Genomic DNA, 41,374 nt, shown 5'->3' on the forward strand with positions numbered 1-41,374 from the left:
TGGCACGCTGTTGAGTTCTCAAGGAACGGACACTTCCTTCGAGCCGCCTTCCAGCGGGCCCTCCGGGCGCTTCGTTCTTTCGTGTTTCCAGCTTACCAGATGTTTTCCGCTCCGTTTTCCGGAGTTTCATTCATCCGATTCCCGCTGGCGGGATTTCCTGCGAACTTCGTTCCGAAGCCTATCAAAGCTTTCGGAGTGTTCCGTCCGTGGGATTTGCTTCATCGGAGGATGCGCATTTCATGAAACACGCTCGCCTCGATTTCGGCGGTGTCGTAGACACTAACGCCTGGATCCGACCGTTGTCCAGTCAGTCCCAACCGTTGAAACCTACTAGCCCACCCTCACCACGTCAATGGTTTGGCCGGGATGCGAGAAGACTAGCAGGTCAACGGCCTGTTGATCACATCGACTCAGGCGGCGACGGGTTGGAGGTCCGCCCGGTCGGCCGCGTCCACATCGCCGAACTCTCCGCTCGCCGCGGCCTTCCGCCCCAGCACCAGTGCGTAGAGGAGGAAGGCCACCTCGGCCAGGACGCCGATGGAAATGCGCGCCCAGGTCGGCAGGCCGGACGGCGTCACGAAGGCTTCGAGCACGCCGGAGACCGCCAGGACCGTCGCCAGGCCGATCGCCATTCCGATGATCGAGCGGCCCTGCTCGGCCAGCGCCACCGCGCGGGTGCGCGGGCCGGGGTCGATGACGGTCCAGCCGAGGCGCAGGCCGAAGCCGCCGGCCACGAAGACCGCGGTCAGCTCCAGCAGGCCGTGCGGGATGAGCAGGCCGAGGAAGACGTCGAGCCGCCCGGCGGAGGCCATCAGCCCGATGCCGACCCCGAGGTTGACCACGTTGGTCCACATCACCAGGAGCACCGGAATGCCCAGGGCGATCCCGAAGAGCAGGCACTGCACGGCGACCCAGGCGTTGTTCGTCCAGACCTGGGCCGCGAAGGAGCTGGCCGGGCGGTCCGAGTAGTACGCCTCGTACTGTCCGCCGGGGCGGGTCATCTCCCGCAGGTCGTCCGGGGTGATGAGGCTGTTGCGGACCTCGGGGTGGGTGGCCATCCACCAGGCGAGCAGCACGGTGGCGACCATCGAGACGGCCGCGACCGGCACCCACCAGCGGCGGGCGCGGTAGAGCGCGGCCGGGAAGCTCACCGTGTAGTAGCGGGCGACGTCCTGCCAGCCGTTGGTGCGGGCGCCGGTCACCGCGCTGCGGGCCCGCGAGACCAGGCTGGTCAGCCGGCTGACCAGGGCGGGGTCCGGCGCGGCGGCCTGGACCTTGGCGAGGTGGCCGGTGACGCGCTGGTACAGCGTGACCAGCTCGTCGGCCTCCTCGCCGCTGAGGCGGCGCCTGCGGGCGAGGGCGTCCAGCCGGGCCCACTCCCCCTGGTGGGTTGCGACGAAGACGTCCAGGTCCATGCGGCGGCTCCATGGTCGGCGATGGCGCGAGGCGCGCGTGCGCGGTCGGGCAGGTACGTGCGGACACGTGCGGGCCCAGCATGCCAGGAGCCGCCGCCGCCCCGGCCGTCGGGATCTCACTTCCCGTGCGCCCACCGGGCGCCGTATGTTGGCGGCTGCGGATCAGACTGCGGAGAGCGGGCAGTGGGGGCCGGTCCAACCGCACTCCCACCTCCCGCATGAGCGTGAACGGACAGGTGTCTTGAGCGACCTGGTGACGGGTGAGGCGGTCGTCCTCGACCTGCAGACGGCAAAGCTTCCGAGCAGGGCGCTGGCCATCGTGCTCGACCTGCTCATCGAGTTCGCCGCTCTGTTCGTGTCCATGCTGGTGATGAGCGTGGCCCTGTCCGACCTCGACAGTGCGGCACTGGCGGCCACCATGCTCGGGATGACGGTGTTCTACCTGGTCGGCCTGCCGGTGATGATCGAGACCCTCAGCAACGGACGGTCGGCCGGCAAGGCCGCGCTCGGCCTGCGGGTGGTGCGCACCGACGGCGGACCGGTCCGGTTCCGGCACTCGCTGGTCCGCGGGCTGGTGGGCTTCTTCGAACTGATCGCGATCACCGGCGCCCCGGCCGTGATCACCTCCGCGCTGAACTCGGACGGCAAGCGGCTCGGCGACATCTTCGCGGGGACGGTGGTGATCCGCGAGCGCACCCCGGGCGGGGTCGGCACGGCCGGGCCGCTGCCGCCGGTCCACCCGCAGCTGCTGCACGACATGGGCCGCGAACTGGTCGCGATGGACCTGTCCGCGGTGCCCGAGGCGCTCTGGCTCGCGATCCGCCAACTGCTGAGCCGGATAGGCCAGTTGGAGCCGGGCGTGACGTTCCGGATGGCCACCGGGCTGGCCGACGACCTGTCCGCCCGGATCGGGAACCCGGTGCCGCCCGGACTGCACCCGGCCGCCTACCTGGGCGCGGTCCTCACCGAACGCCAGCGCCGGGAGTGGATGCGCGCCCAGCAGCGGTTCGCGGCCTCGGCCCCCGTCTGGACGCCCGCCCCACACCCGATGGCCGTACCGCACTCGATGCCCGCCCCGCACCCGATGCCCGCCCCGCACCCGATGGCGGCCCCCTCCGTCACCGCCGACGGCCGGCCCCACCGCATCCTCGGCGTACCCGCCGCTCCCGCGCCCGCAGCCGTCGCCCCCGTCGCACCGGCCCCGGCCGCTCCCGCCGCACCGTCCTTCGTCAAGCCCGCACAGCCCCCAGCACCGGCGCCCGCCCCCGCCCCCGCCCCCGCCCCCGACGCCGGCTTCGCCCCGCCCGCCTGAACCCCGCCCGCCTGAACCCCGCCCGCCTGGCCCCCCACCCGCCGAGGCCCGCCAATCTGAGCCCAACCCGGCGGAGCCCGAGCCACCGGAAGGGCCTGCCCCGCTACTCCTCCCCCACCGACCAGGCGTTCGGCGGCGACGCCAGTTCCTCCAGCTCGATCCCCCCCGCCGCCAGCACCACGTCCCCCGCCAGGTGCACGACCTGCTGCTCCCCCGTCTCCAGGTCCGCCACCTGGTACCGCTCGACCAGCAGCGGCCCCGAGTCCGTCTCATGGGTGTCCACACCCTCCAGCAGCCACCCCTGGTCGAAGGTGCGCGGCGCCAGCACCGGCTCGCTGAACGCCACCAGCCGCACCCGCGCGCTCGCGCCCTCCCGCAGCCGCAGCATCCGGGCGGTGGCGACCAGGAAGCCCGGCGAGCGCCCGGCGAAACCGTGCGCCCGGTCGTGGCCCTCCACCGTGTGCTCGCCACCCGGGTCGGCCGCGTCGGTGCGCACCCAGGCGACCCCGTCCACCGCGCCGCCGCGCACCTGCCAGCCCCCGGCCCGCAGCTCCATCCGCAGCGGCCGGGCCCGCGAGTCCAGCGTCAGGTCGACGCTGCCGAGCACCCGGCCGTCCGGCGCGTAGGTCTTGGAGACGTACCGCCACCCGGCCGCCCCGGGCGCGCAGCTGAAGCGCTCCTCGCCGAGCAGCAGGTGGTCGTGGGTGTCATGGAGCGAGTACCGGCCGTTGGGCATGCCCGAAGCCTACGCATCGTCGTCCCGTGCAACATTCGGGGCCGGTCCCCGCATTAGAGGGTGGGACGGCGCGGGAGAGACGCCGTCCGGACGACGAGAGGGGGTGCGGATGGCGAAGCAGACGCGCGACGCGGAGTTCACGGAGTACGTGACCTCCAGGGGCGGCTGGCTGCGCAAGGTCGCCTATCTGCTGTGCGGGGACTGGCACCGGGCCGACGACCTGGTGCAGGAGACCATCACCAAGCTGTATGTGCACTGGTCGAGGGCGAGCCGGACGGACAACATCGACGGCTACGCCCGCCGCACGCTGGTCAACACCTTCCTCGCCGAGCAGCGCACCTCCTGGTGGCGCCGGACGATCCGCACCGGCGTCCCACCGGAGACCGCGGCCGCGACCCTCGACCTGGACGTCTCGCTCGACCTGCGCAGAGCCCTGGCCGACCTGCCGCCCCGACAGCGGGCCACCGTCGTCCTGCGCTACTACTGCGACCTCTCGATCGACCAGGCCGCCGAGGCCCTGGGCTGTTCCTCCGGCAACGTGAAGAGCCAGAGCTCACGCGCCCTGGACGCCCTGCGCCGCAGTCTCGTTCCCGTTCCCGCGGTCGCGGAGAAGACCTCATGAACAACCTCGAAAACACAGAACTCATGTTCCAGCTCAGGGACTTGGCCGAAGAACCGGCCCCGCCGCCGGCCTTCGACGCCGCCACGTCCATCGCCCGGGGCCGCGCCCGACTGCGCGCCCGGCAGGGGGCCGCGATCGGCGCGGTGGCCGCCGCGACGGCGCTCACGGTCGGCTTCACGGCCCTGCTGCCCAGGGCCGGGAACGCGGTGCCCACCGTGCCGCCGGCCTCCGTCGCGGCCACCCCGGTCCCGTCCCCCACCGCGAACGCCATCGACGGCACCCCGCTGCTCACCGACGAGCTGAAGGTCGGCTGGCTGCCCGACTGGGTGGACCGCGAGCACGGTCTCAGCTTCAGCGCCGGCTCCTTCGGTTCCAACCTCGTTGCCGAGGAACCGAACCCGAACATGCGCCGCCTCCAGGTCACCCTGCGCGCCCCCGGCCCCGAGCCCGTCCTCGGAACCCACCCGGACGAGGCGAAGGTCCCGGCCGCCCCGATCAACGGGCAGACGGCGTACTGGGTCGAGCATCCGACGGATCCCCGCTACGACCGGAGCAGCCGGGTCCTCCGGTGGCAGACCGCCGACGGCCGGTGGGCGCAGATCAACACGACGCACGTCTCCTCGGCGGCCATCCCCGACGAGGACCTCATCAGGATCGCGGAGTCCGTCACGGGCGGAAGCCGGGACGTCCCGATGCCGCTCTGGCTGAGCGGGCTGCCGGCGGCTGTCCGGCCGGACTCGGCATCCGTGGTCCGCTCCACCGGCCCGGCGCCCTGGTCGGCGCAGATCGTCCTGGCGGTCGAGGGCGGGACGGTCACGGTCACGGCGTCCCCGGCGAGTGACCCGAGGGACTTTCCGCCCACCCAGCGGTGCCGGAGCGAGGCCGGCCTACAGGTCTGCGTGACCACGGCTCCCGCCGTCCTGCCCCGGCTCGACCGGTTCGGCGGCCTGCCGGGCCTGCTGGACCTGGTGCACGTCACGGGCGCTGACGAGAGCACCTGGACGACCAGCAACCTCCGCTGAGCCCGGACGCGCCGGTGGCCGGCACCCCGCCCAGGGGTGCCGGCCACCGGCGTCGGAGACATCACCGCATCAGTAGCGGTACTGCTCCGCCTTGTACGGGCCCTCGACCGGAACGCCGATGTAGTCGGCCTGCTCCTGGGTCAGGGTGGTGAGCTTCACGCCCAGCGCGTCCAGGTGCAGTCGGGCGACCTTCTCGTCCAGGTGCTTCGGCAGCACGTAGACGCCGATCGGGTACTCCTCGGTCTTCGTGAACAGCTCGATCTGGGCGATCGTCTGGTTCGCGAAGGAGTTGGACATCACGAAGGACGGGTGGCCGGTCGCGTTGCCCAGGTTCAGCAGGCGGCCCTCGGAGAGGACGATGATGGTGCGGCCGTCGGCCTTGCGCCACTCGTGGACCTGCGGCTTGACCTCGGTCTTCACGACGCCGTCGAGCTTGGCCAGGCCGGCCATGTCGATCTCGTTGTCGAAGTGGCCGATGTTGCCGACGATGGCCTGGTGCTTCATCCGGGCCATGTGGGAGGCCATGATGATGTCCTTGTTGCCCGTGGTCGTGATGAAGATGTCGGCGGTCTCGACCACGTCGTCCAGGGTGGCGACCTGGTAGCCGTCCATCGCGGCCTGGAGGGCGCAGATCGGGTCGATCTCGGTGACGATGACGCGGGCGCCCTGGCCGCGCAGCGACTCGGCGCAGCCCTTGCCGACGTCGCCGTAACCGCAGACGACGGCGACCTTGCCGCCGATCAGGACGTCGGTGGCGCGGTTGATGCCGTCGATGAGCGAGTGGCGGCAGCCGTACTTGTTGTCGAACTTCGACTTGGTGACCGAGTCGTTGACGTTGATCGCCGGGAACAGCAGCTGGCCGTCACGGTGCATCTCGTACAGGCGGTGGACACCGGTGGTGGTCTCCTCGGTCACACCCTTGATGGTGGCCGCGACCTCGGTCCACTTGTTCGGGGTGTCCTTGAGGGTGCGGTTGAGCAGCTCGAGGATGATCCGGAACTCGTCGTTGTCCGCGGTGGACGGGTCCGGAGCGGCACCGGCCTTCTCGAACTCGACGCCCTTGTGGATCAGCAGGGTGGCGTCGCCGCCGTCGTCCAGGATCATGTTCGGGGTCTTGCCGTCAGGCCAGGTCAGCGCCTGCTCGGTGCACCACCAGTACTCCTCCAGGGTCTCGCCCTTCCAGGCGAAGACCGGCACGCCCTGCGGGTTCTCCGGGGTGCCCTCCGGGCCGACGGCGATGGCCGCGGCGGCGTGGTCCTGGGTGGAGAAGATGTTGCAGGAGCACCAGCGGACCTCGGCACCGAGCGCCGTGAGGGTCTCGATCAGCACCGCGGTCTGGACGGTCATGTGCAGCGAGCCGGTGATCCGGGCGCCGGCCAGCGGCTGCGCCTCGGCGTACTCGGCGCGGATGGACATCAGGCCGGGCATCTCGTGCTCGGCCAGCTGGATCTCCTTGCGGCCGAACGGCGCCAGGGAAAGGTCGGCGACCTTGAAGTCACCGGTGATGTCGGTCGACATGCGTCTGCTCCTCGCTGATGGGGTGGGGCATGGCCAAGGTCCGGATGTGCGGTGCGCATGGCGGGCCGTACGGGTGCACGGCTACGCCGGGGCGACCTGGTCCGTGGTGACGGACCGGTTCCCCGCTGCGCAGCACAAACCGCCGGAGGACCTCTCTCCCTCGACCGGCGCACACCCTACGGGTGCGGGCCGCCGATCGACCGCCATCAGCAGCGACGTTCTGGCTCTGGTGACGAATCTACACCGGCCGCCCCACCGGCCGTCCGCGGATGACCGATTTCCAGCGCCGGATCCGACCGCCGCTCGACCGGGACCCACCCCCGGAAGCTCCGGGGAGGACGGCCCGTCAGTGCGCCGCGTCCGGGCCGGGCCCGCCCGGGGTGGCGGCCGGGTCCTCGCCTGCGGCGGCCTTCTCGGCGCTGTAGACGTCGGGCTCCAGGTAGATCGCCCGCGCGATCGGCACGGCGGCGCGCACCCGCTCCTCGGCGGCGTCGATGGCCCGCGCCACCCGCTCGGCGCTGTCCCGCGCGTTGACGGCGATCTTGGCGGCAACCAGCAGTTCCTCCGGGCCGAGGTGCAGGGTGCGCATGTGGATCACCCCGGTGACCGCCTCGCCGTCCACCAGCGCGGCGCGGATCCGCCGCACCGACTCCTTGTCGGCGGACTCCCCGAGCAGCAGCGACTTGGTCTCCAGCGCGAGCACCACCGCGATCACCACCAGCAGGACGCCGATGCACAGCGTGCCGACGCCGTCCCAGACGCCGTTGCCGGTGATCACGGTGAGCGAGACGCCGAACAGCGCGAACACCAGGCCGATCAGCGCGCCGGCGTCCTCCAACAGCACCACCGGCAGCTCCGGCGCCTTGGCGGTACGGATGTACTGCACCCAGCCCTGGGCGCCCTTGGCCCGGACGGACTCCCGCACCGCGGTGCGGAAGGACCAGCCCTCCATCGCGACGGCGAAGAACAGCACACCCACCGCCCAGCCCCAGGAGTCCAGCGCCTCGGGGTGGTTGACCTTGTGCCAGCCCTCGTAGACCGCGAACAGGCCACCGACGCTGAACAGCACGATCGCCACCAGGAAGCCGTAGATGTAGCGCTCGCGCCCGTACCCGAACGGGTGCTCCTCGTCCGCCGCCCGGCGCGCCCGCTTGCCGCCGATCAGCAGCAGCACCTGGTTGCCGGAGTCCGCCACCGAGTGCACGCCCTCGGCCAGCATCGAGGAGGAGCCGGTGAACCCGAAGGCCGTGAACTTGGCCGCCGCGATCGCCAGGTTCGCGGACAACGCCGCCACCAGTGCCTTCGTCCCGCCCTCTGCGCTCATGGGCTGAGACTAGGGCGGGTCCGACAATTCCCGCCAGGCGCGCGAAGTGTCGGACCGGCCCCAGCGGCCTCAGGACTGCGCCGCGGCGAGCCCCAGGTAGACGGCGGCGAAGTCGGTCAGCGCGATCAGGTCGGCCAGCGCGTGCAGCGGGTCCGGACGGGTGCTCGCGTACTCGGTCAGCCGTACGTCGTGGGCGGCGGCCAGCCGGTGCGCGCGGTTCGCGCCGAAGCTGCGCGGCCGCTCGTCGTCCTCGGTCACCTCGGCGGGGCCGTCCTGCTCCTCCGACGTGCCGGTGCCGGGGACGTGCCGCAGCAGCAGCACCTGGAGGTGCAGCGGGTCGGGCTCCTCGACCCGGTCGCGGAAAAAGTCGTCCGGGTCCGCGCCCGCGCCCAACTGGCCGGTGAACATGCCGCGGTGGGCGGTGAGCACCTGCGGCAGCGGGCCGGCCAGCGCCGGGCGGCCGGCCCGGTCGGCCAGCTGGGCGGCGAACCGGGAGACGGCGGCCCCGGCGACCGGGCCCTCGGCCCACAGCAGCGGGACGGTCCCGGCCAGCCGCGCGGCCAGCCCCTTGGCCGGGTTGGTGTACGCGGCGGCGTCCGGGCGGCAGCGCACGGCGGTGGCGTCCAGCAGGTCGGCGACGGCGGGCAGCGCGTCGTACGGCAGCTGGGTGAGGCCGAGCTTCTGGGCGAGCGCCAGCAGCGGGGTCAGGTGGGACCACAGCGCGGCGGGGTCCTCGGCCGGGAGGTCCGGCTCGGCGGCGGGCGCGGCGGACGGGCCCTCCTCGGGCAGCGCCGCGGTGACGTACGGCAGCGGCAGCGCGCGCACCTGCAGCGCGGCCTCGGCCAGCGGGCTGCCGGCCGGGGCGGTGACGACGACGGCGCAACCGCGCGCGTAGGCCTGCTCGGCGAGGCCGATCAGGCCCTGCTCGCCGCCGTCGGCGGAGCTGACCACCAGCAGGTCGAGCGGGCCGGCCCAGCCGGGCAGCTGCCAGCCGAGTCCGGCGGTGAGGACGGGCGGGGCGCCGGCCCGGTCGGCGCGCGGGGCGGCGGCCTCGGTCGGCGGCAGCGGGGCGACCAGGACGGCGGAGCCGGCCAGCGTGGCGAGGATCTCGGCGGCCGTCAGGGCGCTGCCGTGCCCGGCGACGAGCACGGCGCGCGGGCGGCCGTCCGGGCGCAGCCGGTCGAGGCCGGCCGTGTCGGCCTGCCGCAGCGCGGTGCGGACCCGGGCGCCGGCGCCGGCCAGGGCCAGCAGGGCGCGGTCGTGGTCGGCGCGCTGGAGGGCGGCCGGGTCGTCGAGCAGGGTGTCGTCGAGCATGCGGCGGGCCTCCGGCTGTCCTGTGGTCGGCGGGCGCGGGTGGGGCTGTCGGCCCCCAAGGATCAGGCCGGGCGGCGGGCCTCGTCCACCAGGAGAACCGGAATGCCCTCGCGGACCGGGTACGCGAGGCCGCAGTCCGCGCCGGCGCAGACCAGTTCGGGGTGCTCCTCGGTGCCGCCCTCGGTGAGCGCGGCCCGGCACTGCGGGCAGACCAGGATCTCCAGCAGGAAGGATTCGAGCTTCATGGGGGCTTCTCCAAGGTTCGGGGGTGGCACGGAGGTGCCCCGGCCGATAGGCAACCCTACCGGCCGGGGCACCGCGCGCTTCGGTCAGGCGCGGACGATCGCGAGCACGCCGTCGCGCAGCTCGGCCATCCTCGCCGGGTCCTTGGCCTCGACGTTGAGCCGCAGCAGCGGCTCGGTGTTGGAGGCGCGCAGGTTGAACCACCAGTCCGGGCCGGCCACGGTGAGGCCGTCCAGCTCGTCCACGGTGGTGCCCTCCAGGCCGGCGTAGGCGGCACGGACGGCGGCGGTGCTGGCGGCCTGGTCGGCGACGGTGCTGTTGATCTCGCCGGAGGCGGCGTAGCGGTCGTACTCGGCGGTCAGCTCGGACAGGGTGCGCTGCTGCCCGCCGAGCGCGGCCAGCACGTGCAGCGCGGCCAGCATGCCGGTGTCGGCGCGCCAGAAGTCGCGGAAGTAGTAGTGCGCGGAGTGCTCGCCGCCGAAGACGGCGTCGGTGACGGCCATCTCCTGCTTGATGAAGGAGTGGCCGACCCGGGTGCGCACCGGGGTGGCGCCGAGCTCGCGGACCACCTCGGGGACGGTCCAGGAGGTGATCAGGTTGTGGATGATCGTCGGCTCGGCCTCGCCGGCGGCCTGGGCGCGGGCGATCTCGCGGGCGGCGACCAGCGCGGTGATCGCGGACGGGGAGACCGGCTCGCCGCGCTCGTCGACGACGAAGCAGCGGTCGGCGTCGCCGTCGAAGGCCAGGCCGAGGTCGGCGCCGACCTCGCGGACCTTGGCCTGGAGGTCGACCAGGTTCTTCGGGTCGAGCGGGTTGGCCTCGTGGTTGGGGAAGGTGCCGTCCAGCTCGAAGTACATCGGGACGAGCTCGATCGGCAGGCCGTCGAAGACGGTCGGCACGGTGTGGCCGCCCATGCCGTTGCCGGCGTCCACGGCGACCTTCAGCGGGCGGATCGCGGTGAGGTCGACCAGGCCCAGCAGGTGGTCGGCGTAGCCGCGCAGGGTCTCCTGCGCGGAGAGCGCGCCGGGCTGCACGTCCTTGGCCGGGACGGTGACGGTGTCGTCCTCGGCGGTCCAGGACTCGACCAGCTCGCGGATCTCGGACAGGCCGGTGTCCTGGCCGACCGGGGCGGCGCCGGCCCGGCAGAGCTTGATGCCGTTGTACTGGGCCGGGTTGTGGCTGGCGGTGAACATCGCGCCGGGCAGGTCGAGCTTGCCGCTGGCGTAGTAGAGCTGGTCGGTCGAGCACAGGCCGATCTCGACCACGTCGGCGCCGTAGGCCGCCGCGCCCTCGGCGAAGGCCCGGCTCAGCGACGGGGAGGAGGGGCGCATGTCGTGCCCGACCACGATCGCGGACGCGCCGGTGACCTGCACGAACGCGGCGCCGAAGGCCCGGGACAGGCTCTCGTCCCACTGGTCCGGGACGACGCCTCGGACGTCGTACGCCTTCACGAGCTGCTTGAGGTCGCGCACTGCGGCTCCACCCTGGTTCTCTGCTGTCGATACGTCGGGCCACCCGCCCGCCCGGTCGACGGGTCACGGTGACGTCAGACGGGCAGCGTACCCGGGCCGGGCGAACGCACCGTACGGGGCGAGTCCTCAGTTGTCGGGCGAGCGCAGGACCCGCAGGTGGCCGCGGCGGCCGCCCTCGGTGGATTCGCCGTCAGGGCCGCGGCCCTGACGGGGGGTCTGCGGGCGGGCGGCCTCGCGGACGGCGTTGGCGAGGGCTTCCAGGTCGTCGCTGCTGCGGCGCAGCGGCCCGGCCTCGGCGGCGAGCCGGACGACCTCCCAGCCGCGCGGGGCGGTGAGCCGCTCGGCGTGCTCGGCGCACAGGTCGTAGCAGTGCGGCTCGGCGTAGGTGGCGAGCGGGCCCAGTACGGCGGTGGAATCCGCGTAGACGTACGTCAGCGTCGCGACGGCCGGTCGGCCGCACGCGGTCCGCGAACAACGACGTACAGAGCTCACGAGGGTGGACGGTACCGCACTCCCCGCCGGGGAGCGAAGACCGCCTGTCCGGCGGGGGGTGCCGTGTCGCGGCCGGCACCCCCGGGCCCGCCCCCCGGCGCACTGCCCGGCTCGCTCCGGCCGGCTCGCTCCGGCTGTCCGGGCACGCGCCGCCACCCCGGCGATTCCCCCGTCGGAGTGGTCCACTTCCGACCCGCCAAGGACTACTCTCGGCAGTGATATGGACAGCTCCGCACCGCAGTCATCGACAGGCCCCTCGCGCCGCCCCCGGCACCGCGACCGGCACGGCAGGGGGCTGCGCGGTCCGCTGGCGCCGCCCCAGGTGCCGATCTCGCTCACCCGCTCCGAACTGTTCGACGACTACGTGCGCGAGTCGGTGGAGCGGCTGGAGCGGCGGTGGCCGCAGCTGATCGAGGTGGAGTTCGCCGTGCAGGAGGTGCCGCTGCACGAGGCGGCCGGCGCCGACAGCGAGGACGGCGTGCCGCTGGGCCGGGTGCTGCCGGGCCAGAAGGGGCACAAGAGCCAGATCGTGGTGTACCGGCGGCCGGTGGAGATCCGGGCGAAGACCCGGGAGGACCGGGCCGCGCTGGTGCACGAGATCCTGATCGAGCAGGTGGCCGAGCTGCTGGGGCTGTCGCCGGACGCCATCGACCCGCGCTACGACGAGGACTGACCTCCCGGGGGCCCGCGGGCCCCCGGGAGGTGTGCTCAGCGCAGGACGACGCCCGGGTCCTGGGTGGCCTGCGGGACCTGGACGGTGCTGTGGTCGTCGCGCAGCGCCTGGACGGTGAACATCGGCACGTCCTTGGTGGGGATGGCGAGCATCCGGGCGGCGACCACCGGGCCGCCGGACTCGGTCTCCACGGTGAGCGCGAAGACGCCGTTCAGCCCGGCGGGCTCGGGTGCCGGGATGGCGACCGTGCCGCCGGCCGGGATCTGGACCTCCTTGGTCGCCGGGGTGCCGCCGCCGCTGCCGGCCGAGGCGGTGACCTTGACGGTGGCGGCGTCGCCGGCGGAGGTCAGGAACAGCGTGGAGGCGCCGGCCCGGTTGTCGGCGACGGTGGCCCGGGCGCCGACCGGGGCGCTGCCGCTGAGCCAGGCCGCGTCGCTCTTGCCGTTGCCGCCGGTGCGGTCGACCCGCAGGCCGGCCACGACCTTGGTGGGGTGCTTGTCGTCGCTGGGTGACAGCCGCAGCCCGGCGACCTCGTCCCGGGTGACCTTGCCGAGGTCGACGGAGGCCACCATGCCCGCCTTGACGTGGATCGACTCGTTGCCGGCCGGGGTGAACCAGCCGTTCTTGCCGGAGAGCTGGATCTTCAGGTCGGCGTCGTCCTCCGGCGGCGCCCAGACCACCAGGTGGGCCGCGGCGGTGTCGGCGGGCAGGCCGGCCATCACCTGGGTGGGGGCCGGGTCGGCGGAGGCGGGGATCCAGTCGGCGCCCTTGTTGCCGTCGGCGGCGTGCAGCGCGGCGCCGATCCGGCCGGAGCGCACCACCACGTTCACGGCCAAGTCGTTGACGGCGCCCTTGCTGAGGGTCGACAGCAGGACGGACTGCGAGCTGCCGGGGGCGACGGTGATGCCGTTGGCGGCGTCGTTGTCGATCAGGCCCTTGTCGCCGTACATCTTGATGTCGACCACGGCGGCGGAGGACTCGGGGTTGACCAGGCTGACGTAGTCGACCCGGTCGCCGGCCGTGCTGGCCCCGGCGAACCAGAAGCTGGTGCCCTCCGGGGTGCAGGTGAGGCCGGACAGGCCCATGCCGCGCTGCTCGGTGACCACGGTGGTCTGGGTGACGGTGAAGCCGGGGGCGAGCGCGCCGTTGGCGACCGCCCCGGTGCCGGGCGCGTTGTCGCCGTTGCCGGCCGGGCCGGTGGCCGGGGTGCCGGGCTTGGTGACGGTCAGCTTGGCGTCGGCGGGCGCGGCGTTCTTGTCCGGGGCCGGGGTGGCCGGGGCGCCGGAGCCGCTCGGGGCCGCGCTCGGCGTCCCGCTCGCGGCGGGGGTCCCGGGGGCCGAGGGGGCCGTGGTCGGCGGGACGGCGGGGGCGGACTGCTCGGCGAGCCAGCCGGCGCCGCCGGTGGCCGAGCCGGTGCCGGGCGGGGTGTAGGCGGTGAACGTGGTCGAGCCGGTCAGGCCCTGGAACGGCTGCGGGCAGACCGCGGCCGTCCGCTCGACCTGGGCGCTGCTCGGGGCGGCCCCGCCGTCGGCCTTGGCCGGGCTGGCCGGCGGGCGCGACTCGGCGATCCCGAACACGGCCGCCAGCACCACGGCCGCAGCCAGCAGCGACTGGGTGGTCTTCCCGGCGGACCGCGCGGAGCCCTTCCCCGCCAAACGGGCGGGCTCAGCGGCCTCGACCGGCTCGGCGGCGGCGGACTCGAAGGGCTGCTCGGCCCCGGCGCCGGACTTCTTCCTGAAAGCGGGCTTCTTCATCGCGGGTCAGCTCCCCGATCCGTGCTGGTGCGGACGGTAATTCCCGGGGCCGCCCGGTTCGTTGGGGTCGTAGTACGGCTCACCCTGCTGCTGGCCCGGCAGCCAGGTCTGCTGCGGCTGGCCGCCCTGCTGCTGGTAGGGGTCGTAGCCGTACTGCTCCTGCGGGTACTGCTCGTAGCCCTGCTGGGGGTAGCCCTGCTGCTGCCCGTCGTACCCGTGGCCGTCGTAGCCCTGGCCGTCGTACCCCTGGTTGCCGTACGGCGCGGCCGCCGGCTGCTGGGCCGCGTACTGGTCGTAGCTGTACGGGTCGGCCTGCTGGTACGTCTGGTACGGGTCGGTGTACGGCTCGGCGTCCTGGACGGCGGCGGCCGCCTGGACCGCCCCGGCCACCGGCTCGCCGGTCGGCTGCGCCGGGATCGCACCCGGCCGGCCCTCGTACACCCCGGCCTCCTCGGCGCCGGGCTCGCCGCCCTCGCCGCGCTCGGCCATCCGGCGGGCCCGGCGGCTGCCGGGGGCGGGAGCCTGCGCCTGGGTGGCGGCGGCCAGCGCGGCGGCGGCCAGCACCTCCTCGGGCAGGTCGTCGTCGTTGTGGTTGCGGCGGCCGGGCAGGGCCAGCACCAGGATGCTGAGGCCGATCACGACCTGGGCCCAGATCCAGCCGGTGTGGGCGAGGCTGCCCTCCCGGGTGACGCTCAGCTTGCCGCCGGCGGCCGGGAGCTTGAAGCCCTGTGCCCAGCCGTCGACCGTGACGGACTCCAGGGCGGTGCCGTCCACGGTGGCCTTCCACTCGGGGGCGGCGGACTCGGCGAGCCGTAGCACCCGGCCGTCCGGACCGGCCGGGACGGTGGTGGCGAGGTCGCGGGCCCCGGCGGGGACGACCACCGGGTTGGTGCCCGGGGCGGTGATCACCGCGCGCACCGCGGGGGCGCCGTTGACCTGCCAGAGCGCGGTCTCGCCCTCCTGGTTGGCCTTGACCAGGCCGGGGGTGGTGTCCAGGACGTCCTTGAAGGCGTCGATGGCCTGCCGCTCGACCAGCACGTAGGCGATGCCGTAGCCGGCCAGGGCGTTCGCCTGGTCGGCGCCGGAGCCGGCCAGCAGGCTGCCGACCATCCTGTTCAGGCCGTCCTGGGTGCCGGTGGCCGGGTCGACGGTGGACTCCGCCTGGCCGAGGGTCAGTCCGGAGCCGCGCACCACGGTGTAGCGGACGGCGCCCTTCTGGCCGGTGACGACGAGGGTGCGGGACCGGTCGGTGGTGCCCGCCTCCTCGGCGATGAAGGCGGGCACCTGGTCGGCCTGGGAGCGCTGCAGCGGGCCGCCGGCGCCGGTCAGCGCCCACCACAGGCCGGTGCCCAGCGGGGCCAGCACGGCGGTGGCCACCACCAGAGCGGCCACCGGCTGACGCCAGCCGAAGGCGATCCCGGCGACGCGGGCGTTGGCGCCGTCGGCGCCGATCGCGGCGGCGGCGAGCAGGGCGATCCCGGCGATCAGGGTGGCCGGGCCGGCCCAGGCGGGCACCGGCTGGCCGCCGGAGGCCGGGGTGACGGAGGTGCCCGCCACCACGACCGCGAAGACCAGTCCGGCACCGGCCGCGCCCCAGGCGGCGAGCACCGCGCGGCGCCGGTCGGCGCGCAGCAGCGCGGCCAGCGCGGCGAGGACGACACCGGCGGACAGCCAGACCGGCGGCACCCCGGCACCGCCCGGGTTGACCAGCAGCAGGCCGGCCGCGCTCGCCCCGGCGCCGTGCAGACCGGGCAGCCCGGCCTCCAGCAGCAGCAACTGGGGGTGCGACAGCACCTTCAGCGACCAGGGGGCGAGCACCGCGACGGGCACCGCGAGGATCACCAGGACGCGCAGGCCGAGCAGCCGCAGCGCGGTGCCGCCGGAGCCCAGGGCGCCGCCGCGCAGCACCGCGAAGAGCAGCATCGCCAGGCACAGCGGCACGGCGAGCGCCCAGGTCAGCGGCACGAAGGCGGTGGCCAGGGTGAGCAGCAGGACGGTCATCCAGACCGGCCGCCAACCGGGCCGGGCGCCCTTGGCGGCGCTCTCCCGGCGGATGCCGAGGCCGGCCGAGATCGCGGCGGCGCGGGCCAGCGGCGGCAGCAGCACGGCGAGCACGGCGGTGCCGATCCGGCCCTGGGCGAGCGCGCCGGTGGCGGCGGGCAGCAGCGCGTAGGTGGCGCTGGCCCAGGCGCGGACCAGCTTGGAGTCCAGCAGCGGCCGGGACACCAGGTAGGCGCTGACCGCGGCCAGCGGGACGGTGAGCACGACCAGCAGGGTGAGCGCGAGGTCGGCGTGGCCGAACAGCAGCCAGGAGAGCACCGCGAGCACGCCGAGGTACGGCGGTGCGGCGGCGGTGGAGCCGGTGCCGATCGGGTGCCAGGCGTCCGCGTACATCGCCCAGAGGCCGCCCGCGCCGTCGGCGGCGGGCAGCAGCGCGCCGCCGAACAGCTCACCGCTGCCGAACAGGCCGCGGCAGGCGATCAGGGCGAACACCAGCAGGGCGGCGAACAGCACCGGCGCGGGGCGCCGGGCCAGCTTCTTGATCAGCGCGAACTGCTCGACGACGAGGTCCTCGCCGTCCTCGTCCCCGCCGGCCTCGACCGAGCCGTGCCGGCTGCCGGAGTCGTCGCCGCCTCCTATCCCGAGCGAGCCGATGACGCCCTCGACGGCCAGCCGGGTGGTGGCGCCGGGGGCCGGGAAGAGCGTGCGGTCGTCCAGGGCGTCCGCCGCGCGCGTCCGGGCCCGGCGCTTGCGCGCGGCCAACAGCCGTGGGAGGCGGACGAGTTCGTGGCCGAGACCGGCCAGTTCGTCGACCGCCTGGCGCGGATCCTTGCCGAGCAGGTTGGTGACGGCCCGCACCAGGGTGCCGAGCACCAGGCGCAGCAGCACGTACGGGAAGAGCGCGCCCCTGCAGTTGGCGAGCAGGGAGTAGACGGCGCCGGCCTTGTCCACCCGGTGCGGGTGGGAGGGGCCGCAGTCGATCGCGCGGCGCTCGCGGCTGGCCGCCTCGGCGTGCCGCAGCACGGCGTCGGGGGCGACCACCACGCGGTGGCCGGCGGCGTTGACCCGCCAGCAGAAGTCGGTGTCGTCCCGCATCAGCGGGAGGGCCTTGTCGAAGCCGCCGAGCTCCTCGAAGACGTCCCGGCGCACCAGCATGCCCGCGCTGGAGACGGCGAGCACCGGGCGGACCTGGTCGTGCTGGCCCTGGTCCTGCTCGCGGCGGTCCAGGCCGGTCCAGCGGCGGCCGGAGTGGGCGATGGTGACGCCGACCTCCAGCAGCTGGCGGCGGTCGTACCAGCTGCGCAGCTTGGGGCCGACCACGCCGGCGCTGGGGGTGGAGTCGGCGACCTGGAGCAGGCGGCGCAGCGCGTCGGTCTGCGGCTCGCAGTCGTCGTGCAGCAGCCAGAGCCACTCGACCGGCTGGGTCTCGCGCGGGCCGCCGCGGCCGAGGTCGTCCTCCTGGGCGAGCGGGTCGCCGAAGTCGTCCCAGCCGCCGGTGACCGGGTCGTAGCCGGAGGGGTCGAGCCGGTACGGGAGGTCCTCCGGGCGCAGCGGCGGGCTGTTGAAGACGGCCTCGGCGACGGCGGTGCCGAAGCCGGCCCGGCGGCCGAGCACCAGCGGGCCGCTCTCGGGCAGCCAGTCCTCCAGGGTGTCGGCGAGCAGCTGCGGGGAGTTGTCGGTGGATCCGGTGTCGACCGCGAGGATCCGCTGCACCTGGCGGTCCTGGCCGAGCAGGCCGGCCAGGGCCTGCGGCAGCCAGCGGGCGCCGTCGTGCGAGACGATCACCGCGGTGACCAGGTGGCGCGGGTAGGCGGGCGGCCTGGAAGCGGTGAAGCCGCTCTGGTGGCTGTAGACGGTCATCGAGTGCGCGGGCCCCAGTTCTCGGTGGACACAGCCGGTGAACGGCAACCGGATGGCGCACCACACTAACGGCTCCGGATGGCCGCCTCGTGCCCGGTGCCGGTGCGGAGGCGGTGAAGAAGCGGGGTCGGGACGGGCGGAGGCCGTCCCGGGAGCACGAAAGCGCCCCACCGTCGCGGTGAGGCGCTCGTACAGCTTGGCGACCGTCCGCCGCCGGCGGAGGGTCAGCGGGGGCCGGGGGTCAGCCCGGTCAGACCGCGCTCTTCTTGAGCCGACGGCGCTCGCGCTCGGAGAGGCCGCCCCAGATGCCGAACCGCTCGTCATTGGCGAGGGCGTACTCCAGGCATTCCGAGCGGACCTCGCAGGCGAGGCAGACCTTCTTGGCCTCGCGGGTCGAGCCACCCTTCTCGGGGAAGAAGGACTCCGGGTCGGTCTGTGCGCACAACGCGCGCTCCTGCCAACCGAGTTCCTCCTCTTCCTCCGTGATGCCATCCCCGATCAACAGCTCAAAGAGCTCGCTCATGTGGCGCGCCTCCTCTGCCCCTACTTGGCGTCCCCGTGGTTGCCGTTGCCTCGTGCGGCTGACGACACGAGTGAAATTACAGTTGCGTCACTCTGGCCCAGTCAAGCCGAGCTCTGGTATTGAGGCCGGGATTCACTCCCTGGCACCAAGCCATTACGAATAGTGTACATATTCGGACACATTGGACCTTTGGCCCGAAAGTGCCGGACGGCGCCGAAACGCCCGCAACCACTCGCCGGATGACGCACGGTCACCATCACAGGCTGGTCATCGGCCTGCTTTCCCGGCGATCTTCCCATCGAAACATAGAGAGTGATGAATCACCCCATCCGGGAAAGATCCGGACCTAACCCACTCGAATGCCGCATCATCCCGTTTGACACCGGCCCCGCGCATGCGGTGTCCTGTGCTCTATGTCAGAGTTCGCCAGCCCCCGGAGCGGTTCCACGCTCCGCCGTGCCGTGAACTCCTGTTGTCGCCTCTGTTCCTGCTGTATCTAGGCGCCCGCGTCCCACCGCGCGCCGCCACCAGGAAGCACAGAGGCCGCCCGCGAATCCCGCCCCAGGACATCCCGGATCCGGCTGCTCCCCGACCAGCCGACCCATCCGAGGACGACTCCCGTGCGCAAGATCCGCATCCGCAAGCGGAACCGCGACCGCAACAAGCTCACCCGCCGCGGCCTCTCCGCCCACCACACCCCCGGCCGCGCCGACCGGCACCGCTGGGCCGACGGCCTCAGCGACGTCTCCATCGCCGGCGACCCGCTCGCCTTCCCGCACCTGGCCCGCACCGACCTGCCCGGCCACCCCACCACCGTCGCCGGGTACGCCCGACTGGTCCGTGAGATCGCCGCCGACCGCGCCCGCTGGGAGCCGCTGGTCCGCTACGACGCCCTCACCCGCTGGTACGCCCGACTGGAGACCGGCCCCGGCTACGAGGTCTGGCTGCTCAGCTGGCTGCCCGGCCAGAGCAGCGGCTTCCACGACCACGGCGAGTCCTCCGGCGTGATGACCGTCGTCCGCGGCGAGCTGATCGAACGCTCCCTCACCCACAGCGGCGAGGCCGCCCGCGCCCTGCGCCCCGGCGGGCAGCGGGTGTTCTCCTCCGGCTACCTGCACGAGGTGGTCAACGGCGCCCTCGAACCCGCCGTCTCCATCCACCTCTACACCCCGGGCCTGACCGAGATGAACCAGTACGGCGCCGCCACCGCCGTCCCGGAACAGCACCCGGAGCCCCAGCCGCGGGCCCGGGCCGAGCAGCACTGAGCGCGAGCTGACGGAAGGTCCGACCGTGGCAGGATGACCCCATGCGCATCGTGGCACTGGCAGGCGGAATCGGCGGGGCGCGCTTCCTGCGCGGACTCCTCGCGGCGGTCGGACCGCAGGACGAGATCACCGTCATCGGCAACACCGGCGACGACATCCACCTCTACGGCCTCAAGGTCTGCCCCGACCTCGACACCGTGATGTACACCCTCGGCGGCGGGATCAACGAGGAACAGGGCTGGGGCCGGACCGACGAGACCTGGTCGATCAAGGCGGAGATGAAGGAGTACGGCGTCGGCCCCGAGTGGTTCGGGCTCGGCGACCGGGACTTCGCCACCCACCTCGTCCGCAGCCAGATGCTCACCGCCGGGTACAGCCTCAGCCAGGTCACCGAGGCGCTGTGCGTGCGCTGGAAGCCCGGCGTGCGACTGCTGCCGATGAGCGACGACCGGGTCGAGACCCACGTGCGGATCACCGACGAGCAGGGCACCCGGGCGGTCCACTTCCAGGAGTACTGGGTCAAGCTGCACGCCGCCGTCGACGCCGAGGCGATCATCCCGGTCGGCGCGGACACCGCCAAGCCCGCGCCCGGCGTGCTGGAGGCCATCGCCGAGGCCGACGTCATCCTCCTCCCGCCGTCCAACCCGGTCGTCTCGATCGGCAGCATCCTCGCCGTCCCCGGCATCCGGGAGGCCGTCGCCGCCGCCCCCGCGCCGGTGGTCGGGCTCTCCCCGATCATCGGCGGGGCCCCGGTGCGGGGCATGGCCGACAAGGTGCTCGCCGCCGTCGGCGTCGAGGCCACCGCCGAGGCGGTCGCGCTGGACTACGGCAGCAGGACAGCGCTGCGTGGCAGCTCGAACGAGGGTGGTGGCGGGCGGCGGGCGGGCTTGATCGACGGCTGGCTGGTGGACACCGCGGACGCGGCCGCCGTCGACGCCGTCGAGGCCGCCGGGATCGCCTGCCGGGCCGTCCCGCTGCTGATGACCGACGTCGACGCCACCGCCGAGATGGCGCGGGCGGCGCTGGCGCTGGCGGAGCAGGTCCGCAAGTGACGGCGGCGCTGGAGGTCCTGAGGGTCGACGGGATCCCCGAGATCGAGGCCGGGGCCGACCTCGCCGGGCTGATCGCCAAGGCCGGGACGTACCGGGACGGCGACATCCTGCTGGTCACCTCGAAGATCGTCAGCAAGGCCGAGGGTCGGCTGCTGCACGCCGCCGACCGCGACGCCGCGATAGACGCCGAGACCGTCCGGGTGGTCGCCCGGCGCGGACCGATCCGGATCGTGGAGAACCGCAACGGCTTCGTCATGGCCGCCGCCGGGGTCGACGCCTCCAACACCGCCCCCGGCACCGTGCTGCTGCTGCCCGAGGACCCGGACGCCTCCGCGCGTGCGCTGCGCGCCCGGCTCCGGCAGCTCACCGGCCGCCGGCTGGCCGTCGTCGTCACCGACACCTTCGGCCGGCCCTGGCGCAACGGGCTCACCGACGTCGCGATCGGCGCCGCCGGACTGTCCGTCCTGGAGGACCACCGGGGGCGCACCGACAGCCACGGCAACGAGCTGATGCTCACCGTCACCGCGACCGCCGACGAACTGGCCGCCGCCGCCGACCTGGTCAAGGGCAAGGCCAGCGGCGTCCCGGTCGCCGTGGTGCGCGGGCTCGGCCACCTGGTCACCGACGAGGACGGCGCCGGCACCCGGCCGCTGGTGCGGCCCGCCGCCGACGACATGTTCCGGATCGGCACCTCCGAGGCGCTGCGCCAGGCCGTCACCCTGCGGCGCACCGTCCGCTCCTTCACCGCCGAACCGGTCGACCCGGCCGCCGTGCGGCGCGCGGTGGCCGCCGCCGTCACCGCGCCCGCCCCGCACCACACCACGCCCTGGCGCTTCGTCCTGCTGGAGTCCGCACGGAGCCGCACCCGGCTGCTCGACGCCATGCTCGCCGCCTGGCAGCGCGACCTGCGCGAACTCGACGGCTGGGACGACGCCCGGATCGCCCGGCGCACCGCCCGCGGCGACGTCCTGCGCGACGCGCCGTACCTGGTGGTGCCCTGCCTGGTGATGGACGGCTCGCACGACTACCCGGACCCGCGCCGGGCCGCCGCCGAGCGGGAGATGTTCACCGTCGCGGCCGGCGCCGCCGTGCAGAACTTGCTGGTCGCCCTCACCGGCGAGGGCTACGGCTCCGCCTGGGTGTCCTCCACGATGTTCTGCCGCGACACCGTCCGGGCCACCCTGGACCTGCCGGACGGCTGGGACCCGATGGGCGCCGTCGCCGTCGGCCGCCCCGCCGAACCGCCCCGGGCCCGCCCGGACCGCAGCGCCGACGCCTTCGTCGAGGTCCGGTAGCGGCTCCCCGCGCGCCGCTCAGCGGCGGCGGTGGTCGTTGGGGGTGAGCCTCGGGCCGTAGCGGGGGGCGTGGGTGCCGGTGGCCAGCAGGAGGCGGCAGAGCCGGTGGCGGTGGGGGCGGTAGGGCTCCAGGAGCGCGAGCATCTGGACGTCGTCGCTGCGGGGGCGGCCGGCCAGGGCCCAGCCGACCAGGTTGGGGAGGTGGAAGTCCCCGACCGAGACCGCGTCCGGGTCGCCGTTGCTGCGTTGGAGGGTCTCGGCGGCCGTCCAGACGCCGATGCCCGGGACGGCCGTCAGCCGGGCGAAGGCCTCCTCGTGGCCCATCGCCGAGGCCTCCTCCAGGCGCGGCGCCAGCCGCACCGCGCGCAGCACCGTCGCCGAGCGCTTGGGGTCGACGCCCGCCCGGTGCCACTCCCAGCTCGGGACCATCGCCCACTCCCTGGCCGACGGCGCCACCCGCATGCCCTCGGCCGGCCCCGGCGCCGGGGCGCCGAAGTCCCGCAGCAGGGTGCGCCAGGCGCGGTAGGCCTCGTCGGTGGTGACCTTCTGCTCCAGGATCGCCGGGACGAGGGACTCCAGGACCAGGCCCGTCCGGGTGAGCCGCACCCCCGCCGTACGGCGCTGGGCGTCCCGCAGCGGGCCGGGCGGCAGCACCAGCGCCTCCGGGTGGTCCTCGGCGCCGAGCAGCACCGGCAGCCGCTCCAGCAGCCACTGGGCGCCCGGGCCCCAGGCCGTCGCCTCCACCTCGCCCGCGCCGGGGTGCGGCAGCACCCGCAGGGTGCCCAGGCCGGCCGGGGTGCGGGAGGCACGCCAGACGGCGCCGTCGCCGGTGGTGCGGTAGGAGGGGTCGGCGGGGCCCCGGCGCAGTGGCAGCAAGGTCCGGACCGGATCGAGCGGGAAGCCCGGCCGCCAGCGCCGCACCGCCTCGCTGCCGCCCGTCACTGCCGTCGCCTCCCGTGGTCCCTGGGGCTATGAACGATACGCGGGGGCACCGACAGGCCGGGCCGCGCGGCGGAACGGCCCTGGGGGAAGCGGGAGTCGGGCGGCTACGAGTCCTGCAGCCCGGCCGCTGCCGAGCGCAGGGCGGGGAGCCGGGCGTAGAGGGCGTTGCCGGGGCACTCGGTGTTGAAGGCGTCGCGATGGCCGGAGATCGCGGCGAAGTCGACGACCGTGCCCTTGGGGTAGCGGCTGGCGTCGGAGGCCGAGGTGAGCTTGGTGTGGCCGTCGGCGGCCCGGCCGTCCAGGCCGAGCTTCCAGGCGGCGAGGGCGGCGAGGCCGTCCAGGACGGGCTGGGGCGGGGCGGTGTCCACGAAGGTGCCGATCGCGGCGACGCCGGAGGAGTCGGTGTTGAAGCCGAGGGTGTGGGCGCCGTGGACGGGCTGGTCGACACCGCCGGCCCGGCCCTCGTAGATCGTGCCGCAGCGGTCGACCAGGAAGTTGTAGCCGATGTCCCGCCAGCCGCTGGTCTTGACGTGGTACTGGTAGATCGACCTGATCACCCGGGGGGCGTCACTGCAGGCGTAGTCGGTGGCGGTCGCGGTGTGGTGGACGAAGACCTCGCGGACCGGGCCGGTGTACTCGAAGCCCGGTTCGCGGATGGACTCGTCGGCGCCCCAGCCCGCCCGGGTGACGATCGCCGGGCGCGGCGCCTGGTGACCGCCCGCGACGGTGCCGGGCGCGGCCGGCAGGGTCCGGGTGGCGGCGGGCGCGGGCGCGCCGTCGCCGGGGTCGACCAGTTCGAGCCGCAGCCCGGGCGGCGGTCCGGCCGGGCCGGGCCGGACCTCGACGGCGACGCCGTCGCTGCGGCCGGTCCACAGCGGGGCGGTGGCACCGTGCGGGGCGCGGTCCGGGCCGTCCTCGGTGTCGGCCTCCAGGGCGTGCCAGTCGCCCCAGCGGCCGGTGGCCGCGTCCCGGGTGCGGACCCGGACGGTCCCGCCGGCCAACGCACCGGCCGGTCCGTCCCAGCCGACGCCGAGGAGTTCGAACGGCCGGGTGGTGCTCGGCGCGAGCCCGGTGCCGGCGGGCAGCGGGAGCGAGACGGTCGTCCCGCCGCCGGGGAAGTCCCGGTGTTCGGCGGGGGCGAGGGGCGTGGCGGAGGCGAGGGGCATGGCGGCGGCGGCCGGGGCGGGCTGGAGCAGCAGGATGGCGGTGCAGCCCGCGAGCAGCGCGGCCGGGAACGGGAGGCGCACGGCTCTGAGGGGGAGGCGCACGGCCTGGTCGGAAAGGCGCACGGCTTTGTCGGATAGGCGCGCAGCCTGGTTGGAAAGGCGCATACAGGGGATCGTCGCCGCAAACCGGACCGCCCGCCACGCCGCCTCGCGCCCGCTCGGCCACCCCTCCCGGCCTGCCACCCGAAGGCCGTAGGCTGGGGCGCACCATGACTGCGCCATTCGCTGCCGATGCCCGCACCCCCGTCGAGCTGCTGCACGCATACCTGCGCGGCGGCACCCCTTCGGTTGATCCCGCGGCCCCGCTGGTCACTTTCTACGACGACGCCACCGGTGAACGGGTGGAGCTCTCCGCCCGGACCTTCGACAACTGGGTCGCCAAGACCGCCAACCTCCTCCAGGACGAACTGAACGCCGGCCCGGACGACCGCGCCGCGCTGCTGCTGCCCGCCCACTGGCAGAGCGCCGTCTGGCTGCTGGCCTGCTGGTCGGTCGGCGTGACGGCGGTGCCGGCCGGCGAGCCGGCCGCCGCCGACCTGGTGGTGAGCGGCCCGGACGGCCTGGAGGCCGCCCAGGCGTGCGAGGGCGAGCGGGTGGCGCTCGCCCTGCGCCCGCTCGGCGGCCGCTTTCCGCACCGCCCGGACGGCTTCCTCGACTACGCCGCCGAGGTGCCCGGCCAGGGCGACCGCTTCGCCCCGTACTCCCCCGTCGCCCCGGACGGCCCGGCCCTGGAGACCTCGGTGGACGGGCTGCCGCTGAAGCTGACCGGTGAGCAGACCGTCGCGCTGGCCCGGGAGGGCGCGGTGCGCCTCGGCCTCCAGCCCGGGGACCGGGTGATGTCCACCCGCTCCTTCGACGACTGGGCGGGCCTGGAGGCCGGCCTGCTGGCCCCGCTGGCGGCCGGCGCCTCGGTGGTGCTGTGCCGCAACTCCCAGGGGCTGGACGACAAGCAGTGGGAGAAGCGGGCCGAGTCCGAACGGGTGACTGTGCGCCTGGCCTGACCCCGGCGGCGTCCCGGCGGGTAGGGATCCCCGCCATGGCCGAGGACGACACCGAGCACCCCCCGACCGACGAGACTCCCCCGAAGCACGCTCCCCCGAGCGCACCCGGACGCCCGCGCAGGCGCCGGCGGTGGCTGATGATCACCGCCGGCGCCGTCGCGTTCCTGCTGGTCGCGACCGGCGCGCTGCTCTGGATCGCGTACCGCAAGCTGGACGGCAACATCAGGACCGACGCGGCCACCGACCAGCTGCTGGCCAAGCTGGAGGGCGAACGCCCGAGCCGTACGGCCGGGGCCAAGGGCGCCGAGAACATCCTGCTGATCGGCAGTGACGACCGTTCCGGTGCCAACTCCTCGTACGGCGGCGCCGCCGGCACCCAGCGCTCGGACACCACGATCCTGGTGCACCTGGCCGCCGACCGGAAGCACGCGACCGCGGTCTCCGTCCCGCGCGACGTCATGGTCACCGTGCCCTCCTGCGAGAAGCCGGACGGCAGCCGCAGCAAGCCGGGGACGATGCAGTTCAACTGGGCGTTCGAGCTGGGCGGTCCGGCCTGTTCGATCCGTGCCGTCGAGCAGCTGACCGGCATCCGGATCGACCACTACGTGATCCTCGACTTCAGCGGCTTCAAGACCATGGTCGACGCGATCGGCGGGGTCGAGGTGTGCGTGCCGCAGCCGATCCACGACAAGGACGCCAGGCTGGACCTCCCGGCCGGCCGTCAGGTGCTGCACGGCGAGCAGGCGCTCGGCTACGTCCGGGCCCGGGAGAGCCTGGGCGACGGCTCCGACACCCAGCGGATGGGCCGTCAGCAGCAGTTCCTGGCCTCGCTGATCCGCAAGGTGCAGTCGCAGGGGGTGCTGCTGAACCCGGGCAAGCTGTGGCCGGTGCTGGACGCGGCCACCTCCTCGGTGAAGGCGGACGGCGGCCTGTCCTCGCTCGGCGCGCTGTACGACCTCACCCAGGACCTGCGCGGCATCCCGTCGCCGGACGTGGTGTTCCTGACCGCGCCGCGCCGCCCGTACCGCTACGACTCGGACCGGGACGAGTTCGTCCAGCCGCAGACCGCCCAGCTGTTCGACGCGCTGCGGAACGACCGGCCGGTCGCCGTCCGGCCGCCCGGCTCGACGCCCGCACCGGACGCCGGGGCGAGCCCGGGGGCCGTCTCCGGCACCGGCTCGGACGGCACGGCCGCGTCACCCTCGGCGAGCGCCTCGCCCACCTTCGAGGGACGCACCGCCGACGTGGACGCCTGCGCGCAGCACTGACCGGGGCCGCGCCGCAGGTCGGCGGCGCCCTTCCGGGAAATGCCGCCCGGGCCACCGCTTTACCGGCGCATTGCTCTCGCATGACGGAGATCACACCCGGATCGATTACGCCGTTCGGCTCGTCTAGTGTGTCCGGATCGGGCCGCCAGTACGGGCGGGCCGCAGCCGTGACCGGTCGGAGGTGGGGATTCCCCGTGTACGAGGAGCAGCCGGAAACCGGTCAGTACCGGGCTGACCCGGCCGGCAGGATCCCCCGGCAGCAGCGTGGCGGGGGCTCCGCCCCCGCGGCGACGCCCGCCACGGGGGCCGGTGCGGGCCGCCGGGACACCCGGCGGCGGGCGGCCGCGGCCGCCAAGCGGCAGCGGCGCCGACGGGTGCTCAAGTGGACGGCGGGGACCGGCGCCCTGGTGATGGTCGCGGGCTGCGGCGGGGCGTACTACCTGTACCAGCACTTCAACAGCAACCTGACCTCGGTCAAGGTCCAGCTGGGCAACGAGGAGGAGCGGCCCAAGGCCGCCGGGGACGCGCTGAACATCCTGGTGATCGGCACCGACAGCCGGCAGGGCCTCGGCCGCGACTACGGCGACGCGGGCAGCACCGGGCACGCCGACACCACCCTGCTGTTCCACGTCGCCAAGGACCGCTCCAACGCGACGGTGGTCAGCATCCCGCGCGACCTGATGGTGCCGATCCCGGAGTGCCAGGACACCACCGGCAAGAAGATACCGGGCTCGGCGCGGGACATGTTCAACAACAGCCTGGGCCAGGGCGGGCGCGACGCGGGCTGCACCTGGAAGACCGTGGAGAAGATGACCGGCATCCGGGTCGACCACTTCGTCCAGGTCAACTTCGAGGCGGTGAAGACGCTCTCCACGGCCGTCGGCGGGGTCGAGGTCTGCGCGGCCAAGGACATCGACGACAAGGACTCGCACCTGAAGATGTCCAAGGGCCGCCACGTCGTCCAGGGCGAGGAGGCGCTGGCCTTCGTCCGCACCCGGCACGCCGTCGGCTTCGGCGGCGACCTCACCCGGATCCCGCTCCAGCAGCAGTTCATCAGCTCGATGATCCGCAAGATCAAGAGCGACGACACCCTGACCAGCCCGAGCAAGCTCTACCAGCTCGCGGACGCCGCCACCAAGGCGCTCACCGTGGACTCCGGCATCGGCAGCGTCGACAAGCTGAAGGACCTGACCCAGGACATCAGCAAGGTCGACACCAAGAACATCACCTTCACCACCGTGCCGGTGCTGGACGACCCCAAGGACGAGGACCGGCTGATCCTGCGGCAGCCGGACGCCGGGCAGGTGTTCTCGATGATCGCGGGCGACCGCTCGCTGACCGAGACGGCCACCCCGCCCGCCGGAGCCACCACCCCGGCCGCACCGGCCCCGGCGGCGCCGAGCGCCACCACCCCGGCGGTGGACGCCAAGGACGTCCAGGTCACGGTGCGCAACGGCAGCGGGACCCGCGGCCAGTCCGGGCCGACGGTGGACAAGCTCAAGGCCAAGGGCTTCGCCCGGGCCGCGGTCGGATCCGACGCGCCGCCCGCCGCGAGCACCACGGTGTCCCACCCGGCCGGCCAGGAGGCCGCGGCCGCCGCGCTGGCCGCCGCCCTCGGGCTGCCCGCCGACGCCGTCCGGCCCAACCCGAAGGCGGGCCCCAAGGACCCGCTGCTGCTGGTGCTCGGCAAGGACGTCCTCGCGGCCGCGCCGCAGCAGCCGGCCGAGGCACCCAAGGACCTCCAGCGGGTGCAGGCGGACGACGAGGACGTGTGCGCCAAGTAGCTACACCGGCCTGAGCGTTCCGTCCGTCTCGCGGTAACCCTCGCCGGTCCGGGGGCAGTTCCAGAGCCCTGGGCCGGCCGGGCGCAGCGGCTCGCCGGCCCGGCCGACCCAGCCGATCCGGCGGGCGGGCACGCCGGCCACCAGGGCGAAGTCCGGGACGTCCCGGTGCACCACGGCCCCGGCCGCGACCAGCGCCCAGCGGCCCACCGTCACCCCGGCGACCAGCACCGCGCGGCCGCCGATCGAGCAGCCCTGGCGGAGCGTCACCGGCTCGGCGTGCCAGTCGAGTCGGCCCTTGAGCCGGCCGTCGGGGGTGACCGCGCGGGGGTGGCGGTCATTGGTCAGGACGACGGCCGGGCCGATGAACACGCCGTCCTCGACCACCGCCGGCTCGTACACCAGCGCGTGGTTCTGCACCTTGACCCGGTCGCCGATCCGCACGCCCGGGCCGATGTAGGCGCCGCGGCCGATCACGCAGTCCGCGCCGACCACCGCGTCCTCGCGGACCTGGGCCAGGTGCCAGACCCTCGTGCCGGCGCCGATCGCGGCCCGCTCGTCGACGTCCGCGCCCGGTGCGATCCGGGCCGCGGCCGCGTCGTCCTCAACTGTCCCCATGCGCCCCGACGGTAGCCGCTCCAGGGGTCAACCCGCCTGGGAGAGCACGTCCTTCGAGGACGGGCCGATGCTCCTTATCACCCGGCGGGCCAGCGAGCGGGGCGAGGTGATGAAGCCGAAGCCCCAGCTCAGGTGCATGGTCGCGAGCGCCACCGGCAGCAGCGCCTTCGCCCGGAAGGACAGGCCGCGGCCCTCGACCGCCGCGCCGCCGAGGATGCCCAGCAGGTAGACGCCGGGCACCGCCAGGAAGGCCGGATGGACGGCGGCGCCGAGCACCAGGCCGAGCAGCACCGCGAGCAGCGCGCTCGGCGGGGCGAGGTAGCGCAGGTTGACCGAGCCGCGGTGGTAGCGGGTGACCACCCGGCGCCAGCGGCCGTAGTCCTTGTACTGCTTGGCCAGCGCCCGGACGGACGGCCGGGGCCGGTACGTCACCTTCAGCTGCGGGGTGAACCAGACCAGTCCGCCGTCCTGGCGGATCCGGTAGTTCAGCTCCCAGTCCTGGGCGCGGATGAACTCCTCGTTGTAGCCGCCGAGCCGCTCCAGCACCTCGCGCCGGAACACCCCGAGGTAGACGGTGTCCGCCGGGCCGGCCAGGCCGCCGGTGTGGAAGGCCGCGTTGCCGACACCGATCTTGGAGGTCATCGCGGCGGCGACCGCGTGCTCCCACTCGGTCTCGCCCTCGGCGTGCATGATGCCGCCGACGTTGGCGGCGTCCATCTCGCCGAGCAGCCGGACCGCCGTGGTGATGTAGCCGGGGGTGAGCAGGCCGTGGCCGTCCACGCGCACCACTATCGGGTACTGCGAGCCCCGGATCGCGGCGTTCAGCCCCGCGGGGGTGCGGCCGGTGGGGTTCTCCACCGTGCGCACCCGCGGATCCTCGGCCACCAGCTCGGCCGCGATCTCGGCGGTGCGGTCGGTGGAGGGACCGAGGGCGATCACCACTTCCATCGGTCCCGGGTACTCCTGATCCAGGATGCGCCGGACCGCCGTGCGCAGGTGTCGTTCCTCGTTGAGCACCGGCATGATCACGGAAACAGCCGGCAGCTCCTCAGCAGCCTTGGTGTTCATCGGGGCCAACCGTACCGGTGCCGACGCGTCTCCGTCTCGTCCCGGTTCGTCGGTTCCCGGTCCCCCAGGGGGCGGCACCGGCACCGTGATCGAGATCACCGTACCGCCCCGTTCCGCCGGGTCCGAATCGGCGGGGGAACAGTGCAGGTTCGGCGCAGGTTCGGAGCGCGCGGTGAACGGCCGTGAACAGGGCGGGAGCCGGTCCTCGGGACCGGGTTCACCGGGTGCCGCCGACGGCCCGGGCGGTCCGGCGGCGCGGGGGCCGGGTGCTTGTGCGCACCCGGCCCCCGCCCCCCGTTCCCCCCGGTTCCCCCGTGGGTCGACCCGACGTCCCCCGTCGCCGGGTCAGTCCGTCGCGATGGCCGCGAGGACGTTCATGCGTCCGGCCCGGAAGGCCGGAACGAGGGCGGCGACCAGACCGATCACCAGCGAGGAGACCAGCGTCACCACGACCGTGGTGGTCGGGACGGAGAGCGTCCCGAGCCCCTGGTCCCGCAGCACCCGCTGGGCGGTGACGCCCCAGGCCAGCCCCAGCCCGGTGCCGAGGACGGCGCCGAACAGCGCGATCACCACGGACTCCAGCCGGATCATCCGGCGCAGCTGGCGGCGGGAGAGCCCGATCGCCCGCAACAGGCCGACCTCGCGGGTCCGCTCCACCACCGACAGCGCCAGGGTGTTGACCACGCCGAGCACCGCGACGGTGATCGACAGGCCGACCAGGCCGTAGATCAGGTAGAGCAGGGTGTTGATCTGGGACTGCATCAGCTCCTTGTAGCCCGCCTGGTCCTTGACCGTCAGCTGCGGGTACTGCTGGAGCGCGTTCTCCAGGGCGGTGAGCGTCCTGGCGACGTCGGTGCCGGCGGAGGCCTTGGCGAAGAACGTCCACACCGGCGGTTGCTCGGCGGCCGGGACGACCTTGGTCAGGGTGTCCAGGCCGACGAAGGCGCCGTCGCCCAGCAGTCCGCCCTTCTGGAACACCACGCCGACCGGCAGTGCCTGGGTGCGGCCCCTGCCGTAGTCGACGGTCACCTGGTCGCCGACCTTGAGCCCGTGGTCCTTGGCGAAGTTCTCGCCGATCCCGAGTGAGCCGCGGGCCACCGCCTCCACCGCGCCGGAGCTGACCGTGGGGTGGAAGTCGGTGCCGAAGAAGGCGGCCGGCACTGCCGTCAGGTCCGTCTTGGCGCTCTGCCCGCCGGGCAGCTGGACCTTGGCGCGCTGGAAGTTCTCCTGGGTGGTGACGTGGTCGATGCCCGGGGTCCGCTTCACCGCGTCGATCATCTCCGCGGTGACCGGGGTCCGGCCGCCCGCGATGATGTAGTCCACGCCCACCGACTTGTCGATCTGCGCACTGGCCGAGCTGACCGCCGAGGCGCTGAACACCGAGGAGCCGATCACCAGCGCCAGCCCGATCATCAGGGCGGCGGCGGTGGCGCCGGTCCGGCGCGGGTTGCGCATCGCGTTGCGCTGGGCGAGCTTGCCGGAGGGCCCGAACAGGGCCGGGAGCAGGGCGCCGAGCACCTTGATGACGACGGTGGCCAGCAGCGGGCCGAGCACTACGAAGCCGACCAGGGTGAGCAGCAGGCCCAGGCCCAGGTACTCGCCGCCGGTGCCCGCCCTGTCGGCCGTACCGGCGAGCACCAGCAGGCCGGCGCCGCCCGCGGTGAGCAGCACGCCGAGGACCGACCGGACGAGGTTGGAGCGGGCCTCGGCCGGGGTGCCGTGGTCGCGCAGGGCGGCCATCGGCGCGATCCGGCTGGCCCGGCGGGCCGGGATCCAGGCCGCGATGACGGTGATCAGGATGCCGACGGCGTAGCCGGCCGCGAAGACGTCGGGCCCGATCTCCAGGTCGCCCGCGTTGAGGTCCATGCCGATCGCGTTCATCAGCTTGATCAGCCCGACCGCGACGCCCAGGCCGACCGCCACCCCGAGGGTCGAGCCGAGCACGCCCAGGATCAGCGCCTCGACCAGCACCGAGCCGTTCACCTGGGCCCGGCTGCCGCCGATGGCGCGCAGCAGGCCGATCTCGCGGGTGCGCTGGGCGACCAGCATCGAGAAGGTGTTGATGATCAGGAAGCCGCCGACGATCAGCGAGATGCCGGCGAAGCCGAGCATCGCGTACTTCATGAAGTTCAGGCCGCTGCCGATCGACTTGGTGTTCTCGTCCTTCTGCTCGGCCGCGGTCTTGACCTGGTAGCCGGGGCCGGCCTCGGCGAGGGCGGCGGCCTTGAGCTGGTCGTCGCTGCGGCTGCCGTCCCCGAAGGCCTCGACGGAGGTGTAGGCCTGCTCGCCGAGCAGCACCTGCTGGGCGGTCGGGGTGTCCAGGAAGGCCAGCGCGGCGCCCGGGTTGGTGGTGGTGAAGGTGGCGATGCCGGCGATCGTGTACGGGTGCTGCCCGCCGGCGTTGTCGACCCGGATCCGGTCGCCGACGCCGAGCTTGGCCTTCTTGGCGGTGTCCGCGTCCAGCACCAGTTCGCCGGAGTTCTGCGGCACGTGCCCGGAGGTGATCCGCACCGGGTTGCGCGGGGTGTCGGTCCAGTTGCCGAGCAGGGTCGGCGCGCCGGTGGTCGGGCCGACCAGCTTGTTGGTGGCCGGGTCGACCAGGATCGCGTTGCCGACCATGACCTGGCCGACGGCGGTCTTCACGCCCGGCACCGCGGCGATCCGCTGGGCGAGCGAGGCCGGGACGGTGGCGGGCTTGTCCCCGGCCGGCGGCTCCTCGTCGTCGGCTGGCTTGGGCGGCTGGACCGAGACGTCGGAGGCGGTGGCGGCGAACAGCTTGGAGAAGGTGCTGGTGGCGGTGTTGGAGAACACCAGGGTGCCGGACACGAAGGCGACCGACAGCACGACGGCGACGAGCGAGAGCGCCATCCGCCCCTTGTGGGCGAAGAAGCTCCGCAGTGAGGTCTTGAGCAGCATGGTTTCGTCGTCCCGCCGCTCAGCTGGTGCGCTTGCCGTCGAAACGGCGCATGCGTTCGAGGACGGAGTCGGCGGTCGGCGCGTGCATCTCGTCGACGATCACGCCGTCGGCGAGGAACAGCACGCGGTCCGCGTAGCCGGCGGCGACCGGGTCGTGGGTGACCATGACCATGGTCTGGCCCAGTTCGTCCACCGAGCGGCGCAGGAAGGTCAGCACCTCGGCGCCGGCCCGGGAGTCCAGGTTCCCGGTGGGCTCGTCGCCGAAGATGATCTCGGGGCGGGCGGCCAGCGCGCGGGCCACCGCGACGCGCTGCTGCTGGCCGCCGGAGAGCTGGGTCGGGCGGTGCTTGAGCCGGCCGGCCAGGCCGACGGTCTCCACCACCTGGTCCAGCCAGGCCTGGTCGGGCCGGCGGCCGGCGATGTCCATCGGCAGGGTGATGTTCTCCAGCGCGTTCAGGGTCGGGAGCAGGTTGAACGCCTGGAAGATGAAGCCGATCTTGTCCCGGCGCAGCCTGGTCAGCTGCTTGTCCTTGAGGCCGGTGATCTCGGTGTCGCCGATCCAGATCCGCCCGGCGCTGACCGTGTCCAGCCCGGCCAGGCAGTGCATCAGGGTGGACTTGCCGGAGCCCGAGGGGCCCATGATCGCGGTGAAGCGACCGCGCTGGATGTCCACGTCGACCGCGTCGAGGGCGGTCACCTTGGTCTCGCCCGATCCGTACGCCTTGGTCACCTGGCGGGCCGAGGCCGCGACGGCGGACGGTCCGCCGGGAAGCTGGGGGTCGTACACGGCTGCTGCCGTCGTCACTGGATTCTCCTCAGAAGTGGCCCACCCGTTGACCCCCACCCTCCCGACACGGTCGGGCCGCGGACCCGACGGAACCGGGTCGCTTTCGGAGGGGTGGGGACGTGAGATCCACGTTAGGAGCCGGGTTCGGACGGCTCGTCCTCCGTCGGAATGAAGCGCTGCAACCAAGGTTCTACGGGTGCGGCACCCCCTCCCCCTAAGGGGTGCCGCGGGCCTTGTCGGGGTCGCCCCGTACGGGGTCGCGCGGGCCGGCGCTCAGCCGACCGGCACCGGGGCGGCCAGCCGTTCGAGGGCGTCGGCGAAGCCCTCCACGACCGGGACGAGCTGGGCGTCGGTCTCGCACTCGACGAGGGTCGCGCCGTCCTCCCCGGCGGTGATGTGGCGGTCGAGCACGAACCAGCCCTGGGTGATGTGGCCGGCGCCCATCGAGCTGAGCACCGGGCGCAGCGCGTAGTCCACGGCGAGGACGTGCGCGGGCGAGCCGCCGGTGGCCAGCGGCAGGACGGCCTTGCCGGCCAGCGCGTACTGCGGGAGCACGTCGAGCAGGGCCTTGAGCAGGCCCGAGTAGGCGGCCTTGTAGACGGGGGTGCCGATGACCACGCCGTCGGCGCGGGCGAACTGCTCGGTGACGGCGACGATCGCGGGGTGGTCGAAGTCGCCCGAGAGCAGCGCGTGCGCGGGCAGGCTGCGGGCCTCGAGGGGGATCACCCGGTGGCCGCGGTCCACCAGGCGCGCGTCGACGTGGCGCAGCAGCCGGGTGGTGCGGGAGGTGGCGGAGGGGGAGCCGGAAACGGACAGGACGGTGGCCATGGTTCACCTCTGGCTGGAAGCGGGAGCGCTTCGCAGCGGCCTCTGCTCGGCTGCTGCGGACGGTGGTCGGTGTGCTCGACGGGCGCGCTTCAGCGACGACAGAGCGAACCGGACACCCGCTGCAGGTCGACGTGCCGCCGACGCGTGAGTGCCCGACTCTGGTCCATGTCCGAAATGCAAACACGGTGCGTTCGAACCGGTCAAGAATCGTTTCGGCAGGCGGAACGGAGGTGACGGGCGCGTTTCGCGCCGGAACGATCCGGCGCGTGCATCAAAACTGCTACAAGAGGCCTGGCGGGGGCCCCGGGGGGAGTCAGCCGCAGCGGGGTCGGGCATCCTCGACGGCATGAACACGTGGCAGGAGGGCCGCCCGGGCGGCGGAGGGAACCCCTACGGAGGCAACGGCGGCGGTGCGGCGGCCGAGCCGCCGCTGCCGGCGTCGCTGAGCCCCCGCGGGCCGGGCGCGCCCGGCCCGCGGCAGCCGGAGCCGCCGTCCCGCCTCGGCGGCGTCCCGCCACAGACCGCCCCCGGCGGTCCCGGACGCCCCGGCGCGGGCGGCCCCGGCGGACCCGGTCGGCCCGGCGGCCCGGGCGGCCCCGGCGGTGCGCGGCCGGCCGGCGCCCAGGCCCGGCGCTGGCCGCGGCGGCGGATCGTGAAGTGGACGGTCTTCGGCCTGCTGATCGCCGTCCTGGTGACCTCGGTGTCCACCTGGTTCTGGGCGGACTCCAAGCTCAACCACGAGAACGTGCTGGCCGACTACCCGGGCCGTCCGGCCGCCGGCAAGGGCACCAACTGGCTGATCGTCGGCTCCGACAGCCGCGACGGCCTCAGCGAGTCCCAGATGGACACCATGCACACCGGCCACGACGTCGAGGGCAAGCGCAGCGACTCGATGATGGTCCTGCACATCGGGGACCACGGGAACACCCTGATGAGCATCCCGCGCGACTCCTGGGTGCCGATCCCCGAGTTCAAGACCAGCGCCGGCAAGACCGTCAAGGCCACCAGCTCGAAGATCAACTCGGCCTTCGCCACCGGCAACGGCCGGCTCCTGGTGCAGACCGTCGAACAGAACACCGGCATCCGCATCGACCACTACGCCGAGATCGGGTTCGCCGGGTTCGCCGGCATCGTCGACTCCATCGGCGGCGTCGAGATGCACATCGACCAGGACATCAAGGACAGGGACTCCGGCCTCGACCTCAAGGCCGGCGACCAGACCCTCACCGGCGTCCAGGCCCTGGCCTTCGTCCGCCAGCGCCACCAGATGGCCGACCAGGACCTCGGCCGGATGCGCAACCAGCAGAAGTTCCTCGGCGCCCTCGCCCACCAGGCCGCCTCCCCGGGCACCATGCTCAACCCGTTCACCTTCTACCCGCTGGTCGACTCGGCGCTCGGCACCCTGATCGTCGACGACGACTGCGGACTGACCGACCTGGGCTCGCTCTTCCTCGCCATGAAGGACGTCAACGGCGGCGGCGGCAAGACCATGACCGTCCCGATCGGCAACGCCGACTACCACACCAAGACCGGCGAGTCCGCGGTGCAGTGGGACGCCGCCAAGTCCAAGCAGGTCTTCGAGGCCTTCAAGAACGACACCACGGTGCCGGACTTCAAGTAGCCGCGACAGCCGGTGCCCGGGTCGCCGCGGCCGGCAGCCGGTCGAGCACGATGCCGAAGTACTCGCGGTACGCGGACAGCGCGCCGGCGTCGGTGAGTTGCTCCTCGGTGCGGCTGCCGTCGGCGGCGGTCCGGATCAGCCGGGTGCCGCTGAGGGTGGTCCGGCCGCCGTCCGCGGTGAGCATCGAGCAGGTGTCCGCACGGGTGAACGGGGACTGCGGCGAGGTGGCCTGCCACCAGCAGGTCGGCCCGAAGTCGGCCAGCGGGTGGGTGCCGTGGTCGATCCGGTACTGGGGCGTCCCGTCCAGGACGACGTCCAGGACGCCGTGCCCGCCGAACGGGCGGATCACCGCCGTGCCGTGCGGGTCGGGCTGCTCGCCGCGCCCGTCCAGCCGCAGCGGGAGCCGGGTGAAGCGGCCGAACCCCACGTCCACCAGCCAGGGTTCGTCCAGGTCGACCCGCAGCGCCAGGTGGTCGAACGGCGGACCGAGCCGCTCCCCGTCGAAGACCCGGGCGGCCAGCAGGCTCACCCGGTACCCCAGCGAACGCAGCAACTCGGCGAAGGCGCCGTTGAGTTCGTAGCAGAAACCACCGCGCCGCCGGTCCACCACCTTCGCCACCAGCGCCGCCGGCTCCAGCACCACGGGCTCGCCGAGGTGGATGCTCAGGTTCTCGAACGGAACGGCGCGCAGGTGCGCCTCCTGCAGCCGCGCCAGGCCCTCGGCCGAGGGCGGCCCGGGCTCCGTCACCCCGATCCGCTCCAGGTACGCCGCCCGTACCGCCGGTGCCAGCCCCTCGTACGCCTTCTCGTGATCCACCCGCCCATTCCACCCGGGCGACGGGCGTTCGGCCATCGGTCCTTCGACCTAGGGCATCGGGCTGCGGGCTGCGGGCTGCGGGCTGCGGGCTGCGGGCTGCGGAAAACACCACCGCCCCGGAGTGGGGAGGTCGGACAGGTCCGACTCCCCACTCCGGGGCGGTGGCGCGTCAGTGGTCCCGGAGGACGGTGATCAGGCGACCTCGCCGGACTTGGCGATCTTGATGACGGCCGAGGTGCGGCCGCTCTGCGAGCCGAGGCCCTCGATCTTCTTCACGACGTCCATGCCCTCGACGACCTCGCCGAAGACGACGTGCTTGCCGTCCAGCCAGTCGGTGACGATGGTGGTGATGAAGAACTGCGAGCCGTTGGTGTTCTTGCCCGCGTTGGCCATCGACAGCAGGCCGGGCTTGGTGTGCTTGAGCTGGAAGTTCTCGTCCGCGAACTTCTCGCCGTAGATGCTCTTGCCACCGGTGCCGTTGTGGTTGGTGAAGTCACCGCCCTGCAGCATGAAGGCGGGGATCACGCGGTGGAAGCCGGAGCCCTCGTAGCCGAAGCCGTTCTGGCCGGTGGCCAGCTCGCGGAAGTTGCGCGCGGTCTTCGGGACGACGTCGTCGAAGAGCTTGAAGACGATGCGGCCGGCCGGCTCGTCGTTGATGGTGATGTCGAAGAAAACGTTGGAACCCATGCAGGGATCATGGCACGAGCGGCCCCGCGTCGCGCGCCGCCCCCTCGGACCCCGAGGTCACGGCGGCGTGTTAGGGCCGGCCCGGCGCGAACACGCCGCCGGCCGCGGATTTTCCGGGGCGCTCGGCGGCGGCGGGAGTTAGCATCGGCGGCGGCTTCAGGCCTCGGACTCCTCGACTTCTTCGACCCGGTGGGGTGGGCGGCATGCGGATCGGCGAACTGGCCCGGCGGACGGGCGTGAGCGAACGCTCGCTGCGGTACTACGAGCAGCAGGGCCTGCTGTTCGCCCGGCGCACCGGGGGTGGCCACCGGGAGTACCCGGAGGCGGCGGTGGACCGGGTGGTGCACATCCAGGAGCTGTTCGCCGCCGGGCTGAACAGCCGCACCATCCAGAAGGTCCTGCCCTGCATGCGGGACTGCGACGGCGCTCCGAGCGATACCGCCACGCCCGTACTGGTCGAGGAGCTCACCGCGGAGCGGGACCGGATCGACCGGATGATCGGTGACCTGCTGCGCTCGCGCGGGGTGCTGGACGAGGTGATCGCGGCCGCTTCCGGGGAGCCGGCGGCGGCGTAGCGCGGCGCTCAGGCCTCGCGCTTGCCGCTCAGGCCTTGAGCTTGCGCCAGACCGTCTCCAGGGCCGCGATGTCCCCCTCGTCCAACCGGTCGGTGAAGACCGGGGCGAGGACGGCCCGCCGGGTGGCGTCGGCCTCGGCGAAGGCGGCGCGGCCCTGCTCGGTCAGCTCGATCCGCACCGAGCGCGCGTCCGAGGCGGACGGCGCCCGGGACACCAGTCCGCGCCCGGCCAGGGCGTCCACCACCCGGGAGACCTGGCTGCGGCTGAGCATGGTCTTGGCGCCGAGGTCGGAGGCGGCCACCGGCTCCCGCTGGCCGTTCAGCCAGAGCATCACCTCGAACCAGGACAGCGGCAGCCCGTGGACCCGGGTGAGCTCCCGGTCGATCCGGGCGGCCAGGGTGGTGCCCGCCCAGACCAGGCCGTAGAAGGCGTGGTCCTGATCCGACAGCGGGCCCAGGGTGAGATCGGCGCGGTCCATGCCGTTCATCGTACCGAGGTTGCGTGCGCGTGCACACAGTCCTGGTGCATGCACGCGCACGCACCATGCGCGTCCGGATGACGAGCGGGCCGGACCATGTCCGACGACACCCCCGTCGGACGGTCCGACGCCGACCGGCCGCACGCCACACTGACCGCCGCGGGCCCCAGTAGCATCGGCCTCCAACACTCTGAGGGGGCCCACCATGAGCGAAGGCGGGGACATGAGCCGGATCGGGGTCTACCTGGCGCACCCGCGGCCGGGCAGCTTCAACCACGCACTGCACGAGGCCGTGGTGGACGAACTGCGCGGACGCGGCTGCGAGGTGCTCGCCCACGACCTCTACGCCGACGGGTTCGCACCGCTGCTCACCGCCGGGGAGACCGGTACGGTCGACGACGCCGGGGCCGCTGTCGATCCCCAACTCGCCCTGCACCGCGCCGAGGTGGCCACCCTTGACGCCCTGGTGCTGATCCACCCCAACTGGTGGGGCATGCCGCCCGCCGTCCTCACCGGCTGGGTGCAGCGGGTGCTGGTCCCCGGCGTCGCCTACAAGCTCGGCACCGCCGACGGCGAACCGGCCGGACTGCTGCGGGCCGGCCGGGCCCTGGTGCTGAACACCTCGGACACCCCCGAGGCCCGGGAGCGCGAGGAGTTCGGCGACCCGCTGGAGCGGATCTGGGCGGCCTGCGTGCTGCCGTACGTCGGCGTCACCGACGTCCGGCGGACGGTGTTCCGCACCGTCACCGACTCCCCCGCCGCCGAACGGGCCGGCTGGCTGCGCCAGGCCCGCGAGCAGGCCGCCGCCCTGCTCGACTGAGCCCCCCACCGCACCGGCCCTACAGCTCGGCCTCCGCGACCTCCTGGCCGCCGCTCAGCTCACCGGTCGGCCGGAAGCCCAGCCGGGCATAGAACCCGGCCGGGCCGTCCGGACCCGGGTGGTAGGTGACGGTCGCACGGGCGCCGCCGCGGCGGCGGATCTCCGCGCAGACCTGCTCGACGGCGAAGCGGCCGTAGCCACCGCCTTGCCGCCCCGCGTCGATCAGCAGGCGCCAGAGGCCGGAGCGGGGGCGGTCGTCGGGGCGGTCGGGGTGGAAGGCCACGTCGAAGAAGGCCATCACGAAGCCGACCGGCCGATCGCCGTCCAGGATCAGCCGGGGCCAGGCCGTCTCCCCGTGCACGTACGCCTCGGCCAGCGACGTCGCCACCGGTGCGACCAGGCCCTCCTGGTCGGGTCGCACCCGCAGGGCGAGGGCGGCGTCGATGTTCGCGGGGGTGAGCACGGCGAGGCTGAGCGTGGCGGGTGTGGCGGGCGTGACAGGCATGGCGGGCAGCCTAGGCAACTCGGCTGCCCGCCGTCGCCCGGCTTCCCGGGCGGGCCGCGGGGGGTGCGGTGGTCAGGCGCCGGCCGGGTAGTCGGTGCCGCGGCCGACGGCGGCCCAGGTGTCGGTCTCGGTGCGGGCGGCGGCCAGGTTGCCGAGGATCGCGTCCACGGCGTCGGAGCCGAGGGCCAGTCGCAGCGGGGTCCGGTCGGCGGCCAGGGCGGTCAGGATCGCCTCGGCGGCCTTCGCCGGGTCGCCCGGCTGCTTGCCGTCGGAGTCCGGCAGGCCGGTGCGGACCGGGCCGATCACCGGCTCGTAGGCGTCGATCGGGGTGGTCTGGGCGAGCGCGCCGCCGCCCGCGAAGCCGGTCCGGAACGCGCCCGGCTCGACGATCAGCACCTTGATCCCGAAGCCGGCCACCTCCTGGGCCAGCGCCTCGGAGAGCCCCTCCAGCGCGAACTTGGTGGCCGAGTAGGCGCCCACGCCGGGGAAGGAGAAGCGGCCGCCCATGCTGCTCATCTGCACCACGGCGCCGCTGCCCTGGGCCCGCATGTGCGGCAGGACGGCCCGGGTGAGCGCGGCCGGGCCGAAGAAGTGCAGCTCCATGAGGTCCCGCAGGTCGCGGTCGGTGTACTCCTCGACGGCGCCGATCAGGCCGCGCCCGGCGTTGTTCACCAGGACGTCGATCCGGCCGTGCCGCCGGACGGCCTCGGCGACCACGGCGGGGATCCGCTCCTGGTCGGTGACGTCCAGCCGCACCGGGACCAGCCGGCCCGGGTGGGCGGCGGCCAGGTCGGCCAGCGTCTCGGGGCGGCGGGCGGCCGCGACGACGGTGTCGCCGGCGGCCAGCGCGGCCTCGGCGATCGCCTGGCCGAAGCCGGAGTTGGCGCCGGTGATCAGCCAGACCCTGCCGTCGGCCTGCTGCTCGGGGGTGCTGCTCATGATGGGTTGACTCCCGCAATCGTCGTGCTCCGCAAACGAGTTGACGATCATTTATGACATCCGGGCGGCCGATCCGTCCAGGAAGGCGCGATGCCGGACGACCAACGGCCCCCGACCGCGCAACCAGCGGTCGGGGGCCGTTCGGAAGGAGCGGGCCTGACGGGCCTACGGCAGGTTGCGGGCCATCACGATCCGCTGGACCTGGTTGGTGCCCTCGTAGATCTGCGTGATCTTCGCGTCCCGCATCATCCGCTCCACCGGGTAGTCCCGCGTGTAGCCGTAACCACCCAGCAACTGCACCGCGTCCGTGGTCACCTCCATCGCCACGTCCGACGCGAAGCACTTCGCCGCCGCACCGAAGAACGTCAGATCCCCGTCCCCACGCTGCGACTTCGCCGCCGCCACATACGTCATCTGCCGCGCGGCCTCCAGCTTCATCGCCATGTCCGCCAGCATGAACTGCACACCCTGGAACTCCGCGATCGCCTTCCCGAACTGCTTGCGCTCCTGCACATAGCCCTTCGCGTAGTCCAGCGCACCCTGCGCGATCCCCACCGCCTGCGCCGCGATCGTCACCCGGGTGTGGTCCAGCGTCCGCATCGCC

38 protein-coding genes are annotated in these 41,374 nt (G+C 73.6%); 13 read left to right on the forward strand and 25 right to left on the reverse strand.

Features of this window, described 5'->3' with window-relative positions:
- Window positions 1-410: 410 nt before the first annotated feature.
- Window positions 411-1,415: a stage II sporulation protein M gene (locus ACZ3YL_RS39575; protein WP_188307912.1), complete on the reverse strand. Its 1,005-nt coding sequence runs from the start codon at window positions 1,413-1,415 to the stop codon at window positions 411-413.
- Between the two features lie 241 nt (window positions 1,416-1,656).
- On the opposite strand from ACZ3YL_RS39575, the gene ACZ3YL_RS39580 reads away from it, so the two are divergent.
- Complete coding sequence (locus tag ACZ3YL_RS39580) at window positions 1,657-2,727, forward strand: RDD family protein (protein WP_465662448.1); 1,071 nt, start codon at window positions 1,657-1,659, stop codon at window positions 2,725-2,727.
- Between the two features lie 103 nt (window positions 2,728-2,830).
- Here ACZ3YL_RS39580 and ACZ3YL_RS39585 read toward each other — a convergent pair whose 3' ends face one another.
- Window positions 2,831-3,463, reverse strand: a complete 633-nt coding sequence (locus ACZ3YL_RS39585; protein ID WP_188307256.1) for a hypothetical protein — start codon at window positions 3,461-3,463, stop codon at window positions 2,831-2,833.
- 109 nt (window positions 3,464-3,572) lie between these two features.
- Here ACZ3YL_RS39585 and ACZ3YL_RS39590 point away from each other — a divergent pair, with 109 nt between their 5' ends.
- Entirely contained in the window at window positions 3,573-4,085 is a 513-nt protein-coding gene (locus ACZ3YL_RS39590) for a SigE family RNA polymerase sigma factor (RefSeq protein ID WP_188307257.1), read from the forward strand.
- Window positions 4,082-5,107, forward strand: coding sequence for a hypothetical protein (locus ACZ3YL_RS39595; protein WP_188307258.1), 1,026 nt, complete (start codon window positions 4,082-4,084; stop codon window positions 5,105-5,107). Before ACZ3YL_RS39590 ends, ACZ3YL_RS39595 begins: the two co-directional genes overlap by 4 nt.
- A 69-nt stretch (window positions 5,108-5,176) precedes the next feature.
- Here the strand turns inward: ACZ3YL_RS39595 and ahcY are convergent, their stop codons facing one another.
- The 6 genes from ahcY to ACZ3YL_RS39625 all read right to left on the reverse strand — a co-directional run bounded on the left by ahcY (window position 5,177) and on the right by ACZ3YL_RS39625 (window position 11,470).
- Window positions 5,177-6,625 (reverse strand): adenosylhomocysteinase, encoded by a 1,449-nt coding sequence (gene ahcY / locus ACZ3YL_RS39600; RefSeq protein ID WP_188307259.1) that lies wholly within the window; start codon window positions 6,623-6,625, stop codon window positions 5,177-5,179.
- A gap of 346 nt (window positions 6,626-6,971) precedes the next feature.
- Window positions 6,972-7,949: a cation diffusion facilitator family transporter gene (locus tag ACZ3YL_RS39605; RefSeq protein WP_188307260.1), complete on the reverse strand. Its 978-nt coding sequence runs from the start codon at window positions 7,947-7,949 to the stop codon at window positions 6,972-6,974.
- A 69-nt stretch (window positions 7,950-8,018) separates the two neighbouring features.
- Window positions 8,019-9,263, reverse strand: a complete 1,245-nt coding sequence (locus ACZ3YL_RS39610) for an SIS domain-containing protein (RefSeq protein WP_465662451.1) — start codon at window positions 9,261-9,263, stop codon at window positions 8,019-8,021.
- Between the two features lie 62 nt (window positions 9,264-9,325).
- A complete protein-coding gene (locus ACZ3YL_RS39615; RefSeq protein WP_188307378.1) occupies window positions 9,326-9,508 on the reverse strand; it encodes a Trm112 family protein in 183 nt (60 codons plus the stop codon).
- An 84-nt stretch (window positions 9,509-9,592) separates the two neighbouring features.
- Window positions 9,593-10,978, reverse strand: a complete 1,386-nt coding sequence (locus ACZ3YL_RS39620) for a phosphomannomutase/phosphoglucomutase (protein WP_188307377.1) — start codon at window positions 10,976-10,978, stop codon at window positions 9,593-9,595.
- A gap of 126 nt (window positions 10,979-11,104) precedes the next feature.
- Complete coding sequence (locus ACZ3YL_RS39625) at window positions 11,105-11,470, reverse strand: DUF3499 domain-containing protein (RefSeq protein WP_188307376.1); 366 nt, start codon at window positions 11,468-11,470, stop codon at window positions 11,105-11,107.
- Window positions 11,471-11,690: 220 nt separating this feature from the next.
- Between ACZ3YL_RS39625 and ACZ3YL_RS39630 the strand changes: the two genes are divergently transcribed.
- A complete protein-coding gene (locus tag ACZ3YL_RS39630) occupies window positions 11,691-12,143 on the forward strand; it encodes a metallopeptidase family protein (RefSeq protein WP_188307375.1) in 453 nt (150 codons plus the stop codon).
- Window positions 12,144-12,178: 35 nt separating this feature from the next.
- On the opposite strand, the gene ACZ3YL_RS39635 is transcribed toward ACZ3YL_RS39630, so the two are convergent.
- The 3 genes from ACZ3YL_RS39635 to ACZ3YL_RS39645 form a co-directional block, all read right to left on the reverse strand.
- A complete protein-coding gene (locus ACZ3YL_RS39635) occupies window positions 12,179-13,897 on the reverse strand; it encodes a DUF5719 family protein (protein ID WP_465662454.1) in 1,719 nt (572 codons plus the stop codon).
- 6 nt (window positions 13,898-13,903) lie between these two features.
- On the reverse strand, window positions 13,904-17,758 hold the full coding sequence (locus ACZ3YL_RS39640) for a glycosyltransferase family 2 protein (protein WP_465662456.1): 3,855 nt from the start codon (window positions 17,756-17,758) through the stop codon (window positions 13,904-13,906).
- A gap of 250 nt (window positions 17,759-18,008) precedes the next feature.
- A complete protein-coding gene (locus ACZ3YL_RS39645) occupies window positions 18,009-18,281 on the reverse strand; it encodes a WhiB family transcriptional regulator (protein WP_045702141.1) in 273 nt (90 codons plus the stop codon).
- Between the two features lie 749 nt (window positions 18,282-19,030).
- On the opposite strand from ACZ3YL_RS39645, the gene ACZ3YL_RS39650 reads away from it, so the two are divergent.
- Genes ACZ3YL_RS39650 through ACZ3YL_RS39660 form a run of 3 tightly spaced genes read left to right on the forward strand, consistent with a single transcriptional unit; the run spans window position 19,031 to window position 21,893 of the window.
- A complete protein-coding gene (locus ACZ3YL_RS39650; protein WP_188307399.1) occupies window positions 19,031-19,546 on the forward strand; it encodes a cysteine dioxygenase in 516 nt (171 codons plus the stop codon).
- 41 nt (window positions 19,547-19,587) lie between these two features.
- Window positions 19,588-20,598, forward strand: coding sequence for a 2-phospho-L-lactate transferase (cofD, locus tag ACZ3YL_RS39655; protein WP_465662458.1), 1,011 nt, complete (start codon window positions 19,588-19,590; stop codon window positions 20,596-20,598).
- Window positions 20,595-21,893: a coenzyme F420-0:L-glutamate ligase gene (locus ACZ3YL_RS39660; RefSeq protein WP_188307397.1), complete on the forward strand. Its 1,299-nt coding sequence runs from the start codon at window positions 20,595-20,597 to the stop codon at window positions 21,891-21,893. Before cofD ends, ACZ3YL_RS39660 begins: the two co-directional genes overlap by 4 nt.
- An 18-nt stretch (window positions 21,894-21,911) precedes the next feature.
- On the opposite strand, the gene ACZ3YL_RS39665 is transcribed toward ACZ3YL_RS39660, so the two are convergent.
- Together ACZ3YL_RS39665 and ACZ3YL_RS39670 are read right to left on the reverse strand one after the other, a co-directional pair.
- Window positions 21,912-22,835 carry a DNA-3-methyladenine glycosylase family protein gene (locus ACZ3YL_RS39665; protein WP_465662461.1) on the reverse strand — a complete coding sequence of 308 codons (924 nt, stop codon included), beginning with the start codon at window positions 22,833-22,835 and terminating at the stop codon, window positions 21,912-21,914.
- Window positions 22,836-22,939: 104 nt separating this feature from the next.
- Window positions 22,940-24,082 carry a peptidoglycan recognition protein family protein gene (locus tag ACZ3YL_RS39670; protein WP_465662463.1) on the reverse strand — a complete coding sequence of 381 codons (1,143 nt, stop codon included), beginning with the start codon at window positions 24,080-24,082 and terminating at the stop codon, window positions 22,940-22,942.
- A 188-nt stretch (window positions 24,083-24,270) separates the two neighbouring features.
- On the opposite strand from ACZ3YL_RS39670, the gene ACZ3YL_RS39675 reads away from it, so the two are divergent.
- The 3 genes from ACZ3YL_RS39675 to ACZ3YL_RS39685 all read left to right on the forward strand — a co-directional run bounded on the left by ACZ3YL_RS39675 (window position 24,271) and on the right by ACZ3YL_RS39685 (window position 28,114).
- Window positions 24,271-25,062 carry a TIGR03089 family protein gene (locus ACZ3YL_RS39675; RefSeq protein WP_188307864.1) on the forward strand — a complete coding sequence of 264 codons (792 nt, stop codon included), beginning with the start codon at window positions 24,271-24,273 and terminating at the stop codon, window positions 25,060-25,062.
- Between the two features lie 35 nt (window positions 25,063-25,097).
- Window positions 25,098-26,330: an LCP family protein gene (locus tag ACZ3YL_RS39680; protein ID WP_465662465.1), complete on the forward strand. Its 1,233-nt coding sequence runs from the start codon at window positions 25,098-25,100 to the stop codon at window positions 26,328-26,330.
- Between the two features lie 194 nt (window positions 26,331-26,524).
- Complete coding sequence (locus ACZ3YL_RS39685) at window positions 26,525-28,114, forward strand: LCP family protein (protein WP_465662466.1); 1,590 nt, start codon at window positions 26,525-26,527, stop codon at window positions 28,112-28,114.
- Here ACZ3YL_RS39685 and ACZ3YL_RS39690 read toward each other — a convergent pair whose 3' ends face one another.
- The 6 genes from ACZ3YL_RS39690 to ACZ3YL_RS39715 all read right to left on the reverse strand — a co-directional run bounded on the left by ACZ3YL_RS39690 (window position 28,115) and on the right by ACZ3YL_RS39715 (window position 34,495).
- The gene (locus ACZ3YL_RS39690) at window positions 28,115-28,729 is read right to left on the reverse strand and encodes an acyltransferase (protein ID WP_188306521.1); all 615 of its coding nucleotides are present in this window, start codon (window positions 28,727-28,729) and stop codon (window positions 28,115-28,117) included. It lies immediately after the preceding gene.
- A 27-nt stretch (window positions 28,730-28,756) separates the two neighbouring features.
- On the reverse strand, window positions 28,757-29,797 hold the full coding sequence (locus ACZ3YL_RS39695) for a glycosyltransferase family 2 protein (protein ID WP_188306520.1): 1,041 nt from the start codon (window positions 29,795-29,797) through the stop codon (window positions 28,757-28,759).
- Window positions 29,798-30,142: 345 nt separating this feature from the next.
- Window positions 30,143-32,713 carry an ABC transporter permease gene (locus tag ACZ3YL_RS39700; protein WP_465662469.1) on the reverse strand — a complete coding sequence of 857 codons (2,571 nt, stop codon included), beginning with the start codon at window positions 32,711-32,713 and terminating at the stop codon, window positions 30,143-30,145.
- Between the two features lie 19 nt (window positions 32,714-32,732).
- A complete protein-coding gene (locus ACZ3YL_RS39705; RefSeq protein ID WP_188306518.1) occupies window positions 32,733-33,518 on the reverse strand; it encodes an ABC transporter ATP-binding protein in 786 nt (261 codons plus the stop codon).
- A gap of 255 nt (window positions 33,519-33,773) precedes the next feature.
- Window positions 33,774-34,328: an NADPH-dependent FMN reductase gene (gene ssuE / locus ACZ3YL_RS39710; protein WP_465662471.1), complete on the reverse strand. Its 555-nt coding sequence runs from the start codon at window positions 34,326-34,328 to the stop codon at window positions 33,774-33,776.
- An 89-nt stretch (window positions 34,329-34,417) separates the two neighbouring features.
- On the reverse strand, window positions 34,418-34,495 hold the full coding sequence (locus tag ACZ3YL_RS39715) for a putative leader peptide (RefSeq protein WP_350517968.1): 78 nt from the start codon (window positions 34,493-34,495) through the stop codon (window positions 34,418-34,420).
- A 179-nt stretch (window positions 34,496-34,674) separates the two neighbouring features.
- Here ACZ3YL_RS39715 and ACZ3YL_RS39720 point away from each other — a divergent pair, with 179 nt between their 5' ends.
- Window positions 34,675-35,949: an LCP family protein gene (locus ACZ3YL_RS39720; protein ID WP_465662473.1), complete on the forward strand. Its 1,275-nt coding sequence runs from the start codon at window positions 34,675-34,677 to the stop codon at window positions 35,947-35,949.
- On the opposite strand, the gene ACZ3YL_RS39725 is transcribed toward ACZ3YL_RS39720, so the two are convergent.
- Together ACZ3YL_RS39725 and ACZ3YL_RS39730 are read right to left on the reverse strand one after the other, a co-directional pair.
- A complete protein-coding gene (locus ACZ3YL_RS39725) occupies window positions 35,942-36,766 on the reverse strand; it encodes an arylamine N-acetyltransferase family protein (protein WP_465662475.1) in 825 nt (274 codons plus the stop codon). The genes ACZ3YL_RS39720 and ACZ3YL_RS39725 overlap by 8 nt on opposite strands.
- Before the next feature lie 192 nt (window positions 36,767-36,958).
- Entirely contained in the window at window positions 36,959-37,453 is a 495-nt protein-coding gene (locus tag ACZ3YL_RS39730; protein WP_188307105.1) for a peptidylprolyl isomerase, read from the reverse strand.
- 203 nt (window positions 37,454-37,656) lie between these two features.
- Between ACZ3YL_RS39730 and ACZ3YL_RS39735 the strand changes: the two genes are divergently transcribed.
- On the forward strand, window positions 37,657-38,028 hold the full coding sequence (locus ACZ3YL_RS39735; RefSeq protein WP_188307106.1) for a MerR family transcriptional regulator: 372 nt from the start codon (window positions 37,657-37,659) through the stop codon (window positions 38,026-38,028).
- 28 nt (window positions 38,029-38,056) lie between these two features.
- Here ACZ3YL_RS39735 and ACZ3YL_RS39740 read toward each other — a convergent pair whose 3' ends face one another.
- Entirely contained in the window at window positions 38,057-38,506 is a 450-nt protein-coding gene (locus tag ACZ3YL_RS39740) for a MarR family winged helix-turn-helix transcriptional regulator (RefSeq protein WP_188307107.1), read from the reverse strand.
- Window positions 38,507-38,711: 205 nt separating this feature from the next.
- Here ACZ3YL_RS39740 and ACZ3YL_RS39745 point away from each other — a divergent pair, with 205 nt between their 5' ends.
- On the forward strand, window positions 38,712-39,326 hold the full coding sequence (locus tag ACZ3YL_RS39745) for an NAD(P)H-dependent oxidoreductase (RefSeq protein ID WP_223242824.1): 615 nt from the start codon (window positions 38,712-38,714) through the stop codon (window positions 39,324-39,326).
- 19 nt (window positions 39,327-39,345) lie between these two features.
- On the opposite strand, the gene ACZ3YL_RS39750 is transcribed toward ACZ3YL_RS39745, so the two are convergent.
- The 3 genes from ACZ3YL_RS39750 to ACZ3YL_RS39760 all read right to left on the reverse strand — a co-directional run.
- Window positions 39,346-39,831 (reverse strand): GNAT family N-acetyltransferase, encoded by a 486-nt coding sequence (locus tag ACZ3YL_RS39750; protein WP_188307108.1) that lies wholly within the window; start codon window positions 39,829-39,831, stop codon window positions 39,346-39,348.
- A gap of 72 nt (window positions 39,832-39,903) precedes the next feature.
- Entirely contained in the window at window positions 39,904-40,770 is an 867-nt protein-coding gene (locus tag ACZ3YL_RS39755; RefSeq protein ID WP_188307109.1) for an oxidoreductase, read from the reverse strand.
- 165 nt (window positions 40,771-40,935) lie between these two features.
- Window positions 40,936-41,374 (reverse strand): acyl-CoA dehydrogenase family protein (locus tag ACZ3YL_RS39760; RefSeq protein ID WP_465662480.1); only part of this gene is annotated, 439 nt, incomplete at its 5' end.

Source organism: Kitasatospora sp. NPDC023176 (assembly GCF_055560495.1).

Excerpts from the sequence above, each read along its gene's own strand:
- ACZ3YL_RS39575 (WP_188307912.1), bottom strand. The coding sequence starts at position 1,415 with ATGGACCTGGACGTCTTCGTCGCAACCCACCAGGGGGAGTGGGCCCGG.
- ACZ3YL_RS39585 (WP_188307256.1), bottom strand. The coding sequence starts at position 3,463 with ATGCCCAACGGCCGGTACTCGCTCCATGACACCCACGACCACCTGCTG.
- ACZ3YL_RS39590 (WP_188307257.1), top strand. The coding sequence starts at position 3,573 with ATGGCGAAGCAGACGCGCGACGCGGAGTTCACGGAGTACGTGACCTCC.
- ACZ3YL_RS39595 (WP_188307258.1), top strand. The coding sequence starts at position 4,082 with ATGAACAACCTCGAAAACACAGAACTCATGTTCCAGCTCAGGGACTTG.
- ahcY (WP_188307259.1), bottom strand. The coding sequence starts at position 6,625 with ATGTCGACCGACATCACCGGTGACTTCAAGGTCGCCGACCTTTCCCTG.
- ACZ3YL_RS39605 (WP_188307260.1), bottom strand. The coding sequence starts at position 7,949 with ATGAGCGCAGAGGGCGGGACGAAGGCACTGGTGGCGGCGTTGTCCGCG.
- ACZ3YL_RS39610 (WP_465662451.1), bottom strand. The coding sequence starts at position 9,263 with ATGCTCGACGACACCCTGCTCGACGACCCGGCCGCCCTCCAGCGCGCC.
- ACZ3YL_RS39615 (WP_188307378.1), bottom strand. The coding sequence starts at position 9,508 with ATGAAGCTCGAATCCTTCCTGCTGGAGATCCTGGTCTGCCCGCAGTGC.
- ACZ3YL_RS39630 (WP_188307375.1), top strand. The coding sequence starts at position 11,691 with ATGGACAGCTCCGCACCGCAGTCATCGACAGGCCCCTCGCGCCGCCCC.
- ACZ3YL_RS39635 (WP_465662454.1), bottom strand. The coding sequence starts at position 13,897 with ATGAAGAAGCCCGCTTTCAGGAAGAAGTCCGGCGCCGGGGCCGAGCAG.
- ACZ3YL_RS39640 (WP_465662456.1), bottom strand. The coding sequence starts at position 17,758 with ATGACCGTCTACAGCCACCAGAGCGGCTTCACCGCTTCCAGGCCGCCC.
- ACZ3YL_RS39645 (WP_045702141.1), bottom strand. The coding sequence starts at position 18,281 with ATGAGCGAGCTCTTTGAGCTGTTGATCGGGGATGGCATCACGGAGGAA.
- cofD (WP_465662458.1), top strand. The coding sequence starts at position 19,588 with ATGCGCATCGTGGCACTGGCAGGCGGAATCGGCGGGGCGCGCTTCCTG.
- ACZ3YL_RS39675 (WP_188307864.1), top strand. The coding sequence starts at position 24,271 with ATGACTGCGCCATTCGCTGCCGATGCCCGCACCCCCGTCGAGCTGCTG.
- ACZ3YL_RS39680 (WP_465662465.1), top strand. The coding sequence starts at position 25,098 with ATGGCCGAGGACGACACCGAGCACCCCCCGACCGACGAGACTCCCCCG.
- ACZ3YL_RS39690 (WP_188306521.1), bottom strand. The coding sequence starts at position 28,729 with ATGGGGACAGTTGAGGACGACGCGGCCGCGGCCCGGATCGCACCGGGC.
- ACZ3YL_RS39695 (WP_188306520.1), bottom strand. The coding sequence starts at position 29,797 with ATGAACACCAAGGCTGCTGAGGAGCTGCCGGCTGTTTCCGTGATCATG.
- ACZ3YL_RS39700 (WP_465662469.1), bottom strand. The coding sequence starts at position 32,713 with ATGCTGCTCAAGACCTCACTGCGGAGCTTCTTCGCCCACAAGGGGCGG.
- ssuE (WP_465662471.1), bottom strand. The coding sequence starts at position 34,328 with ATGGCCACCGTCCTGTCCGTTTCCGGCTCCCCCTCCGCCACCTCCCGC.
- ACZ3YL_RS39715 (WP_350517968.1), bottom strand. The coding sequence starts at position 34,495 with ATGGACCAGAGTCGGGCACTCACGCGTCGGCGGCACGTCGACCTGCAG.
- ACZ3YL_RS39720 (WP_465662473.1), top strand. The coding sequence starts at position 34,675 with ATGAACACGTGGCAGGAGGGCCGCCCGGGCGGCGGAGGGAACCCCTAC.
- ACZ3YL_RS39730 (WP_188307105.1), bottom strand. The coding sequence starts at position 37,453 with ATGGGTTCCAACGTTTTCTTCGACATCACCATCAACGACGAGCCGGCC.
- ACZ3YL_RS39735 (WP_188307106.1), top strand. The coding sequence starts at position 37,657 with ATGCGGATCGGCGAACTGGCCCGGCGGACGGGCGTGAGCGAACGCTCG.
- ACZ3YL_RS39740 (WP_188307107.1), bottom strand. The coding sequence starts at position 38,506 with ATGGACCGCGCCGATCTCACCCTGGGCCCGCTGTCGGATCAGGACCAC.
- ACZ3YL_RS39745 (WP_223242824.1), top strand. The coding sequence starts at position 38,712 with ATGAGCGAAGGCGGGGACATGAGCCGGATCGGGGTCTACCTGGCGCAC.
- ACZ3YL_RS39750 (WP_188307108.1), bottom strand. The coding sequence starts at position 39,831 with ATGCCTGTCACGCCCGCCACACCCGCCACGCTCAGCCTCGCCGTGCTC.
- ACZ3YL_RS39755 (WP_188307109.1), bottom strand. The coding sequence starts at position 40,770 with ATGAGCAGCACCCCCGAGCAGCAGGCCGACGGCAGGGTCTGGCTGATC.